The organism is Cupriavidus sp. GA3-3 (assembly GCF_000389805.1).
Taxonomy (GTDB): domain Bacteria; phylum Pseudomonadota; class Gammaproteobacteria; order Burkholderiales; family Burkholderiaceae; genus Cupriavidus; species Cupriavidus necator_D.
Map to the genome: position 1 here is coordinate 288,857 of NZ_KB944503.1, position 56,061 is coordinate 344,917.

Annotated in this window: 54 protein-coding genes; 25 read left to right on the plus strand and 29 right to left on the minus strand. The window is 66.7% G+C overall.

The window, feature by feature from the left end; all coding sequences use genetic code 11:
• The 3 genes from C265_RS32710 to C265_RS28010 all read right to left on the minus strand — a co-directional run.
• On the minus strand, nucleotides 1–623 hold a 623-nt coding region (locus C265_RS32710; RefSeq protein WP_010812505.1), incomplete at its 3' end, for a hypothetical protein.
• Between the two features lie 413 nt (nucleotides 624–1,036).
• Entirely contained in the window at nucleotides 1,037–1,603 is a 567-nt protein-coding gene (locus tag C265_RS28005; RefSeq protein ID WP_010812504.1) for a TetR/AcrR family transcriptional regulator, read from the minus strand.
• A gap of 271 nt (nucleotides 1,604–1,874) precedes the next feature.
• Nucleotides 1,875–2,270, minus strand: coding sequence for a hypothetical protein (locus C265_RS28010; RefSeq protein ID WP_010812502.1), 396 nt, complete (start codon nucleotides 2,268–2,270; stop codon nucleotides 1,875–1,877).
• 378 nt (nucleotides 2,271–2,648) lie between these two features.
• On the opposite strand from C265_RS28010, the gene C265_RS28015 reads away from it, so the two are divergent.
• The 5 genes from C265_RS28015 to C265_RS28035 all read left to right on the plus strand — a co-directional run bounded on the left by C265_RS28015 (nucleotide 2,649) and on the right by C265_RS28035 (nucleotide 5,664).
• The gene (locus C265_RS28015; RefSeq protein WP_010812501.1) at nucleotides 2,649–3,605 is read left to right on the plus strand and encodes an alpha/beta hydrolase; all 957 of its coding nucleotides are present in this window, start codon (nucleotides 2,649–2,651) and stop codon (nucleotides 3,603–3,605) included.
• Between the two features lie 232 nt (nucleotides 3,606–3,837).
• Nucleotides 3,838–4,122, plus strand: a complete 285-nt coding sequence (locus tag C265_RS28020) for a hypothetical protein (protein WP_010812500.1) — start codon at nucleotides 3,838–3,840, stop codon at nucleotides 4,120–4,122.
• 89 nt (nucleotides 4,123–4,211) lie between these two features.
• Entirely contained in the window at nucleotides 4,212–4,904 is a 693-nt protein-coding gene (locus C265_RS28025) for an alpha/beta hydrolase (RefSeq protein WP_010812499.1), read from the plus strand.
• A gap of 60 nt (nucleotides 4,905–4,964) precedes the next feature.
• Complete coding sequence (locus tag C265_RS28030; protein WP_010812498.1) at nucleotides 4,965–5,333, plus strand: hypothetical protein; 369 nt, start codon at nucleotides 4,965–4,967, stop codon at nucleotides 5,331–5,333.
• A gap of 97 nt (nucleotides 5,334–5,430) precedes the next feature.
• Complete coding sequence (locus C265_RS28035) at nucleotides 5,431–5,664, plus strand: hypothetical protein (RefSeq protein ID WP_010812497.1); 234 nt, start codon at nucleotides 5,431–5,433, stop codon at nucleotides 5,662–5,664.
• 232 nt (nucleotides 5,665–5,896) lie between these two features.
• Here the strand turns inward: C265_RS28035 and C265_RS28040 are convergent, their stop codons facing one another.
• Entirely contained in the window at nucleotides 5,897–7,027 is a 1,131-nt protein-coding gene (locus C265_RS28040) for an AGE family epimerase/isomerase (RefSeq protein WP_010812496.1), read from the minus strand.
• Between the two features lie 136 nt (nucleotides 7,028–7,163).
• Between C265_RS28040 and C265_RS28045 the strand changes: the two genes are divergently transcribed.
• The 3 genes from C265_RS28045 (at nucleotide 7,164) to C265_RS28055 (ending at nucleotide 8,227) form a co-directional block, all read left to right on the plus strand.
• Nucleotides 7,164–7,412, plus strand: a complete 249-nt coding sequence (locus C265_RS28045) for a hypothetical protein (protein ID WP_010812495.1) — start codon at nucleotides 7,164–7,166, stop codon at nucleotides 7,410–7,412.
• A 239-nt stretch (nucleotides 7,413–7,651) separates the two neighbouring features.
• On the plus strand, nucleotides 7,652–7,930 hold the full coding sequence (locus C265_RS28050) for a hypothetical protein (protein WP_010812494.1): 279 nt from the start codon (nucleotides 7,652–7,654) through the stop codon (nucleotides 7,928–7,930).
• Nucleotides 7,931–7,981: 51 nt separating this feature from the next.
• Complete coding sequence (locus tag C265_RS28055) at nucleotides 7,982–8,227, plus strand: hypothetical protein (RefSeq protein ID WP_231881500.1); 246 nt, start codon at nucleotides 7,982–7,984, stop codon at nucleotides 8,225–8,227.
• A gap of 29 nt (nucleotides 8,228–8,256) precedes the next feature.
• Here C265_RS28055 and C265_RS28060 read toward each other — a convergent pair whose 3' ends face one another.
• A complete protein-coding gene (locus tag C265_RS28060; RefSeq protein ID WP_010812492.1) occupies nucleotides 8,257–9,891 on the minus strand; it encodes an acyl-CoA synthetase in 1,635 nt (544 codons plus the stop codon).
• Nucleotides 9,892–10,159: 268 nt separating this feature from the next.
• Between C265_RS28060 and C265_RS28065 the strand changes: the two genes are divergently transcribed.
• From C265_RS28065 to C265_RS28075, 3 genes are all read left to right on the plus strand, one after another.
• Nucleotides 10,160–10,864 (plus strand): Crp/Fnr family transcriptional regulator, encoded by a 705-nt coding sequence (locus tag C265_RS28065; RefSeq protein WP_010812491.1) that lies wholly within the window; start codon nucleotides 10,160–10,162, stop codon nucleotides 10,862–10,864.
• Nucleotides 10,865–10,985: 121 nt separating this feature from the next.
• Complete coding sequence (locus tag C265_RS28070; protein WP_010812490.1) at nucleotides 10,986–11,627, plus strand: hypothetical protein; 642 nt, start codon at nucleotides 10,986–10,988, stop codon at nucleotides 11,625–11,627.
• A 500-nt stretch (nucleotides 11,628–12,127) separates the two neighbouring features.
• Nucleotides 12,128–13,762: a hypothetical protein gene (locus C265_RS28075; RefSeq protein WP_037025481.1), complete on the plus strand. Its 1,635-nt coding sequence runs from the start codon at nucleotides 12,128–12,130 to the stop codon at nucleotides 13,760–13,762.
• A 234-nt stretch (nucleotides 13,763–13,996) separates the two neighbouring features.
• Here C265_RS28075 and C265_RS32620 read toward each other — a convergent pair whose 3' ends face one another.
• From C265_RS32620 to C265_RS28095, 5 genes are all read right to left on the minus strand, one after another.
• Nucleotides 13,997–14,164: a hypothetical protein gene (locus C265_RS32620; RefSeq protein ID WP_010812488.1), complete on the minus strand. Its 168-nt coding sequence runs from the start codon at nucleotides 14,162–14,164 to the stop codon at nucleotides 13,997–13,999.
• 264 nt (nucleotides 14,165–14,428) lie between these two features.
• The gene (locus C265_RS28080; protein WP_010812487.1) at nucleotides 14,429–14,851 is read right to left on the minus strand and encodes a VOC family protein; all 423 of its coding nucleotides are present in this window, start codon (nucleotides 14,849–14,851) and stop codon (nucleotides 14,429–14,431) included.
• Between the two features lie 29 nt (nucleotides 14,852–14,880).
• The gene (locus C265_RS28085; protein WP_010812486.1) at nucleotides 14,881–15,996 is read right to left on the minus strand and encodes an NADH:flavin oxidoreductase/NADH oxidase; all 1,116 of its coding nucleotides are present in this window, start codon (nucleotides 15,994–15,996) and stop codon (nucleotides 14,881–14,883) included.
• Nucleotides 15,997–16,077: 81 nt separating this feature from the next.
• Nucleotides 16,078–17,424, minus strand: a complete 1,347-nt coding sequence (locus tag C265_RS28090) for an MFS transporter (protein ID WP_010812485.1) — start codon at nucleotides 17,422–17,424, stop codon at nucleotides 16,078–16,080.
• A 234-nt stretch (nucleotides 17,425–17,658) separates the two neighbouring features.
• On the minus strand, nucleotides 17,659–18,426 hold the full coding sequence (locus C265_RS28095) for an SDR family NAD(P)-dependent oxidoreductase (protein WP_010812484.1): 768 nt from the start codon (nucleotides 18,424–18,426) through the stop codon (nucleotides 17,659–17,661).
• A gap of 162 nt (nucleotides 18,427–18,588) precedes the next feature.
• Between C265_RS28095 and C265_RS28100 the strand changes: the two genes are divergently transcribed.
• Entirely contained in the window at nucleotides 18,589–19,182 is a 594-nt protein-coding gene (locus C265_RS28100; RefSeq protein WP_010812483.1) for a TetR/AcrR family transcriptional regulator, read from the plus strand.
• Nucleotides 19,183–19,289: 107 nt separating this feature from the next.
• Nucleotides 19,290–20,594, plus strand: a complete 1,305-nt coding sequence (locus tag C265_RS28105; protein WP_010812482.1) for an MFS transporter — start codon at nucleotides 19,290–19,292, stop codon at nucleotides 20,592–20,594.
• Between the two features lie 161 nt (nucleotides 20,595–20,755).
• On the opposite strand, the gene tssL is transcribed toward C265_RS28105, so the two are convergent.
• The 7 genes from tssL to C265_RS28135 all read right to left on the minus strand — a co-directional run bounded on the left by tssL (nucleotide 20,756) and on the right by C265_RS28135 (nucleotide 29,211).
• Entirely contained in the window at nucleotides 20,756–22,063 is a 1,308-nt protein-coding gene (gene tssL, locus C265_RS28110) for a type VI secretion system protein TssL, long form (protein ID WP_010812481.1), read from the minus strand.
• 63 nt (nucleotides 22,064–22,126) lie between these two features.
• Nucleotides 22,127–22,804, minus strand: coding sequence for a hypothetical protein (locus tag C265_RS31110; RefSeq protein WP_144062273.1), 678 nt, complete (start codon nucleotides 22,802–22,804; stop codon nucleotides 22,127–22,129).
• Complete coding sequence (locus C265_RS28115; RefSeq protein WP_052181693.1) at nucleotides 22,762–24,516, minus strand: DUF2235 domain-containing protein; 1,755 nt, start codon at nucleotides 24,514–24,516, stop codon at nucleotides 22,762–22,764. Before C265_RS28115 ends, C265_RS31110 begins: the two co-directional genes overlap by 43 nt.
• Nucleotides 24,513–25,169 carry a DUF3304 domain-containing protein gene (locus C265_RS31115; protein ID WP_010812480.1) on the minus strand — a complete coding sequence of 219 codons (657 nt, stop codon included), beginning with the start codon at nucleotides 25,167–25,169 and terminating at the stop codon, nucleotides 24,513–24,515. Before C265_RS31115 ends, C265_RS28115 begins: the two co-directional genes overlap by 4 nt.
• A gap of 92 nt (nucleotides 25,170–25,261) precedes the next feature.
• Complete coding sequence (locus tag C265_RS31900; protein ID WP_081225781.1) at nucleotides 25,262–25,879, minus strand: DUF3304 domain-containing protein; 618 nt, start codon at nucleotides 25,877–25,879, stop codon at nucleotides 25,262–25,264.
• Nucleotides 25,866–26,741 (minus strand): DUF4123 domain-containing protein, encoded by an 876-nt coding sequence (locus C265_RS28130; RefSeq protein ID WP_010812478.1) that lies wholly within the window; start codon nucleotides 26,739–26,741, stop codon nucleotides 25,866–25,868. Before C265_RS28130 ends, C265_RS31900 begins: the two co-directional genes overlap by 14 nt.
• A 13-nt stretch (nucleotides 26,742–26,754) precedes the next feature.
• Nucleotides 26,755–29,211: a type VI secretion system Vgr family protein gene (locus tag C265_RS28135; protein ID WP_037025483.1), complete on the minus strand. Its 2,457-nt coding sequence runs from the start codon at nucleotides 29,209–29,211 to the stop codon at nucleotides 26,755–26,757.
• Between the two features lie 46 nt (nucleotides 29,212–29,257).
• Between C265_RS28135 and C265_RS32625 the strand changes: the two genes are divergently transcribed.
• The gene (locus tag C265_RS32625) at nucleotides 29,258–29,479 is read left to right on the plus strand and encodes a hypothetical protein (protein ID WP_168163330.1); all 222 of its coding nucleotides are present in this window, start codon (nucleotides 29,258–29,260) and stop codon (nucleotides 29,477–29,479) included.
• 133 nt (nucleotides 29,480–29,612) lie between these two features.
• Here C265_RS32625 and C265_RS28140 read toward each other — a convergent pair whose 3' ends face one another.
• Nucleotides 29,613–30,350: a helix-turn-helix domain-containing protein gene (locus C265_RS28140; protein WP_010812475.1), complete on the minus strand. Its 738-nt coding sequence runs from the start codon at nucleotides 30,348–30,350 to the stop codon at nucleotides 29,613–29,615.
• A 187-nt stretch (nucleotides 30,351–30,537) separates the two neighbouring features.
• Here C265_RS28140 and C265_RS28145 point away from each other — a divergent pair, with 187 nt between their 5' ends.
• Genes C265_RS28145 through C265_RS28180 form a run of 8 tightly spaced genes read left to right on the plus strand, consistent with a single transcriptional unit; the run spans nucleotide 30,538 to nucleotide 40,328 of the window.
• Nucleotides 30,538–31,704, plus strand: a complete 1,167-nt coding sequence (locus C265_RS28145; protein WP_010812474.1) for an FAD-binding oxidoreductase — start codon at nucleotides 30,538–30,540, stop codon at nucleotides 31,702–31,704.
• A 51-nt stretch (nucleotides 31,705–31,755) separates the two neighbouring features.
• Nucleotides 31,756–33,210, plus strand: a complete 1,455-nt coding sequence (locus tag C265_RS28150; protein WP_010812473.1) for a M81 family metallopeptidase — start codon at nucleotides 31,756–31,758, stop codon at nucleotides 33,208–33,210.
• 60 nt (nucleotides 33,211–33,270) lie between these two features.
• Nucleotides 33,271–34,854, plus strand: coding sequence for an ABC transporter substrate-binding protein (locus tag C265_RS28155; RefSeq protein WP_010812472.1), 1,584 nt, complete (start codon nucleotides 33,271–33,273; stop codon nucleotides 34,852–34,854).
• Nucleotides 34,855–34,888: 34 nt separating this feature from the next.
• Nucleotides 34,889–35,824 (plus strand): ABC transporter permease, encoded by a 936-nt coding sequence (locus tag C265_RS28160; protein ID WP_010812471.1) that lies wholly within the window; start codon nucleotides 34,889–34,891, stop codon nucleotides 35,822–35,824.
• 27 nt (nucleotides 35,825–35,851) lie between these two features.
• Nucleotides 35,852–36,745 (plus strand): ABC transporter permease, encoded by an 894-nt coding sequence (locus C265_RS28165; RefSeq protein ID WP_010812470.1) that lies wholly within the window; start codon nucleotides 35,852–35,854, stop codon nucleotides 36,743–36,745.
• A 16-nt stretch (nucleotides 36,746–36,761) separates the two neighbouring features.
• A complete protein-coding gene (locus C265_RS28170; RefSeq protein WP_010812469.1) occupies nucleotides 36,762–37,814 on the plus strand; it encodes an ABC transporter ATP-binding protein in 1,053 nt (350 codons plus the stop codon).
• Nucleotides 37,811–38,803: an ABC transporter ATP-binding protein gene (locus C265_RS28175; RefSeq protein WP_010812468.1), complete on the plus strand. Its 993-nt coding sequence runs from the start codon at nucleotides 37,811–37,813 to the stop codon at nucleotides 38,801–38,803. Before C265_RS28170 ends, C265_RS28175 begins: the two co-directional genes overlap by 4 nt.
• 31 nt (nucleotides 38,804–38,834) lie before the next feature.
• The gene (locus tag C265_RS28180) at nucleotides 38,835–40,328 is read left to right on the plus strand and encodes an amidohydrolase family protein (RefSeq protein ID WP_010812467.1); all 1,494 of its coding nucleotides are present in this window, start codon (nucleotides 38,835–38,837) and stop codon (nucleotides 40,326–40,328) included.
• A gap of 42 nt (nucleotides 40,329–40,370) precedes the next feature.
• Here C265_RS28180 and C265_RS28185 read toward each other — a convergent pair whose 3' ends face one another.
• Entirely contained in the window at nucleotides 40,371–41,009 is a 639-nt protein-coding gene (locus tag C265_RS28185; RefSeq protein WP_010812466.1) for a phosphatidylcholine/phosphatidylserine synthase, read from the minus strand.
• A 9-nt stretch (nucleotides 41,010–41,018) separates the two neighbouring features.
• The gene (locus C265_RS28190) at nucleotides 41,019–41,309 is read right to left on the minus strand and encodes an antibiotic biosynthesis monooxygenase (protein WP_010812465.1); all 291 of its coding nucleotides are present in this window, start codon (nucleotides 41,307–41,309) and stop codon (nucleotides 41,019–41,021) included.
• Nucleotides 41,310–41,455: 146 nt separating this feature from the next.
• On the opposite strand from C265_RS28190, the gene C265_RS28195 reads away from it, so the two are divergent.
• Nucleotides 41,456–43,264, plus strand: coding sequence for an ExeM/NucH family extracellular endonuclease (locus tag C265_RS28195; RefSeq protein ID WP_052181694.1), 1,809 nt, complete (start codon nucleotides 41,456–41,458; stop codon nucleotides 43,262–43,264).
• Here C265_RS28195 and C265_RS28200 read toward each other — a convergent pair.
• The 8 genes from C265_RS28200 to C265_RS28235 form a co-directional block, all read right to left on the minus strand.
• Nucleotides 43,216–43,683 carry a DUF2127 domain-containing protein gene (locus C265_RS28200; RefSeq protein ID WP_037025485.1) on the minus strand — a complete coding sequence of 156 codons (468 nt, stop codon included), beginning with the start codon at nucleotides 43,681–43,683 and terminating at the stop codon, nucleotides 43,216–43,218. The genes C265_RS28195 and C265_RS28200 overlap by 49 nt on opposite strands.
• Before the next feature lie 91 nt (nucleotides 43,684–43,774).
• Nucleotides 43,775–44,206 (minus strand): hypothetical protein, encoded by a 432-nt coding sequence (locus C265_RS28205; RefSeq protein WP_011617020.1) that lies wholly within the window; start codon nucleotides 44,204–44,206, stop codon nucleotides 43,775–43,777.
• A gap of 25 nt (nucleotides 44,207–44,231) precedes the next feature.
• Nucleotides 44,232–44,711, minus strand: coding sequence for a YbhB/YbcL family Raf kinase inhibitor-like protein (locus C265_RS28210; RefSeq protein WP_010812461.1), 480 nt, complete (start codon nucleotides 44,709–44,711; stop codon nucleotides 44,232–44,234).
• A 77-nt stretch (nucleotides 44,712–44,788) separates the two neighbouring features.
• On the minus strand, nucleotides 44,789–45,352 hold the full coding sequence (locus C265_RS28215; RefSeq protein WP_010812460.1) for an SRPBCC family protein: 564 nt from the start codon (nucleotides 45,350–45,352) through the stop codon (nucleotides 44,789–44,791).
• A gap of 104 nt (nucleotides 45,353–45,456) precedes the next feature.
• Nucleotides 45,457–46,989, minus strand: a complete 1,533-nt coding sequence (locus C265_RS28220) for an efflux transporter outer membrane subunit (RefSeq protein ID WP_037025558.1) — start codon at nucleotides 46,987–46,989, stop codon at nucleotides 45,457–45,459.
• Nucleotides 46,990–47,000: 11 nt separating this feature from the next.
• A complete protein-coding gene (locus C265_RS28225; RefSeq protein WP_037025560.1) occupies nucleotides 47,001–50,186 on the minus strand; it encodes an efflux RND transporter permease subunit in 3,186 nt (1,061 codons plus the stop codon).
• Between the two features lie 194 nt (nucleotides 50,187–50,380).
• A complete protein-coding gene (locus tag C265_RS28230) occupies nucleotides 50,381–51,622 on the minus strand; it encodes an efflux RND transporter periplasmic adaptor subunit (protein WP_010812457.1) in 1,242 nt (413 codons plus the stop codon).
• Nucleotides 51,623–51,805: 183 nt separating this feature from the next.
• Complete coding sequence (locus C265_RS28235; RefSeq protein WP_037025487.1) at nucleotides 51,806–52,771, minus strand: alpha/beta hydrolase; 966 nt, start codon at nucleotides 52,769–52,771, stop codon at nucleotides 51,806–51,808.
• A gap of 388 nt (nucleotides 52,772–53,159) precedes the next feature.
• On the opposite strand from C265_RS28235, the gene C265_RS28240 reads away from it, so the two are divergent.
• Nucleotides 53,160–54,095, plus strand: coding sequence for a LysR family transcriptional regulator (locus C265_RS28240; protein ID WP_011617016.1), 936 nt, complete (start codon nucleotides 53,160–53,162; stop codon nucleotides 54,093–54,095).
• 152 nt (nucleotides 54,096–54,247) lie between these two features.
• Entirely contained in the window at nucleotides 54,248–54,820 is a 573-nt protein-coding gene (locus tag C265_RS28245; protein WP_010812454.1) for a superoxide dismutase family protein, read from the plus strand.
• A 103-nt stretch (nucleotides 54,821–54,923) separates the two neighbouring features.
• Here the strand turns inward: C265_RS28245 and C265_RS28250 are convergent, their stop codons facing one another.
• Entirely contained in the window at nucleotides 54,924–55,922 is a 999-nt protein-coding gene (locus tag C265_RS28250; protein WP_010812453.1) for an isopenicillin N synthase family oxygenase, read from the minus strand.
• Between the last annotated feature and the right edge of the window lie 139 nt (nucleotides 55,923–56,061).

Below are 56,061 nucleotides of genomic sequence, written 5' to 3' on the forward strand. Positions count from 1 at the left end.
GCTACCGTGCGGGCACCGTCGGTGTAGGGATCAGGCTTGCCAACGCGGGCACCATCGGTGTACGGGTCGAAGCTGCGCGACGGTTGGACCGAAACACCGCTGCGGTCCAGGCCGGCTACCGTGCGGGCACCGTCGGTGTAGGGATCGGGCTTGCCAACGCGGGCACCATCGGTGTACGGGTCGAAGCTGCGCGACGGTTGGACCGAAACACCGCTGCGGTCCAGGCCGGCTACCGTGCGGGCACCGTCGGTGTAGGGATCGGGCTTGCCAACGCGGGCACCATCGGTGTACGGGTCGAAGCTGCGCGACGGTTGGGCCGAGACACCGCTGCGATCCAGGCCCGCTACCGTGCGGGCACCGTCGGTGTAGGGATCAGCCTTGCCAACGCGGGCACCATCGGTGTAGGGATCGGCCTTGCCAACGCGCGCGCCTTCGGTGAACGGATCAAACTTGCCGGTGCGGGCGCCTTCCGTGAAGGTGTCGAACTTGCCGGTGCGGAAGGTGTAGCCGTACTTGTCGCCGGTGAAGGTGCTGTCCTGCACGCTGGCCGCTTGCGCAACACCGCCCGCGAGCGCGGCGGCAAGGGTGGCGGCGGTAATCAGGGTCTTGGTGATCTTGGTCATGATGGGCTCCAGGGTGCGAAGTTTCGGAATCGCGTCAATTCGGTATCAGTGGCTGTGGCAGATCGTTTTTTTCGATCCCGCATCTACTAGTAGATAGATACTCGGCCTCGAAAAAATGACCGCCTCCGGTCATGCAATGGGACCGCCACGTTTTCGCCTTGTCTTGCTTGTTGCCGGCGGTGCAGCGCTTCCATGAGTCAAATACTATCTACTACTAGGTAGAGAGTCAAGGAAAAACATTTCTATCGGCCCGATAGCCTGTGCCTTTTCTGGCTCTATCTCGTTGTTTTAAAAGCGATTATCACCGATTCCGAAGCGCCGGCGGCCGACCGGCTGTCTGCAAATAAAAAAGCCGCCATGCAGCTTGCGCCACATGACGGCTTCAGACGCGCCACTGATATTGCGCGAAAACCTTAGCCGGCGACGGCGGCCATCAGCGTATCCGCAGCGGCTTCCACCCGGTCGGAGGTCCCGAACAGGCGTGCCGCAATCAGCCCGCTCTGCAGCGAGCCAAACACCACCTGTGCCAGCCGCGCCGGCGGCACCGGGAACGGCGTGCTGCGCTGCGGCTGAGCCCGCTCCAGCAGGCCGGCCAGCCATTGTTCGTTCATCAGGAAGAAGCCCTGCAGCAGCTTGTGCACGGACTCCGGCAGGCACAGCGTCTCGGTCGACAACATGCCGCACAGGCAGATCTGGTCCGAGCCGCAGCTGGCGCGGAACGGCGCCAGGTAGATGGCCGCCTGCTCGGCGACCGGCAGACTGGTGTCGATGGAGCGGATGCGCTCGGCCAGGCGGGCGCTGTATTCCTTCACCGCCTCCAGTACCAGGTCCTCTTTGGACGGGAAGTAATAGTGGATGCTGGAGGTCTTGACCCCCACCAGTTCCGCCAGGTCGCGGTAGCTGAAGCCGTTGAAGCCGCGGCGGCGGATCAGAACGAGGGTGTGCTCGAGCAGTTGCTCGCGTACTGATTGCGTTTTCATGAAAACAGTTTATCTACGCGAAGATAGGCGCTCAAGCCGAAATGCCCCGGGGCTGGGGTAATTCCCTAGCCCCGGGGCATCTAAGGCATGTGCTTTAACCAGGCAGGACCTGCGCGGCGAAGGTGATCATCGAGCCACTCGTCACGCAAAGCACCAGCCATCCGCCAAGCAGCAGGATACTGTCACGCAAACTCATGATGGACTCCATCGGACGGCAGTCAGCGTGACCGCCGCCGTAAAGTTGTTGGCCGCCGGCCTCAGCCGGCAGCAATCAAGCCAGGGCGCCGTCGGTGTAGGGGTCAGCCTTGCCGACGCGCGCGCCGTCCGTGTACGGGTCGAAGCTGCGGGCCGGCCCGGCCGACACGCCACTACGGTCCAGGCCAGCTACGGTGCGGTACCCGTCCGTGTAGGGATCGGTCTTGCCGACGCGGGCGCCGTCGGTGTACGGATCAAACTTGCCGACGCGGGCGCCTTCCGTGAACGGGTCGAACTTGCCGGTGCGGGCACCTTCCGTGAAGGTGTCGAACTTGCCGGCGCGGTAGCTGTAGCCGTACTTGTCGCCAGCCGAGGTGTTGTCTTGCACGCTGGCGGCTTGCGCCACGCCACCTGCCAGTGCGGCGGCAAGGGTGGCGGCGGTGATCAGGGTCTTGGCGAACTTGGCATTCATGATGGGCTCCTGGGTGCGATGTTTCGGGATCGCGTCAATTCGGTATCAGTGGCTGTGGCAGGGTCACTCTTTCGAGCCGCATCTACTAGTAGATAGATGACAGGTGCTAAAAAAATGACCATGCCGGTCTTGCGATGGGATCGCCACTTTCCCGCCCGTTCTTGCTTGCTTCAGGCGGTGCAGCGGTGCCATGGACTCAATGCTATCTACTACTAGGTAGATAGTCAAGGCAAAAGTTTTCTATCGGGCCGATAGCCGCCTGCCGACGCTGCACGATATGGCTGCGAATCCACTTAAGGCATGCGTGCGAATGAACTTTTCTTCACCCGGACGCCGATGGCCTGCTAGCCTGAAGGGAACGCCATCCCGAAACTCGCCATGCCTGAAGGCCCCCGCCCCGCTCAGCCGGAATCCCGCCACCGCTGGCTCGCCACCGCCGCGGCACTCGCCGTGGCCGCCGGTGTTGCGCGGCATCTACTGTTTCGTGCGGTGGAACGCAAAGCCTTTGTCACGCCGACGGATGAAACAAAGGACGCGGCAGCACCCGACATTTCAGCCCTGACGGTGCGCCATGCCACGTTCGCCAGCGGCAATCGCATCCTGCACGCCGCCTTCATGCCGGCCGCGGACCCCGAAGCGCCAGCGCTGATGGTGTGCCACGGCGACAATGAGAGCCTGCCCGACTGGGCCCCGGTCCAGGCCATGCTGGCGGGCGCGGGCATCGCCTCCTACGTCTTCGACTACAGCGGCTACGGCCGCAGCAGCGGGCGGCCAAGCGTGCGCCGCCTGCGCGAGGATGCGCTGGCCGCCTACCGGCAATTCCTGGCAGCCACGCCGCAGGCAAAACGGCGCGTGGTGCTGGGGCATTCGCTGGGATCCGGCATCCTGCTGGAGGTGGCGCAGCGCTTCGATCCGCAGCCCGACGGCTATGTCATTGCGGCGGGCTTCAGTTCGGCGCGCCTGGCCGCAGTGCAGACCGGGCGCATACCCGCATGGGCCGCGTGGCTGCTGCCGGATCCGTGGAACAACGCTGCGCGTGCCAGCCGGCTGGAGCGGCCGCTGCTGGTGGTGCACAGCCGGGACGACGCGGTGATCGTCCCACCCCACGCGGAACGCGTGGCCCGTGCGGCCAGGCATCTGCATGCGCTGGTGATGCTGGACGCCATGCCGCATGACGCAGCCATCCTGCCAGAACATATCGAGGCATTCTGGCCGCCGATCCTGCGCTTTGTGCGCGCGCAGGACGGCGATGCCATGCAGGCACTGTTGGCAGGAAACGACGCGAGAGATATGAAGGCGACCCGCCGGGCAACACGGGTCAGGCAGGCACACTGAGGGATTGCACGGGCTCGTTGGCCACAGCAAGTGGCGAGCGCGGGCACCAGGGTCCCGGTACGGCCGACCCTGGGCGGCCAATCTACCGCAGACTTCCGCCACCAGCAATCATCCTTGTGGGCGAGGCGCCACGGCGAGATGCCCGAGAGACTTTTTGCCGGTTTCTTGTCTATATTGGACCCCATGGCACGAGCATCGCAATTTCGCCATTGACAGCACTGGAGGTACTGCCATGCGTTGGCTTGCAAACCTGTTCAGTCCGCCGACCCCGGAGAAAATCGCCGAGAGGGAACTGCAAGACATGAGGCTGACGCTGTTCCAGGCCGAAAGGCGCTTGCTCGAAGCGCAGATGCAGGTGGCCTACTACCGCGACATGGTGGCGTTCCTGGAAGACGTCGCGGCCAAGGGCGTGGAAGACGTGGTCGACAAGCGCCGCGCCACGCCGCCTGCGATGCCGGAGCTGCCGGCACGCACGCCTGGCCTCACCACGGTCCCTATCGTTCCGTCCGCGGCCTGACGCAGCCGGGACAGGCCCCGACCTGTGCGATACTCGCGCTGCCTGGCGCCCGTGCGGCGCGCAGGCGCATATCCACAGGAACCAGCCCCATGAGCGAACTGCTGCCCGCGATCGAATTCGAAACCGCGCCCAATCCCGCCTGCGCCGTCATCTGGATGCATGGGCTGGGCGCCGACGGCAGCGATTTCGCCCCGGTCGTGCCTGAGCTGCGGCTGCCCGCAGCGCCCGGCGTGCGCTTTATCTTCCCGCACGCGCCGGCTATCCCCGTGACCTGCAACGGCGGTTATGTCATGCCGGCCTGGTATGACATTTATTCCCTCGATGAATCCGGGCGACGCGCCGATGAAGCCGGCATCCGTGCCTCTTGCGAAGCCATTCGCGCACTGATTGCGCGCGAGAACGCCCGTGGCATCCCCACGCACCGCATCGTGCTGGCAGGCTTCTCGCAAGGCGGCGCGATTGCCTACACCGCCGGGCTGAGCCATGCCGAGACGCTGGCCGGCATCGTCGCGCTGTCCACCTACATCCCTGCGCCGAAAGCGCTGGCGGCCGAGGTCAGCGCCGCCAACGCCACCACGCCCGTGTTCGCCGCCCATGGCACGCAGGACGACGTGGTGCCGCTGCAGCTGGGCGTCGCCGCCCGCGATTTCGTGCAGGCGCGGCAGCACCCGGTGACCTGGAACACCTATCCGATGGGCCATTCGGTCTGCCTGGAAGAGATCGCCGCCATCGGCGCCTGGCTGGCAGCGCGCTTTGCGCAGGCAGCCACCGCGCAGTCCTGATCCGCTCCCCGACAAGATGATTGCCGGCCGCTGCGCCGCGCATCGCACCACGCCGCAAGCATGACCCTCGCCCCACTCCCCAGGATCGATTTCAATACCCGCAAGGCACTGCTGTTCGCACTCGCTGCCGAACGGCTGTCGGCCTACTATGAACACCGCCAGTGGATGACCGACGCCCAGGGTGCGACGCTGGCCGGCGAATGGCTGTCGCGCTCGAAGCTGCAGTTGCCGCTGTCCGAGCGGCGCCTGTTGTCGGAACTGAGCGACCAGTTTGCACGCCAGCTGGCTGAGACCCTGTCACGCGAGGCCGGCCTGTACGCCGCGCACGAAATGATGGAAGCCCTCGATCCCAACTACCAGTCTGCGTTTGCCTACGACATGCTGGAAGAATGCGAGCGGCTGCTGCATGAAAACGGCGTGACGGAATAGCGGGCCGGACGGCGGCCGGCGTTTGCAAAGATTGACAATTGCATTGCGCGCGGGCGCGTAAACTTCGCGCACTGATGACGCCCCCCTCCCGCCTACCATGGAACGCAAGCACTGCCTGGCCTGGATCGCGCTGAGCATGATCGCAGCAGCCTTGCTGACACTGCTGTGCCTGATCCTGAATGACCACGCCGAGACCCAGGCCGCCAAAAGGGTCGAGCAAATGGCCGTCCGGGTGAAGCCCGCCGGCGCAGGCCTGATCCAGACCCACGCTGCGTCCCCGGCCGCTCAACAGCCGGAGCGGCTGTCGCAGGCCCTGGGCGCGCGGCGCTGAGCCGCATCGGGTGCGCCCCGGCCCGTAACTTCAGAACGACGACCAGTGGTTAAGAAGAACAACAGCACGTGCCGGAGCGCGGGCTTGAGTGTAGGCGCGGTGTCCACCGACGACTGCAAAGAATTGATAAGAGCGCGGTAGCCGCCTACGCGGCTGCCTCTGCAGGGCCTGTGCCGCCACAAACGCCCCGCAGCAGCGCATCGTGCTGCCGCACCGCCTGGCGCAGGGTGGCCTAAGCCCCTGGCAATGCCGGCCACGCCACGCCGGCCAGCGCGGCGAGCGCCGAGTAGGACGTCGCCAGGTGGTACGGCGAGGTCGAAGGCATCTCGGCGCGTACCACGCTGCCCGAGCGCGCCAGGCATTCATGCCAGCCGTGATCGTGCAGGAAGCGGCTGCGGAACTGCTGCGTCCAGGCTTCCAGCGCCGCCAGCGACTCCGGCGCGCCATGCACGGCGAGCGCGCGCGCATATTCGGTCTGCGCCCAGATGCGCTGGGTATCGTCCAGCATGGAGCCATCGGCGTTCAGTGCCGCGCTGACGCCCTGCGTCGACGGCACCACGCCGTGCCGCTGCGCAAAGGCAAAGGCCTGGCGCAGCGTATCGGCCAGCGGCAGGTCGCCGAGCAGCGCCGGCCTGCCTGCCACCAGCGAGAACCACTCGAACTGGTGGCCCGGCTCGATGCGGTTGCCGGGGCTGCCTTGGGGCAGCTCGGCAATGCAGCCGCTGGCCGGATCGACAAAGCGCTCATGCACCGCCATCGCGATCTCGCGCAGGCGTTCGGCATACCATTCGTCCCCGGTCGCATCCAGCGCGGCCAGGTAGGCCTCGGTCAGGTGCATGATGGGGTTCTGCAGCACGCCGGCGCCCTTGGGCCGGAAATGCTCGGTAAGCGCGGCGTGGTACAGGCCCTGTTCGTCGCCGAAGAGGTCCTCGACGACATCGACGGTTTCATCGAGCACGTCGAGCGCATCGGGATTGCCGCGCCGCGCATGATAGTTGGCGCAGGCGAAGATCACGAAGGCATGCGTATAGAGGTCGCGCGTGGCATCGAGCGGCGTGCCGGCCGGGTCGACGCTGTAGAGCCACGCGCCCTCGCCATTGCCGAAGTAGGCCTGCAGCGAGCCGAACAGCGTATCGGCATGCGCATGGTTGCCGGCCAGCGAGAACACATAGAGCTGGCGGGCGCATGCCATGGCGCGATAGCGGGCCGGCGCCAACGGCGCGGCACTGGCGCCGTCGAGTGCCTCGTAGGGCAGCAGCAGGTCGCCGTTCCAGCCGCTGGCGGTCCACAGCGGCAGCACGGTGGCATCGTAATGTGCCGTCAGGGCGGCGACCCCTTGGTTGAGCTCAGGCGAGATGGGCATGGTCTGGCGGAAAGTACAGGCGCGGCGAAGGCCGCAAAGGCCGTATCTTGCCATGCCGCGGCCGCAAGACAGTCATGGCATTTGCGGCAACCTCTTGCTAGCATCAATGGCGCCCACCCGCGAACGGGAGACAGCCATGTCGACTTTGCCCCTCACGCTGACTGACGATCACCGCACATTGGTGCTTCACGTCCTTGAAGATGCACCCGGCCAGTTCACCTGGCGCATCGTCATGGAAGAACGCTGTGGCGCCGCCGACGAGGATTGCACCGTCGCAGCGCCATCCACCTACGGTTCCCGCGCAGAGGCCGAGGCCGCCTGCTGGGCCGCCGGCAACGGCATACTGAACGGTCCGCGCGCCGCAGGCGAGCTGCACGCCACCTGAAGCCCCCACGGCATCGCGCAACACTTGCACTACGTGCCGCGTGTCCTAGTCTGGAAGCGTGGCAGTGGCAACGCGGGGTATGCATTTACCTGCGGTTTTCCGTTCCGGCCACGCCCGGGCAACGTATGCTGCCCGGGGCGCTTCCTGCCACCTGCCTGTCATATTCCTGGCCTTAACTGACCTGGTCGCCATGCCGCCCCTAGAAACGGGCACGGTGGGCAAGGCCGCAGGAGCATGCAATGGATAAGCCGGTCGTCACTCCCCAGCGCTTCGTTGAACTGATGAACGAGCGCCTCACCAAGCATCCCCTCTTCCGCGAGGGCATGCGCGTCTATGCCATCCCGCAACACACCGACCATCCGCGCAGCCTGGTCTGCGTGGGGCCGCGCGGCACCGAATGCGTATGCGCCACCATTGAAAACATCGTGCGGGGTGAATGTGAGGTGTTCCCGGACATCGACCAGGACTGGCACCGCCCGCCCAAACCCGGCAACCCCGCCGAGATGCGGGCGCGTTGAGTTGCCCCGGCGCGCCTCACGTCTATGCCCAGTGGATGGCATGACCAGAACGTGACATACCGCGGCCACCGCATCCATGTCGCGGCGCTGCGCTATGGCGGCCAGCATGACGGGTGGTGGACGCTGCGCGCGGAGATCTGGCATCACGGCAGCAAGCTGGCGCTGCCCTGCCCGGCCGCGCAGACGCGCTTTGGCTGCGCCACCGACGCCACGCGCGCGGGCATTGCCTGGGGGCGCGAGGCCATCGACACGCACATCGCCGGCCTGCACGATGCCGAGGACGCGGCGCTGCAATAGCGGCGCTGCACCAGCGCCGCTTCAGCCCATCAAACGTCGATCGCCGAATCCGACTTCACCTTGCGGCGCAGCTCGAACTTCTGGATCTTGCCGGTCGAGGTCTTGGGCAGCGGCCCGAAGTAGACCGCCTTGGGCACCTTGAAGCCCGCCAGCAGCGTGCGGCAATGCGCGATCAGTTCTTCCGCGCTGACGCTGGCGCCGTCCTTCAGTTCGACAAACGCGCATGGGGTCTCGCCCCACCTGGCATCGGGCTGCGCCACCACCGCGGCAGCCAGCACCGCGGGATGCCGGTAGAGCGCGTCCTCCACCTCAACGCTGGAGATGTTCTCGCCGCCGGAAATAATGATGTCCTTGCTGCGGTCCTTGATCTTGATATAGCCATCGGGCATGCACACACCCAGGTCGCCGGTATGGAACCAGCCGCCGGCAAAGGCCTCGCGCGTGGCCTTCTCGTTCTTGAGGTAGCCCTTCATGCAGATATTGCCGCGGAACATGATCTCGCCGATGGTCTCGCCATCGGCCGGCACCGGCTGCATGGAATCGGGATCGAGCACCGCCACCTGCGACTGCAGGTGATAGCGCACGCCCTGACGCGCCTTCCTGACCGCGCGGTCTTGCTCGGACAGCGCGCTCCAGTCATCCTGCTCCGCGCAGACCGCGGCCGGGCCGTAGACCTCGGTCAGGCCATAGACATGGGTCAGCTCGAACCCCATCGCCTCCATCTGCGCCAGCACCGCGGCCGGCGGCGGTGCGCCGGCCACCATGCCGCGCACCGGGCCGCGCACGCCCTCGCGCCACGCGGCGGGCGCATTGACCAGCGCGGTATGCACGATCGGCGCGGCGCAGTAGTGGGTCACGCCCTCTTCGCGCATCAGGTCGAACACCAGCCTGGGCTCGAACTTGCGCAGGCACACGTTGACGCCCGCGCGCGCGGCAACGGTCCACGGGAAGCACCAGCCATTGCAGTGGAACATCGGCAGCGTCCACAGGTAGACCGGGTGCTTGGGCAAATCCCACTCGAGGATGTTGGACACGGCATTGATGGCCGCGCCGCGGTGGTGGTAGACCACGCCCTTGGGGTCGCCGGTGGTGCCCGAGGTGTAGTTCAGCGCGATGGCTTCCCACTCGTCGGCCGGCATGTGCCACGCGTAGTCCGGGTCGCCCGAGGCGAGGAAGGCTTCGTAATCGGTGTCGCCGAACGGCGCCTCCTGCGGGCCCAGCACGTCATGCACGGCGATGACCTTCAGGCCGGGGATCTCCAGCGCCATCTGGCGCGCCAGGTCGGCAAACTCGGTATCGGCCAGCAGCACGCGCGCCTCGCCATGGCGCAGCATGAAGACCAGGTTGGCGGCGTCGAGGCGGATATTGAGCGCATTGAGCACGGCGCCCGCCATCGGCACGCCGAAATGCGCCTCCACCATGGCCGGCGTATTGGGCAGCAGCGCGGCCACGGTATCGCCCTTGCCGATGCCGGCACGCGCCAGCGCGCTGGCCAGGCGCCGTGCGCGCGCATAGGTGTCGCGCCAGTTCTGGCGCAGCGGGCCGTGCACGATGGCCAGGCGCTGGCCGTACACCTCGGCGGCGCGGACCAGGAAGTCGATGGGCGTAAGCGGCACGAAGTTGGCCGCGTTGCGGGCCAGGCCGCTGTCGAAATCGGTGGGCATTGCTTGTGTCTCCGCGTATCTGGCGGCGTTGGCGGCAGGGCCGCGCAACAGGCCGCGTGATGCTGTCAATGCGCTGCATGGGTGCAGCGATGTCCGGGGCGAGGTGACCATTGTCCGCGCCATCCGGCGCTGTCACTTTTTCTGGCACAAGGCTATCATCGCACACGCCGGCGCACTGTCGCCGAGACGACAAACCTGCCGCAAACCCGCGCCAGGCAAGGCTTACACGATTCTTACAGGGACCCGGCCCGAGCCGCGCGTCCATGCCATGAGCGAACCTGCAGACCCGATTTCCGCCCCTGCCGCAGTCCTTGCCGGCCATGCCTGGTTCGGTGCCCTGGCGCCGGAACACCAGGCGCTGGCCGCGCGCGAAACGCTGCTCCAGTCCTTTGCCGCGGGCGCCTTCATCGCCCGGCGCGGCGAGCCGTCGCGCTACTGGATCGGGGTGGACAGCGGCCTGATCAAGCTGGCGGTGTACACCCCCGACGGGCGCGGCTGCACCTTCTCCGGCGTGCCCGCCGGCGGCTGGTGCGGCGAAGGCAGCGTGATCAAGCGCGAAGACCGCCGCTATGACGTGATCGCGATCCGTGACTCGCAGGTGCTGCTGGTGCCAGAGCCGGTGTTCAATACGCTGCTGGCGCAGAGCCTGCCGTTCGCCAGCTTTGTCGTGCGCCAGCTCAACGAGCGCATGGGCCAGTTCATCGCCACCGTGCAGAACGACCGCCTGCTGGGCGCCGATGCGCGCGTGGCGCAGGCCATCGCGCAGCTGTTCCACCCGGACCTGTATCCGCGCACCAGCCCCGTGCTGGAGCTGTCGCAGGAAGAGATCGGCCTGCTGACCGGGCTGTCGCGCCAGCGGGTCAACCAGGCGCTGCGCCGGCTGGCCGATGCCGGCATGGTCCACCTGTCCTACCAGAGCATCCGCGTGACCGACCTGCCCCGGCTGCGCCACTTCGGGCTGTCCGAGCTGTAACGCCGCCGTCACCGGGCGCCGTGAACGATCAAACGGACGACGTCCGCGGCCTTGCGCCGCCCGTTGAATCCTGCGACAGTTACCGGCCGCACCCCCGCTCAGCTTCCGGGTTGTCTTCCGCATGCCGCTTGTCAGCCGTCACCACGTCCGCTTTGCCCGCCTGCGCTTCCCCTTTGCCGTGCAGGTACAAGCCCTGCACGGCACGGCCAGCCTGCGCGACGCCAATGCGCGGCGCGAGGTGCGGCCCGGCGACCCGTTCGTGGTCCACGCCTTTGCCCACTTCGACTGCGACCTGCCCGGCACGTGGCAGCACCCTTGCGCCATCGTCCTGACTGCCGTCCCAGACAGTGAATGCCCGCGCCTGGCCGGCAAGCCCGGCGACAGGCCCTGGTCGCGCCGCTTTGCCGGCCTGGTCTTTTCCCGCCCCGATACCGACTGGAATGTCGAGCGCCTGGCCGCGCAATGGCAGGTGCCGGCCCGCCAGGTGCGCGCCCGGCTCTTCGCCGAAGGCGAGGCGCTGCACCCGCTGCTGCGCGAGCAACGCGCCGCCCATGCCCTGCACGCGCTGGCCGCCGCCGGCCCGGTGTCTTCGCTGGACGTGCTGGCGGCGCACGCCGGCCTGCGTTCCGGCAGCGCGCTGGCGCGCAGCTGGCAGAACTGGTTCGGCATCGATGCGGCGCGCCTGGTGGAAGATTGCCGGGCAGGCAGCCGCACCACAGCGCCCACTGCCACCTGGCCCGGCCTTGTGCCGACGGCTGCCTGACACAGCGGCCTGGGCGTCACATGGCGCGGAGTTTGTCAACTACCGCGCGCAGCAACCAGCAATGCATCGGCAATGATTGCGCTGATCCCGGGCAATACCGCCCTGACCCTCGGCATCGGCGTGAACGGATTGTTCTACGATATTTCGGTCGGCCGCCCGTAACCTCGCCCCCAACCGTGAATCCGGGCACCCCGCGCCCGGACACGAACCAAGCCGGTGCCGCCCTGCGGCACCGGCTTTTCTTTTTTTCCGCCAGACCAATGAATGCAACCACGGCAGCCAGGCACGTGACAGCCATCCTGCAGCGTTGCCGCAGCAGCCTCTGCCCACACACTCCCGACAGTTTGTCAATCGCCTGAACTCGGGTTGGCCCCATCCCCCCTATCACGCAGACTCGCCTCGCGGGGCGGGTCAGCCACCCTGCGGGCGGGGCCTGCATGAGCCGGATATCGACCACCGCAGGACTCCGCCAGAACAAAAACCATACAGGGCGAAACGGGATGAAAACAAAACAACTGTTCTTGACGGGTCTGGCGACGGCGGTCCTGTCTGCATGCGGAGGCGGCGATGGCGGTTCGACCGCGCCGACCACCACCACGGCGGCACCTGCCGCCACCAGGATCAGTGGCACCGCCGCAGTTGGCGCCGCACTGGGCAATGCCGCCGTGCAGGCCAAGTGCGCATCGGGCAGCGGCACCGCCACCACCGCGGCGGACGGCAGCTTCACCATCAGCATCGAAGGCGCGACGCGTCCCTGCGTGCTCAGCGTCACGGCGCCTGACGGCACCACGCTGCATTCCGTGGTCGAAGCCGGCACCGGCACCACCGCGACGGCCAACATCACGCCGCTGACCGAGCTGGTCACCGCTTCACTGGCACAGGGCAACACCGATGCCTTCTTCGAGCAGTTCGATGCGAACGCGCAAGCCAGGCTCACCTCCGACAACGTAACCAGTGCCATCGGCGCCGTGCGCCTGGTGCTGACGGGCGTGGTCGACCTTTCCAGCATCGACCCGGTCAAGGATCCGCTGGTGGCCGCCAACGGCGCCAACGCGGGCAATGCGCAGGACCAGCTGCTGGACCAGTTGGGCGATCGCCTGGAGGCATCCAAGACCACGCTGGCTGAGCTTTCTTCAGCAGTCGCTGCCAATGCCGGCGCAGCGGCAGTCCAGACCGCACTGCAACCGGCAGCGGCCACCTGCGCCGGGTTGAAGACCGGCAAGTACCACGTCGTGGAACTGGGCACGCCGATTGGAGAAGCCGGCGAAATGGACGCCGCCACGTTGCAGTTCAAGCTGGGCACCGACGTGACCACCTTCACCGCCGACGCATCGGAAGCCTGCCGCTTCACCGCAGGCACCGACACCGTGCTGGTCTCCAAGTCGGGCCTGAGCGTGGTGCTGCCTCCGGCTGGCACGGTCAACCGCCTGCCCGCCCTGCTGATTCCTGCCCAGGCACTGGCCCTGGCCGACCTGGCTGGCGACTGGAATGGTCTTGGCTATGAGCGCGATGGCCCGTCGCCGTACGCGGCGTCGCGCGTGAACTTCAGCCTGGATGCCGCGGGCAAGGTGACCGCCGGCGCAGATTGCTCGGGCCTGGATTCGTGCTCGGCATGGCTGCCGGATGAATTTCCCACCATCACGCTCAACCCCGATGGCGGGTTGAACCTCACCGAACAGGACGGTGGTGTTGAGCGGGCCTACGCGTTCAAGGGCACCGACGGGCAACTGGTCATCGTCTTCACCCACGGTGACGGATTCACGATGGCCACCAGGCGGATCGCCCGTGCGCTGCCTGCCGTGGGCGCGACCAGTTCGTTCTGGGACACGAGCATTCTTCCGGTGGACAGCAACTCCGCCACGGCCGATGGCATCAGCACGACGACGGCCTCCACGGTCAAGGTCACCGCGGTGGATGCCCAGGCAAACACGTACACGCGCGAGCGCGACGACGGACGGGTGGACACCTGGAAGGTGAACACCCCGCTCGACGGGCTGCGCTACCGTGCCCCGACGCCCAACAACAGCGGCGGTAGTGAGGCCATCAGCATGTCGATTGGCAACACGGGCCTGAATGTGGCGATCGGCGTGAATACGGCTCGCCGGTTCTTCAGCATCTCGGTCAACCGTCTGTAACTCCGCTGCAAGTCGCCGGACTGCTGCGTCCGGACAGCGATTCAAGCCGGTGTCGCCTTGCGGCGCCGGCATTTTTTTCGTTGGGCTGCACAACCGGTGCTACCGCAGGACTTGCCGGCAGCGATCGATACGCTGCCGCGCGACTCGATCACGCAGGGCGAAGGCAACCCCGACCATCAGGCGGCGGCCGCGGTAGAATCAGCAGAACCCCCGCTCAGCCGGGGGCCGGCGGCATCAGCCGCCCGAGTGCAGCGGGGACAGCGAATAGGCGAGCACCAGCCCCGCAACGATCGCCGGGGAACCCAGCCGGATCGCCGTGCTGCGGGACAGCACGCCCAGATACACATACAAACACACCAGCACCATCGCAGTCACATACAGCAGGCTGTCATAGACTTGCATGGATGTCTCCCTTGCCATTGTTCTTATTGCTTTACTTCGGTGGGCTGCCGACGGGGCGTGATGCGGGGGTCTTGCGGGAATGCGTGGGGGCGCTCCGTCGCCAGCATGCTATGGCTGTCTGTTGAAATGATAGTCACCACTTCGACGGAGCGTGGCAATCATGGAAATCCCTTTGCGGCACTGCACCAGTCATGATGCAGCGCCGCAAGGCAAGGCCTTGATAGAAGGAACGGGGCGTGCGCAAGGCGCGCATCGCGCCGGTCCTCAATCCGCGGGCAACATCTCAGGATTCCAGGCGATTTCCCACAGATGCCCGTCGGGATCCTGGAAATAGCCGGCGTACCCGCCCCAGAACGTATCCTGCGCCGGCTTGACCACGCTGGCGCCCGCGGCCAGCGCCTGGGCCATCACCGCATCCACTTCCGCCTTGTCGCCGACGTTATGCGCCAGCGAGAAATCCGTCTGCGCGCGCGGTGTCACCTGCAGTCCGGTGTCATGCGCAAGACTGGTGCGCGGCCAGACCGCGAGCTTCAATCCGGCCTGCAGGTCGAAGAAGGCCACGGCGCCGTGCTCGAACTGCTCGCCGACAATGCCTGCGGTGGGCAGTCCCAGGCCGTCGCGATAGAAGCGCACCGCACGCTGCAGGTCATCGACACCCAGCGTGATCAGCGTAATCCGGGGTCTCATGGCGGGTTCCTCCTGTATCGACCGGCAGCCTAGCGCTGCCCGAAAGCCGCATCGGCAAACAGGTCTTTCAGTTCGCGCGGCTGCGACCGCCAGTATTGCTTCGGCGCCTGCACGCTTGCGCCCAGCCGCGCGGCCGCATGCCAGGGCCAGCGCGGGTCATACAGCATGGCACGGGCCAGCGACACCGCGTCGGCTTCGTGGTTGGCGATGATGGCTTCGGCCTGCTCCGGCTCAGTGATCAGGCCCACCGCAATCGTCGGCAGGCCAACCTCGGCCTTTACGCGCTGCGCGTACGGCACCTGGTAGCCGGGCCCGAGCTTGATCGCCTGCTGCGGCGACACGCCGCCGGTGGTCACATGGATCGCCGCACAGCCGCGCGCCTTGAGAGCCTTCGACAACGCCACCGTGCCTTCGATATCCCATCCGCCCGGCACCCAGTCGGTTGCGGAAATACGCATCCACACCGGACGCTCAGCCGGGAACACCTCACGCACCGCGTCGAACACCTCGATCGGGAACCGCATGCGGTTCTCCAGGCTGCCGCCGTATTCGTCGTCACGATGGTTGGCCAGCGGCGACAGGAACTGGTGCAGCAGGTAGCCGTGCGCGGCATGGATCTCGATCCCGTTCAACCCAAGCCGCGCCGCACGCCTTGCCGCCGCGACAAAGTCGTCGCGCACCTTGTCCATGCCGGCACGGTCCAGCGCGGCAGGCGCGACTTCTTCCGCGCCATGCGGTACCGCGGAAGGCGCCACCGCATGCCAGCCACCAGGCGCATCCGGCGCGATCTGCTGCCCGCCATCCCATGGCGCCTGGCTCGACGCCTTGCGGCCGGCATGCCCCAGCTGGATCGCAATGGCGATCGGCGAATGCGCGCGCATCGCCTTGACCACGCGGCCAAGCGCCGCCTCGTTTTCGTCCGAATACAGGCCCAGGTCCTGCGGCGTGATGCGCCCTTCGGGCGAGACTGCCGTGGCTTCCACGATCAGCATGCCGGCGCCGGACAGCGCCAGCGAACCGAGGTGGATCATGTGCCAGTCGCCGGCGTTGCCGTCCCGCGCGGAGTACTGGCACATCGGGGCGATGATGATGCGGTTGGCGAGGGTGAGATCGCCGATGGCGAGCGGTTCGAACAGAAAGCTCATGCGTGCTGCTCCATGCAGGGATCGGACAGGAAATATCGATTCTAGGCCGGCGCCGGAATTGCTGCCGGCCCGGCCGCGCCGCTACGACGCCGCCAACGGATCGCGCGCTGCCAGGCGCAGCCAGCTCGCGATCGCGGCCAGCCCGGCGAAGCCCGCGCCCAGCGCCAGGGCCAACCCCGGCCCGTGGTCCCCGGCAATGCCAAAACACAGCGCCACCAGTGCTGCACCCGTGGCCTGCCCCAGCAACCGCGCCGTGGCCACCACGCCGCTGGCGCCACCGCTGCGCTCGCGCGGGGCGCTCGTCATCAACGCCTTGAGGTTGGGCGACTGGAAGAAGCCGAAACCCGCACCGCAGATGCACATGCGGATGCCGATATCAAGCGCGCTGGGGTCGGCCGGCAGCATGGCCAGCGACAGCATGCCAACGCTAAGCACCGCCAGCCCCACGCCGCCGAGCACGGCCGGCGGGTAGCGGTCAGACAGGCGCCCGGCAAGCGGCCCGATCAGCGCCACCACGACGGACCACGGGGTCAGCAGGAAACCGGTCTCGACCTGCCCGCGCCCGAGCACGTGCTGGAAGTAGAACGGCAGCGAGACGAAGGCCAGGCCTTGCGCGGCGAAGGAGCACACCGCGGTCAGCGTCGACAGCGCGAACATGGGCCGCCGGAACAGGTCCACCGGCAGCATCGGCGCCGGATGGCCGCGCTCGCGCCACAGCAGCAGGCCGAACGTCACCATGAAGATGCCCGCCGCGGCCAGCGACAGATGCAGCGGCGCGCGCTGCGCACCTTCGCCCAGCGCAAGGACCAGCGCGGCAAAGGCAACCACGCTGAGCCCCGCCGCGACGCGGTCGAACCCATGCGCACTGCGCGGCGTCTGCGGCAAGGAGCCGCGCCCGATCGCCAGCGCGAGCAGGCCGATCGGCAGGTTGACGGCGAACAGCCACGGCCACGTGCCGAATGACAGGATCACCGAGGCCACGGTGGGGCCCACCGCGAACGACACGCCCACCACCAGTGCATTGAGCCCCAGCCCGCGCCCGAGCCGGTGCGTGGGGAAGATCGCGCTGATCAACGCCGTGTTGACGCTCATGATTGCCGCCGCGCCGATGCCTTGCAGCACACGCGCCGCCGCCAGCGTCGGCAGCGACCACGCCAGCGCGCACACCACGGAGGCGGCGGTGAACAGCACCACGCCGCCAAGGTAGATGCGCCGGTGGCCCACCACGCCGCCCAGCGCCGCGAACGGCAGCAGCGTCGACACCATGGCCAGCTGGTAGGCATTGATCACCCACACCGACGCGGCCGGCGTGGCGCGCAGGTCCGCCGCGATCGACGGCAGCGCCGTGTTGGCGATCGCGGTATCCAGGGTGGCAAGGGCGACGGCGATGAGGATGGCGGCCATGCCGCGGCGCTCGCGCGAAGTCATCGCGGCGTCCGCGGTGGAAGCGGATTGGAGGGGTGCTGTGCTGGACACTGTCTTTACCGGTTGCCGCCATGCCGGGACTAGTGGTGCGAGGGCTGCACGCAAGGCATGGTGAACGTCAGGTCAAGACGATACGGGAAAACCCTTCAACGTGCTGAAGGCGCGTTCCTATGTATGCACATTTCGCCTCCGCCCGGCCAATGACACTGAGCATCGGCCGCCCGCCACGGCACGGGGTTACTGCGCCGACAGCCCGCCATCCACGCCGATGCTCTGCCCGTGGATAAAGCGCCCGGCCGGTGCCGCCAGCAGGACGGCAAGACCCGCGACATCGCTGGCCTCGCCGATGCGCCGCATCGGCACGCCCGCAGCCAGCCGCGCCTCGCGCTCCGGATCGCCCCACAGCGCGTCGCGCGAGAACTCGGTGCGCACCGGGCCGGGATTGATTGCGTTGACGTTGATGCCGGACGGCCCCAGCTCCAGCGCCAGGCTGCGTACCGCCTGGTCGATGGCGGCCTTGGTCACGCTGTACATCCCCAGGAAGGCAGAGCCACGCTTGGCGGCAATGCTCGACATGAAGATGATGGATCCGTCATGGCGACCGATCATCTGCGGCGCCAGGGCGTTCACCAGCACCAGGTTGCCGCGCACATTGCCCGCCATGGCCGCATCGAACACCTCGGGTCCCTGGCTCAGCATCGATCCGGGCTGGCCGCTCGCGGCGGCATTGAGCACCAGTGCATCGACGCGCCCATACGCGGCCAGCGCCTGCTCCGCGAAGGCGCGCACGCTGTCGACATCGGCGATATCGCAGGCGATGCCGGTGGCGCGGATGCCCTCGGCCTCCAGCTGACTGGCGGCGTCGCGCGCCGCGCCTGCATCGCGCCCGGACACCACCACGGCGGCGCCGGCCGCGCCAAGCGCGCGCGCCATTTCCAGGCCCATGCCACGGGTGGAGCCGGTGATGACGGCAACGCGGCCGCCAAGGTCGAAGAGGTTCTGCATGACTGATCACTCCTGTGAAGATTGGGAGCCGGCACCTGGACACACATCGGCACAAATGCGGCGAAAGGGAGACTGCACATAGATGATGACCATCATCTATTGAATAAAGTATGGGCATCATCTAAACTCCGGTCAAGGCATAAATCCCGAAGAGGTCTTCAGATGGCACGCGCATCACGCGAACAAACCGACAAGAACCGCGAGGCGATCGAACAGGCGTCGTCGCGCCTGTTCCGCGAACGCGGCCTGAATGGCGTCAGCGTGGCCGAGTTGATGGCCGACGCGGGCCTGACCCATGGCGGCTTCTATGGCCACTTCGCCTCCAAGGACGCGCTGGCCGCGCAGGCCTGCAAGCGCGCGTTTGAAGAATCGACCGCCCGCTGGGAACGCCGCCTGGCCCGCGCCGATGGCGACCGCAAGGCCATGCTGGCCAACCTGGTTGAGCCCTACCTGACCGCCGCGCATTGCGCCAACCCGGGCGTGGGTTGTGCCGCCGCGGCGCTGGCCGTGGACGTGGCCCGCGAGCCGGCCGGCAAGCCCGTGCGCCAGGCCTACGTGGAAGGATTGCGCGTGTTGGTGGACGACATGGCGCAGACAGTTGAATCCGATGACCCCCAGCTGCGCCACGATGAAGCGCTGGTGCGCATGGCCCTGCTGGTCGGCGCCCTTACGCTGGCGCGTGCCGCCGACGGCGATCCGCTCTCCGACGAGATGCTGAATGCGGTGCGGAGCCGCCTGCTGGGCAGCACCGCCTAAACCCCGTTTTCCCCAAGGCTGAGACACCCCGCCGCCGTCAGACACGGCGGGGATGGCTTCGCTTTGCCCTTTGCCAACGCCTCCCGGACCCTGACAACGAGACCCCCATGTTCGCGCAAGCCCTTTCCAGCCGGCTCGACCGGCGCGGCATCCACTACGCGTGGCTGGTCGCCGCCCTGACCTTCCTGGTGATGCTCACCACTTCGGCCGCGCTTGGCCTGCCTGGCGCCTTCCTTAAGCCGCTGACCAAGGAGATGGGTTGGAACACCGACCAGATCTCATCGATCCTGGCCTTTCGCTTTGCGCTGTTCGGGCTGATGGCACCGTTCTCGGCGCTGCTGATGGATCGCTTCGGGGTGCGCAACGTGGTCTGCGCCGCGCTGGCGCTGATTGCCGGTGGCATGGCGCTGGCCACCGTGACGACCGAGTTGTGGCAGCTCTTTGTCGCCTGGGGCCTGATGCTGGGCGTTGGCTCCGGGCTGACCGCGCTGGTGCTGGCGGCCCTGGTTGCCAACCGCTGGTTCAGCGCGCGGCGCGGGCTGGTGATCGGCATCCTGACGGCCAGCGCGGCGACGGGGCAACTGGCCTTCCTGCCGGTGGCCGCCTGGCTGATCGAGCATATGGGCTGGCGCGTGGCCGTGCTGCCGGTGCTGGCTGCCTGCGCGGCGCTGGCGCTGCTGGTATTCGCACTGATGCGCAACCGACCCGCCGATGTCGGCCTGGCGGCGTTTGGCGATATCCCGGCCCATCCAGCCACGCCGCCCGCCGCACAAACCGTCACGCCGTTCACGCTGCGCGGGCCTTTCCTGGTGCTGCGCGATGCCGCCCGTACCCAGACCTTCTGGGTACTGGCCGGCACCTTCTTCATCTGCGGCCTGAGCACTAACGGGCTGATCCAGACCCACTTCATCGCGCTGTGCGGCGACTTCGGCATGGGCCCGGTGCCGGCCGCCTCGGCGCTGGCGATGATGGGTGCGTTCGATTTCATCGGCACCATCCTGTCGGGCTGGCTGTCGGACCGCTACGACAGCCGCAAGCTGCTGTTCTGGTACTACGCGCTGCGCGGCCTGTCGCTGTTCTGGCTGCCGCATTCGACCTTCACGCTGTACGGCCTGTCGATCTTTGCGATGTTCTACGGCCTGGACTGGATCGCCACCGTGCCGCCCACTATCAAGCTGGCGGCCACCGCCTTCGGGCGCGAACGCGCGCCGATGGTGTTCGGCTGGATCTTCGCGGCCCACCAGATCGGCGCGGCCGTGGCAGCGTTCGGTGCGGGGTTGAGCCGTACGCTGCTGCTGACCTATACGCCGGCGCTGTACGCGGCCGGTGCGGCCTGCATGGTGGCGGCGTTGCTGGCACTGATGGTCAGCCGGACACGCGCTGCGCCGGCAACCGAGGCGGCGCGGGCATAACCTGCGCTGCCTCGGTGCCAGCCTCAGCCTGGATGAAGCGCGGGCGCCGCTGATCCAGACGGCGCAGGCCCTGTCGGTGAACCAGGTAGCGGGAGAGAAGGCGTGAAGGGAAAGCCGCCGGTTCAACCGCCCTTTATAGCCCGCCTTGGCGTCCGAGCTTCCTACTGTGTGATGACCACTTCCACCCGCCGGTTCGCCGCGCGGGCGGCGGGGGTCTTGTTGTCCGTCAACGGCTCGGTGTCGCCTTTGCCGATGGCTTCGAGGCGTCTCTTGGCGACGCCCTGGCTGGCGAGGTATTCGCTGACCATGGCGGCACGCTCCTCGGACAGGACCTGGTTGGACGGGTAGCGGGCGCTCTTGATGGGCTGGTTGTCGCTGTGGCCGATCACCTGCACCTTGCCCTGCAACTTATTGATTTCGCCCGCCACTTTGTTCAGCGTCGGCGTCAGCTTCGCATTGACCTCGGCCCGGCCCGCGCCGAACATGTCGTCGCCGCGAAACACTACGGTGCTGCGGTGGTTGTCGTCCCTGACAGCTACCACGCCGCGCGCGATCTCGTCCTTGAGCAGCTCGGCCAGGCGCAACGCCTTCGGTGCGGGGGGTGGAGTCAGGTTGCCAATGGCCCCGATCTGTTGCACTACGTCACGCTCCTGGAGCATCAGCTGGTACTTGTAGTATCCGGCCAGGCCAGCGACGGCCAGAAGGCCCGCTGCGCAGGTCATCCAGACCGGGATGCCGCTCAGGTGATGGAAGCGGCCAGGCGGGGCGGGCTGCGAGTGGGAAGACAGTTCCTTGGGCACTGGTCCGTTGTGCTTGCTGATCGCATCGAGCAGGCGTCCCCGGATCGCGTGCCGTTGCTGGTCACCGTCCGCCATGCCGCGATACCGCCCCTGAAACCCCAGCGAGAGGATGTGGTAGTAGACCTCGATGGTGCCGATGTTCTCGGCCACCGATTCCACCAACCGGCCCAGGATGAGGAACACCTTGGTGCCGCCCTCGCGGTCCTGGTGGAAGGTCGAGGCCAGGGCGCTGCCAGGCCATGCGCCCAGCGAAGCCGCACTGCCGCCGCCCCACTCGGTATGGCTCACGGCCTCATCCAGCGCGGTGCAGAGTGCGTAGTGCGCGGCGGTGGTGTGTTTGCGGTCGATGTTCAGTCGGTCGCACACCGCCTGGAAGGTGCGCAATTCCTGCTCCAGCAGGGTGCGCAGACGTTCCACCTCACCGCGCTTATCCAGCTTGGGCGGGATGTCTGCCAGTGCGCGCAGCAGCGGCCTGGCGGCTTTCAGCAGGGGATTGCGCGCACCGTTGATCTCGGCAATGCGGACCTCGATGGTCTTGGCTGAAGGGAGAAGCTTCGTGGCGGGTTCCTGAGTCTCCTGACCGGTTACGGCCTGCCTGGCAGAGGAGCCTGGTTTCGGCGGCCGTGTCCGTTGCGGCGCGGGATCATCTTTATCTAGCCATGCTGTCATGTTGGCGTTCCTTCAAGGATTGACGGATGCGGCAAGAGCGGTGCATTTGCCATCACGCGTCCGTCACAGCCTTGGCATCGGGAATCCCGAGGGGATGACTTTTTCCATGGCCTTCCTGCCTTGATCGATGACTGCATCCCGGGCGGCATCCGCTGCGCGCCCTGCTGCGTCGCCCAATGCCCGCATCGCCCTGTCCTTGGCGGCATCGATTTCGCGCTCGACGGCCAGAGCGGTATCTTGCACCTTGTCCAACACGCCCTTTGCGCTCATGCCGAGGTGCCGCACTGCCTTGCTGTCGCCGACAAAGAATGTCCTGGCCCACCCGTAGCCGCCTGGTGCGTATTCGTGGAAATTCGGCACACGGAACCAGGCACGGCTGTCGTGGATGTAGTTATCGAACAACTCAATGGCTGCCTTCTCACGCAAGGCAAAGTCGTCCACGGCCTTGGCAGCGGTCGTGGCCCTCAGGTAGAGGATCATCTCCGGCGCAGGTTCCACCAATACGTCATCGATGGGCCAATAACCGCGAACGGCAGCGCTTTTGGTCAAGATATCGTCGTCGACCATAACGAGCAGCTTCGAATCCGTGCGTGGACGCTCTGCGCGGGGCATCGCCAGGTACTTGAAACCATTGGCGACCCGTTCCGCTGCCCCGATGGGTGAAAAAGCCGGCCGGGCCATCATTTCCTTCCGCACATTCAAGCCGGGCTGAAGTTCAGGGTGCAGGTATCCCAATAGCAACTGGAATTCCTCAGCCGCCTCCAGCAAGTCGGTGCGGTCATTGGTGACAAAGTCATCGGCACCTCCCCAGGGCGGCAGTCGGCCGGGTTCTTGCCAACCGCCTCCGCCATCAGCTCATTCTCCCGCGCGGCGATGGCGGCATCGTTCGCGGCAATCTTGGCCTCCAGGGCTCGGCGCTTGGTCAAACCCGCCATGTCCTGCGAAGTCGTCTGGGGAAACATTGCGCGGTCTCTGAGCTGCTGGACCTGAAGCTTCAACTGGATGCTGTCCTGTTCCAGCTTCTGGATTACGGGATCGGCCTTCCTTGCCTTATCCACGTCAGTGCGCAGTTGCTGGGGAGTCTTGCTGTCCTCGCGCTTGTTCGCCGGCTCCGCGCAATAGTGGTAGAACCCTTGGTTGGTAATGTAGGTGCCGGTGTGCCAGCGTGCGCGCAAGGCGCGCCATTGCAGGCTTTGCCGCAGGCCAAATTCGAGGGCCTTCTCCACGCCGTCAATGGCGGGCAGGGTTGCCCGCCAATCGTTGAAGGCCTTGGCGACGGCAGGGTCGATGGCGAAATCCTGCATGTTGTTCGCATCCATCCGGTCTTCGTCGTTCTTGGCATCCACCAGCCGCAGCGGCACACCGACCTTCAGTGCCTCGATGTACATGTCGTGCAGCGGAATCTTGCCCAACCGGTGGCCCTCGCCCTTGACCGACTTGCCCTGATCGCCCGGCGCGTAGCTGCCACCCACGTCCGAGTGGACGCCCGGGTAGGGCACTTCCAGCAGCTTGCTGTCGCCTGCCGGGTAGCTCTTCCCCTTCCGGATGGAATCCAGCGGGAAGCTCATGCGTTGTTCATGCATGGAGAAGAAATGCACGCACCGCCGCACCTGGGCGGGAATGTTCAGGGCGCCGCCCCCTGCCGCCCAGAAATGCCCGTCGAAGTATTCCAGATCCACGGCGGATTGAAACGACTCGGGCGGGCCCACCGACGCGACCGTATCGAACAGCCCCAGGAAGTTGACTTCGTAGTCGATCTTGCCCGCCAGCTTCCCGGCCTTGGCCCAGTAGTTGATCAGCTTGCTGACGAACACTCGGGCGCCCGCCGCGCCGCGCGAAAAGCCAAAAACGTTGACGTATGCCTTCCTGACGAGACGATTGCGTTTGCACTGGCGAACCAGCGAGTCGTATAGGCTGCCGAGGTGCTTCTCCTTGGCAGTGAGTAGGGAGGAACCCAGGTTCCAGTCGAGCTTCGCACAAATCTTGGCAGCTTCGTCATCTTTGATGAGACCATTTTCGTCTCCCGGAACCATAGCTTGGTACACGGCGTTCAGCACGCGCGTGTAACCCCAAGCACAGCGTTTGGCAAAGCCGCTCGCAAAAGCCTTGCCACTACTGCTATAGGTGTGTTCGCCAAATTCGGGAAAGAGCGTACCGACTCCCGCAATGTAAGAACTGAAGATCCCCTGCTGCGGGCGGGTAGGGCAGGCCCGGAACAACCGCGCAACATTGGTATGCGTCTTGTAGGTAGAATCCCGCCAGCGGGCAGGAGTTCTGACATCATCATTGTTGTTGGTGCCATCGAAGAACAGGTTGATGTGAATTGTCTGTTCACAGTCGCCATGGGGATCGTCCACGGTGGTCTTGCCATTCTGGTAGGCGCGCTTTCCCTCGGGAAGGCGACCCTTATCCGTTTCCGGCATGGCAATAGGCAGGCGGAAAGCGGTCATCATTGGAACCTCTTCAGTGCTTGCTGGGTCAGGGCCTCGTCACGTACACCTTGAACGACGAAAGGGTCGTCTTCTGTGGGCTTCGTTCTGACGGAATTGTGACCATTCGCATTGCCGTCCATGACCATCACCTTGACACGATCCCCCGGTAGGAATATCGCCCAGAATCCGTAGGTATCCGGACCGTATTCCGGCACGGTGACCGTTGCGGTCAGCACTGCCAGCCCGCTTCTGTCCTTGTAGTCGAAGGGCTTGCGGTCACGCTCCCATTTGATCTTCAGTTGCGTATTTGGCTTCCAGAATTTCGGAATCCCGATACAGCATTTCTCGCCCGCTTCGCCAGGGCCTTCTTTGTATGCAGGCCCCATGTTTGCGCCGCCGCCGTTCATGCCCCGCGGCCCGGTGACGCTGAAGCTATAGATGGCATCTGACGAGTAGTTCAGCCCGCGCACCCCACCCCCATAGATTTCTTCCTTGGCGGCTCCGCCGGCGGTATCGGCCGATAGGTGCTCCTTCTCAACTCCAGCGGTGGTTTTTTCCGCCAAGCCAGTCCGCGATTCCCCCGAGCATGCCGAAAGGGCTCCAAGCGCGCCCAGCAACACCAGCGCGGCGAACCATGAAGGAAGGCGCTTTCGCATCAAGCTACTTGTTCTCATCGTTCTTCTCCGTTTGTTGATCGGCCTGCGTGACGATCACACGGTTCCCCACGTAGTCCGCTATGCAGGCGTTGAAGGTGCGCCCTCGCTCATCATTGGAACCTCTTCAGTGCTTGCTGGGTCAGGGCCTCGTCACGTACACCTTGAACGACGAAAGGGTCGTCATCTGCGGGCTTCGTTCTGACGGAATTGTGACCATTCGCATTGCCGTCCATGACCATCACCTTGACACGATCCCCCGGTAGGAATATCGCCCAGAATCCGTAGGTATCCGGACCGTATTCCGGCACGGTGACTGTTGCGGTCAGCACCGCCAGCCCGCTTCTGTCCTTGTAGTCAAACGGCTTGCGGTCGCGCTCCCATTCGATGCGTAGTTGCGTGCCGGGCTTCCATGGCTGAGGGATGCCGACGCAACACATCTCGCCAGGTTCGGCAGGCCCTTCTTTGTATGCAGGCCCCATGTTTGCGCCGCCACCGTTCATTCCTCGTGGCCCCGTGACGTAATAGCTATAGATGGCATCGGACGAGTAGTTCAGACCGCGAGCGCTGCCGGGACTTACGTGCTCCTTCTCAGCTCCAACCGTGGTTTTTGCCGCCAAGTCAGTCCGCGATTCGCCTGAGCATGCGGAAAGGACACCGAGCGCGCCCAGCAACACCAGTGCGGCTTGCCATCGATGTGCGCGCTTCCGATTCAAGCTATTTCTTGTCATCGTTTCTCTCCGCTTGTTGATCGGCCTGCCTGGCAAGCACGCGCTTCCACACGTAGTCAGGAACATGGGCCATGCAGGCGTTGAAGCTGCAGCCCTCGTGCATCCGTTGTTCCAACGCGCGGTACACGTCTGGATCTTGATCAAAGTCGGCGCCATAGCGGTACGAGTATTGGCAGTACCCAAGGCGGTCGGCGGGCTCGATGAGCCGCCAGGCAGCCACGCGCTTGTAACGCGCAACGAAATCCAGGAAGCGCGGCAGGTAGGGACCATCGCCCGGTACGGTGCCGTCTTCAACGAGGCCCGCCAGCATCTGATCCGGCTCGCAGTGCGCCATGAAGTCATCAACCTGCTGCTCATCGAATGCAATGGCAACTGGTGTCGTCTCGAACTGATTGCCGTTCAGCGGCCCATCCAGTCGCTTCCACTCGGGATCATGGCCGCGGTACTTCCACTGGAGAATGGGTTCCATCAGCTTGTGCGTCGTCTCTTCGCCCCACAGCGTCATGACTGTGCGCAGGTTGCGCGGATCGAAATAACGCACCATGGCGTTCAGCCCGTCGCCGAGGTCGGCGATCAGGAACTGCCGCAGGTGCGTGGCGAGCGCGTCGATTCCGATGCGGCTCCAGATCAGGGTCATGCAGGGGGCGAGCAAGTCCAGTTCATCCAGCCTGGCAAGCCACGGTTCGCCTGCATCTGCAATGTGCGCCAGGAACAGCGAGGCGTCGCCCGCTTCTTCCTCGGGAAGGCCGGCATACACATTACGGTGCTCGGTGGCCTCGCGCATCAGGTCACCAATCAGCAGCGGGTGCTGGGCGCCGTCGGCGAGCGCGTAGATATAGACGGTGTTTGGTTCGGTTGTCATCGCCGGTCTCGGGTCAGCGCAGCAGCAGGCCCGTGTTGCGCCTGGCTGCCTTGAGCAGGCATTCCAGGCAGACCTGCTTTGTGCTCAGTTCCGTCGGGATGCTGTTAGGCCCGGTCAGCAGCTTGCTGGCGGCGTGGACGGTGAACCTGCCGTTGGTGCCATGCTCGATGTTGCCGTCCAGTCGCAGGTAGCTGCCGCCGCCTGCCAGCAACAGTTTCTGCCTGGCCTGAATGGTGATCTCGTCGGCGGTCAGGGTGATCTTGAGCTTCGCCAGCAGATTGATATTTTTCTTCAGGGCTTGCAGGTCGATATCGCCCATGTTTGCAACCAGCTTCATGCCAGCCTCATAGGCGAACATGCGCAGCGCCTTGCGCACGCTGGCAAAGAAGCCGCCACCGGCGGTGACGGACAGGTGTTCCCCCGTGGTCAGTGCGGTGTCGCCACCGCTGGCGATGTGGGTCGAACCCGCTGCCGTGGAGACGATGCCGGCGGGGCTGGCCGATACCAGATGGGGGGCGGTAAATTCCTTCAGTTCGCCTCCGCCCTGGATTTGCTCGAGCTGCTTCTCCAGCAGTTTTGCAATGTCGGTCTGTTCGCCGTCCTGGGCCTGGGCTTCAGTCGCCTTCTCTCCCATGGTGGCGGCAATGCCCTGTGCCTGTTCGAGCAACTGGACGACATCCCGCACATTCATCGCGTTGCCTTCAGCGTTCAGGCGCGAAAAGGTGGTGATAAGCAGGCCAAGTGCGGCGCGCAGCGCGCCATGCGCGTCGGTGCGCAGTTCGAACCCTTCTCCCCGCTTGTCCTTGCGTCCCTCCCAACCCCTCACCCGGACAATGTGGCCCAGGGCCAGCAGGCTGTTCTGGTAGTCCGACCCGACTTGCACCTGCTGCTGGCCCTGCGTGTCGTCGTAGAGGGTCTGGTTGCGGCCTTCGCCGAACAGTTCCTTGCTCTGGTAGCCGGACAATGCATGCTGGCTGGGCAACTGCCACGGCGGCAGGTTCAGCCGGTTATTGACAGGCCCGATGATGATTGGCCGATCCGGGTCTCCGCCCTCGTATATGACAATGACTTCCTGGCCGATGCGCGGCAGGTGCGTGTTGCCGAAACGACCGCCCGATGAAAAACCGGTTACGCGAATCCAGCAGGAGCTATTCTCGTCAAAACTACCGTAACGATCCCAGACAAACTGGCAGCGCACCCGTCCCAGATCATCGCTCCAGATTTCCTGATTGGCCGGGCCGACGACCCTGGCGATGTGATGCCCGCCGATGTAAGGCTTCTTGACCGACTCGGGCCGGAAGATTTCGCTGGTGGGCTGGGCTTCGAATTCCACCTCGCAGCGCCATTGCTGGTCGCTACCCGCGAACTCGCCCACGTCCTCGATTAGCAGGCGCGTAGCGAAAATCAGGTACTCGCGGTTGGCCTTAGCACGCAGGAAGCGCTTCAGCGTAAAGGTGTGGCCCGGCGCCATTGCGCGCACGTTGCCCTGGCCGCGCACCCGCACGCCGTGTTGCCGCAGGCGTTCCATATTGATGCGCGCCAGCATGTCGCCTTCCTTGCGGGCGTCATTGCCGGACTTGGGCTGAACGTAATCGCCTGGCCAGCTGTACAGTTCATAGGTGGCATGGCTGGTCTCGCGGGGGTCGTCAACGGAGACATTCAGGTCGGCGCGGGGCTGGTTGTAGTCGTAATCCCCGTGCGCCCACGAGCCTGTAATCAGGCAATCGCGTACCTCGAATTGGTGGAGGTGTTCTTCGTCCACCCGGTCCGAGGATGGATACCAGTTGATGGTGTGATACGCGGGGCTGGGGATGTTCTGGAAGGCGCCATTGCCATCCGTCAGCACCATGCGGTGATGGCCGTTCGTGTGCTCCCAATGGAAATTCAGGCCCCACTCTGCGAGCAGCCGGCGCACGAACTGGTAGTCGGTCTCGCCGGCCTGCAATTGATACTGGCGCTTGGGATACTCGATGAGTGAAAGCCGGCGCTCGACCGGAAATGTATATCTGCTCAGCACCACTTCCACGATTTCCAGGACATTCATGTTCTGGAACCGCTTGAAGGTGGAGGTGAGCGTGCCGAGCCAAAACCAGGGGCGCAAGGTCAGGCGATAGCGAATGCGCTCGTTTTCGTGGTAAGGGCCGCGCACATCGGTGACGATCCCTGTTATCTCGCGCTTGCCCCTGCCGAGGCCGCCGTCCAGGCCGCTGCCGGAGCCGTCCAGTTCGATACTGACTGTCAGCTCCTTGCCTTGCATGGCTTCCAGGTCGAAATCGCCCGCCGGACCGTACAGGACATTGCGGTCGTCCGGCGTCTTGAGTTCCAGCTCATACTCGAACAGCGAATTGATACCCTCGGTGCCGGACAGCCTGGAAAATACTAGCAGCGGCTGTCCCAATAGTTCCGGCAACCCATCACCGGATACGGTAACGGTAACGGTACGGGAGGAAAACGGTAATCGGCTACCCATGCGAAGCACTCCGTGGAGTTGAACGCTTTCGTGCCGAAAAAAACTAGTGACTGGATACGCTGCGTCTCGCGGCACGCTGTCGCTGCGGCGGTCATTGAATGACGGCGCGCTGCAACTCAAGATGGATAGTAAAAATGGTGCTGTCGAAAAAATAAATCAGGCGATTCTGATTTTGCTCTTCAAGAAAAATGAAGCCAGAATTCAAAAAAACAGAATTCACCAGGGACAGCCTGCTCGCAACGGCATGCAAGCCGCGCCGCCGCCGTAAAGAAATGCGACAGCTGCTGGTCGGCCACGAAGAACATGGCGAAGAACACCGACCCCATGCCGTATCCACGGCCACGCGGGGCTCCGCAAGCAATGTTTCACCTCGGAACCTGAAAGCGCGGGTTCCGCCCCCTTCAGCCTTTGCCCTTGCCCCTGGTCGCGGCGGCTTTCCCCTGCGTGCGCCCGACCGCCCGTTTTGGCACCGCCTCCGGCTTCGCCGCCTGGGCCGACTTCATCAAGTTGCTTTCGCTGGTGGTCACACCCACGATCCGGGCGAGTTGCCGGCTTACGCTGATGTAGGCGTGGCCCATGCGGGCATCGAAATACAACGCATCGCCCCGCGCCAGGTGCAGCTTCTCGCCGTTGTCGAAATGGATTTCGATCTCGCCGCTGAGCACATAGACAAACTCCTCGCCGGGATGGCGCGAGAAGTCACCGGGGCCCTCGATGCGGCGCGCATGCACGGTACCGACCACCGGGCTCATCTGCTTGCCGACGGCCTCTGTGCCAAGAAACTCATAGGTCAGCGACGATCCCCGGTAGGTCACGCCCGCGCCGGCCCGGGTCACGACCGGCCCCTGGAACGGTGACGTCTTCGTGCCGGCACCCGCGAACATCGAGCCCATGTCCATCTGCAGCGCCTGGCCCAGCGCGGCAAAATTCTCGTAGCCCAACGCCAGTTGCCCGCGCTCCGCGCGCGAGATGGTGGTGATCGAGACTCCCGACAGTTCGGCGAGGTGCGCCAGCGTCCAGCCAAAGGCCTTGCGCGCCGCGCGCAGGCGCTTGCCAAAGGTTTCACGGTCGAGCGTGCGCGACTCGCCGTCATCGGTCCCGATGCCGCTGCCGCGCCCGTGGGCGGTGTGTGGTTTCAAGCCTGCTTCCTTTTTTCCGTTGGACGGAATGCTAACAGAGCAGACCGCGCCAAGGCTTATCCCCTTGCCGCCCACCTTAGCGCAAGATTTGCGTATCCGCAATTTGCATATACGCAAATTCTTGCCTACACTCACTCCCATTCCGAATGCATGAGCGCCCCGCAGGCGCTCTCCTGCCACCTGATCCATGCACCCGACTCACGCTGCCTCACCGATTCCAGCCGACTATCTCATCATCGGAGGCGGCATTGCCGGTGCTTCCGTCGCGTACTGGCTCGCGCCCCATGGCCGCGTCATCCTGCTCGAACGCGAAGCCCAGCCTGGCTACCACTCGACCGGCCGCTCGGCGGCGTTGTTCATGGAAAGCTACGGCACCACGCAGGTCCGCGCGCTGACGATGGCAAGCCGCGCCTTCCTGCAGGATCCGCCGCCGGGTTTTGCCTCGCACCCGCTGCTCACGCCGCGCGGCGCGCTGATGGTCGCCGGCCCCGGGCAACAGCATTTGCTTGACGCGCACTGGGACGTGGTGCGCGCCGTCGATCCCGACGCCCGCCTGCTGAGTGCCGCGCAAGCGTGCGAGCGCGTACCAGCGCTGCGCGCGGAGCAAGTGATCGGCGGCGTTTATGAGCCCGGCGCCGCGGACATGGATGTGGACGCGATCCACCAGGGCTACCTGCGCGGCATGCGCCAGGCCAGCGGCAAGCTGGTGTGCGATGCCGAAGTCACGGCCATGGCACGCGTGCGGGACCACTGGCGCGTGGAGGCTGGCGGGTCGGTATATACGGCACCGGTGGTACTCAACGCCGCCGGCGCCTGGGCCGACGTCATCGCGCGGCTGGCCGGCGTGCAGCCGCTGGGGATTGAACCCCGCCGCCGCTCTGCCTTCGTCTTTGCTCCGCCCGCGGATATGGACACCAGCGGCTGGCCCATGGTCTTCGGCGCCGACGAGGACTGGTACATCAAGCCCGATGCCGGCATGTTGCTGGGCTCCCCGGCCAATGCCGACCCGGTCGAGCCACAGGACGTCCAGCCCGAGGAAATGGATATCGCGCTCGCCATCGACCGCATCGAGACCGCGACCTCGCTCAGGATCCGCCGCCCTGCGCGCACCTGGGCCGGGCTGCGCTCCTTCGTCGCCGACGGCGACCTGGTGGGCGGGTTCGACGACGCCGTGCCGGGCTTCTTCTGGGTGGCGGGCCAGGGCGGCTACGGCATCCAGACCTCGGCGGCCATGGGCGAGACCTGTGCCGCGCTGGCGCGCGGCTTGCCGGTGCCGGCGCATCCTGCTTCGTTCGGCCTGAGCGCCGGGATGCTTGGGCCGGGGCGCCTGCGCCGCCTGGCCGCCTCGGCCTGAATCGCGCTTTCCCCCAACCGCTAATCCCCGACTGACCAGGAGCCAACCATCGTGCGTGTCTTCAGTGCCTCCCTCGCTACCGAAACCAACACCTTTGCGCCGATGCCCACCGGCCTGGCGTCCTTCAGGGATCGCGGCTACTTCGCGGCCGGCCAGCATCCTGACCAGATGACGTTTTTCTCAGGGCCGCTGTGGGCAGCACGGATCCGCGGCAAGGAGCGCGGCTGGCAGCTGTGCGAAGGCATGGTCGCCGGCGCGCAGCCCAGCGGCACCACCACCCGCCATGCCTACGAAACCCTGCGCGAGGAACTATTGGCCGACCTGCGCGCGGCGCTGCCGGTGGACATGGTGCTGCTCGGCCTGCACGGCGCGATGGTGGCCGATGGCTATGACGACTGCGAGGGCGACCTGCTGCAGCGTGTGCGCGCCATCGTCGGCCCGGACGTGGTGATCGGCGCGGAGCTGGACCCGCACTGCCACCTGACGCCCGAGATGACGGCATACGCCGACGTGATGGTCGCCTTCAAGGAATACCCGCATACCGACGTGCTGGAACGCGCGCTGGAACTGGTCGACCTGTGCGCGGCCACGGTGGAAGGCAAGGTTCGCCCGGTGGCGGCGGTGGTCGATTGCAGCATGATCGTCACGGTCCACACCTCGCGCGAGCCGGCGCGCGGCTTCATCGACCGCATCCAGTCGCTGGAAGGGCGCGACGGCGTGCTGTCGATCTCGGTGGCGCATGGGTTTTCATGGGGCGATGTGCCGGCGATGGGCACCAAGGTCCTGGTCTACGTCGATGGCAACCAGGCCAGGGCCGATGCGCTGGCGCGGCAACTCGCCGACGAACTGATCGCCATGCGCGACGGGCTCACGGTGCGCTACCCGGACATCGACACCTCGCTTGACGAGGCGCTGGCCTGCGACGGCGGGCCGGTGGTGCTGGCCGACGGCGCCGACAATCCCGGCGGCGGCGCAGCCAGCGACTCCACCTTTGTCCTGCGCCGCCTGATCGAGCGCGGCATCGGCAATGCGGCGGTCGGCCCGATGTGGGACCCGATCGCGGTGCGCATCGCCTTCGATGCCGGCGTGGGCGCGCGCCTGCGGATGCGCATCGGTGGCAAGATCAGTCCGCTATCCGGCGACCCGCTGGACCTGGACTGCACGGTCAAGGCTCTGCTGCCCGACATGGTGATGACCGGGCTGTCCGACGCGCCGGTGCCGATGGGCGACTGCGCGCTGGTGGAAGCCAACGGCATCGACATCGTGCTGAACACGCTGCGCAACCAGGCCATGGGCACGGACATGTTCACCCAGCTGGGCTGTGACCTGGCGCGCAAGCAGATCATCGTGGTCAAGTCCTCGCAGCACTTCTACGCGTCCTTCTCGAAAGTGGCAAGGCACGTGATCTACGCAGGCGCCCCGGGGGCCGTCACGCTTGACCTCACGACCCTGCCCTATCGCAAGATCCAGCGGCCCAAGTGGCCCCTGGACAGCGCCGCGGCCTGAGCGCCGGCCGCCTGGCTGCGATCACGACAACAACGACAACGAAGAATGCGGAGACTGCACATGACACCAAACCGATCCCTGTCCGCCGCGCTCGCGGCGGGCGCCCTGGTCCTGGCAGGCGCCAGCCTTCCCGTGCTGGCACAGACCAAGACGCTCAAGGTCGTGGCGCATGCCGACCTGAAGATCCTCGATCCGACCTTCACCACGGCCTACATCACGCGCAACTTCGGCTACATGGTCTACGACACGCTGTTCGCGCAGGATGCCAAGGGCAAGCCGCAACCACAGATGGTCGAGAAGTACAGCAGCTCGAAGGATGGCCGGCAGTGGAGCTTCACGCTGCGTCCCGACCTGAAGTTCTCGGATGGCAGCGCGGTTACCTCGGCCGACGCGATCGCCTCGCTGCAGCGCTGGGGCGCGCGCGACAGCCTGGGCCGAGCCATGGGCGAAGCCGGCGCCGAGTGGAAAGCGGTCGACGCGCGCACGTTCACGCTGACGCTCAAGGAGCCCTTTGGCATGGTGCTCGATGCGCTGGCCAAGCCCTCGGGCTTTCCCCCGGTGATCCTGCCGGAGCGCCTGGCCAGGATGCCCGCCACCGCGCCGCTGCCCGAGGTGCTGGGCTCCGGCCCCTTCATCTTCAAGCGCGACGAATGGGTGCCGGGCAACAAGGCGGTGTTCGTGCGCAACCCGCACTACGTGGCACGCAGCGAGCCCGCGAGCGGTCTCGCCGGCAGCAAGCAGCCCCGCGTGGACCGCGTCGAATGGCTCTACCTGCCGGACGCCAACAGCGCCATCGCGGCGCTCAAGCGCGGCGAGGTCGACCTGATCGAACAGGTACCGCCGGACTACATCACCCCGCTGCGCGGCGACGCCAGCATCAAGATCGGCTCGGGCGGCGCCTACCAGGGCGTGCTGGTGATGAACCAGCTGCATCCGCCATTCAACAACCCGAAAGTGCGCCAGGCCTTCCTGCAGGCGGTCAGCCAGGAACGCTTCACCGCGGCCATGGGCTATCCGCTCGACATGCGCATCAACTACTGCGCCACCTTCTTCATCTGCGGCGGCCCCAATGATACCGCTGCCGGCGCCGAACCGTACCGTAAGGCCGATCCGGCGCGTGCCAGGCAGTTGCTGGGTGCGGCGGGCTACAAGGGCGAAAAGGTGGTGCTGCTGGTGCCGACCGACATTCCCCAGCTCAACGCTGAAGCCCTGATGGCGGCACAGACCATGCGCAGCATGGGCATGAACGTCGACATGCAGAACATGGACTGGGCCTCCATCGGCGCGCGCCGCGCCAAGCGGGATGCGCCCGAGGCCGGGGGCTGGAATATGTACGTGACCGTTGCGGGCGAGTTCGATGCCGATTCCCCGATCACCAATGCCTACCTCAGCGCCCCCTGCGGCACCAGCCTGCCCGGCTGGCCCTGCGACAAGCCGCTCGACGCACTGCGCACGGCCTGGGTCCGCGAGACCGTGCCCGCCAAGCGCAAGGAACTGCTCGATGCCTTCCAGAAGCGCGCCTATGAGGCGGTGCCCTATGTGAACGCCGGCCAGTACTCGTCGGCGTTCGCGGCGCGTGCCAGCCTCAAGGGCATCGACAAGATGTGGGCCGGCATGCCCACGGTCTGGATGCTCGACAAATAACCACGAAGCACGAACCACCGGGGGAAACACGACAATGGGCTACCTGCTCAGACGCCTGGCCGCGACGCTGCCCGTGATGGCAGTGGTGGCCGTGGTGGTCTTCCTGCTGATCCACTTGTCGCCGGGCGATCCGGCGGCGCTGATCGCAGGCGACCTCGCGACCGTTGACGACATCGCCAGGCTGCGCGGCGTGCTGGGGCTGGACCAGCCGCTGTGGCGGCAGTTCTTGCTGTGGCTCGGCCGGCTCGCCACCGGCGACCTCGGCACCTCCATCTTCACCCAGGTGCCGGTGGCGCAGTTGCTGGCACAGCGGCTGGAGCCGACCGTCTCTGTCGCCGCGCTGACCATGCTGCTGACCTTGCTGGTCGCGGTGCCACTGGGAACGCTGGCCGCGTACCGCGCCGGCAGCTGGGTCGACCGGCTGGTAATGCTGTTCGCGGTGCTGGCATTCTCGCTGCCGGTGTTCCTGGTGGGCTACCTGCTGGTCTACGCCTTTGCCATCCAGTTGCCGTGGTTCCCGGTGCAGGGCTATGCGCGCCTCGCCGACGGCGCCGGCGCATGGCTGCGCAGCCTGGTGCTGCCCTGCGTCAACCTGGCGCTGGTCTATATCGCGCTGGTGACGCGCATGACGCGCGCCACCGTGCTGGAAGTGCTGCATGAGGACTACATCCGCACTGCGCGCGCCAAGGGCCTGGGCGTGCTGCCGGTGCTGGGCCACGCGCTGCGCAACGCGGCGATCCCGATCGCCACCACCGTCGGCATGGGCATCGCGCTGCTGATCGGCGGCGTGGTCGTGACCGAGACCGTGTTTGCGATCCCGGGTGTCGGCCGCCTGGTGGTCGACTCGGTGCAGCGCCACGACTACCCGGTGATCCAGAGCGTGCTGCTGGTCTCCGCCGGGGTCTACGTGCTGATCAACCTGATGATCGACCTCAGCTACCGGCTGTTCGATCCGCGCATCAAGTACTGATGGCTTTCGCCGCGAGACACTGCTGACATGACCACTTCCCTGCCCGCGACCGAACCTGCCGTACCGGCACCCGACCATGCGCCTTTCGTGCTGCCGCGCTGGCACTGGGCGCGCAAGCACCCCACGCTGATCTTGGGCGCGCTGCTGCTGGCGGTGATCGCCGTGCTCTCCCTCGGCGCGCCCTGGATTGCCACCGTCGACCCGCAGGACATCGACCCGCTGGCGCGCATGCAGCCGCCATCGGCCGAGCACTGGTTCGGCACCGACGCGCTCGGCCGCGACGTATTCAGCCGCGCGGTCTGGGGCGGCCGCGTCTCCATGATCGTGGGCCTGTCGGTCGGGCTGCTGGCAACCGTGTCCGGCGTGCTGCTGGGCCTGGTCGCAGGCTTCGTGCGCCGGGCGGACTCCCTGGTGATGCGCGTGATGGACGGCCTGATGGCAATCCCGGGCATCCTGCTGGCGATCGCGCTGATGGCCGTTACGCAGGCCAGCCTGGGCGCGGTGATCATCGCCATCGCCATACCCGAGGTCCCCCGCGTGGTGCGGCTGGTGCGCTCGCTGGCGCTGACCCTGCGCGAGCAGCTCTACGTCGAGGCGGCGCATGCGGTCGGCACCCGCCTGCCGGTGATCCTGGTGCGCCACGTGGTGCCCAATATGGTGGCGCCGCTGATCGTGCAGGCCACTTTCGTGGCCGCCACCGCCGTGCTCACGGAAGCCGCGCTGTCGTTCCTCGGCGTCGGCGTGCCGGCCCAGATGCCGAGCTGGGGCAACATGATGGCCGAGGGGCGCAATTTCGTGGCCGTGGCCTTCCACATCATCCTGTACCCGGGCATCCTGCTGGCCGCGACGGTGCTGGCCATCAACCTGCTCGGCGACGGCCTGCGCGACGCGCTCGATCCGCGCCTGGCGCGGCAACTCTGAATCCGGGAGCGCAACCATGACCATCACGATGTCGCGCGCGATGTCCCATGTCAGGCCGGCCACGGGCGAGCCGCTGCTCGAAGTGGAGGACCTCCATACGCATTTCGACACGCTCACCGGGCCGGCCCGCTCGGTCAACGGCGTCTCGTACACCGTGCGTGCCGGCCAGACGCTGGGCGTGGTGGGCGAGTCAGGCTGCGGCAAGAGCGTGACGGCGCTGTCCATCATGCGGCTGCTGCCCACGCCGCCGGCACGCATCCGCGGCGCTGTGCGGCTGCGCGGCACGGACCTGTTGCAGCTCAGCGAACGCGAGATGCGCCGCATCCGCGGCAATCGCGTCTCGATGATCTTCCAGGAACCGATGACCTCGCTGAACCCGGTGCTGACGATTGGCCGCCAGATTGGCGAAACCGTGCAGCTGCACCAGGGCGCGAGCCGCTCCGAGGCGCTCAGGCGCGCGGTGGAAATGCTGCGGCTGGTGCAGATCCCAGAGCCCGAACGCCGCGTCAACGAGTATCCGCACCAGCTTTCGGGCGGCATGCGCCAGCGCGTGATGATCGCGCTGGCGCTGGCCTGCAATCCCGAGGTGCTGATCGCCGACGAACCCACCACGGCGCTCGACGTGACCATCCAGGCGCAGATCCTGGACCTGATCCGCCGCCTGCAGCAGGAACTGGGCATGGGCGTGGTGATGATCACGCACGACCTGGGCGTGGTGGCCGAATGCTGCGACCGCGTGATCGTGATGTATGCCGGGCTCAAGGTCGAGGAAGCCAGCGTCACTGAGTTGTTCGACCGCCCGCTGCACCCCTACTCCCGCGCGCTGATGGCATCGATGCCGTCGATGAACACCAGCCGCCGCCTGGCCGAAATCCCCGGCCTGGTGCCCTCGCCACAGGAAGCGCGGCGCGGTTGTGCCTTCGCGGCACGCTGCGCGCATGCCAACGCGCGCTGCGCGCGCGAGCTGCCGCAGCTCACACGCCACGGTGGCGACCATGCGGTGGCCTGCTTCGCCGTCGAGGAAGGCCGCATCGAATGCAACCCGCAAGCCCAGGAAGCCATCGCATGAGCACAATCTCCGCCACGCCAGCGCCCCTGCTCAAGGTCGACCGCCTGAAGAAACACTACCTCGCACCGCGGCGCTGGCTGGCACCGGGCAGCCCGCCGATCCAGGCTGTGGACGGCGTGTCCTTCACCGTGGAGCACGGCGAGACGCTATCGCTGGTCGGCGAATCCGGCTGCGGCAAGACCACCACTGCCAAGTCGGTGCTGCGCCTGATCGAGCCGACTTCAGGCTCGGTGCAGCTCGACGGCGAGGAACTGCTGGGCCTGCCGGCAAGCGCCATGCGGCAGCGCCGGCGCGACCTGCAGATCATCTTCCAGGACCCCTATGCCTCGCTCAGCCCGCGGCTGACGGCGGGCGAGATCGTGGGCGAGCCGCTGCGCAACTTCGGCCTGCAGTCGCGTGCCGAGCGCAACGAGCGCGTGCAATGGCTGTTCAGCAAGGTCGGCCTGCGGCCCGAAGCCGTGCGCAAGTTCCCGCACGAGTTCTCCGGCGGCCAGCGCCAGCGGCTGGGCATCGCGCGCGCGCTGGCACTCAACCCGAAGCTGATCGTCTGCGACGAGCCGGTATCGGCGCTCGATGTTTCCGTCCAGGCGCAGGTGGTCAACCTGCTGATGGACCTGCAGGCCGAGTTCGGCATCGCCTACCTGTTCGTCGCGCACGACCTGGCCGTGGTGCGCCATATCAGCCACCGGGTCGCCGTGATGTACCTCGGCCAGATCGTCGAACTGGCCGACCGCGACACCTTGTTCTCGGCGCCACGCCACCCCTATACCGAGATCCTGCTGTCCGCCGTGCCGGTGCCCGACCCGCGCAGGCCCGCGCGGCGCCTGCTGCTGCAGGGCGATCCGCCCAGCCCGGCCAATCCGCCGGCAGGCTGCCGCTTCCACACGCGCTGCCCGCATGCGCAAGCCCGCTGCAAGGAGCAGGCCCCCTTGCTGACCGAACGTCCCTCCGCCACCGGCATCCACCACGTGGCCTGCCATTTCCGCTGACCGCCACGCTCCAGTCCAGGAAAGGAATCCCATGTCCGACCCCACCTCTGCACACGCCCCGCACTATGACCTGCTGATCGCCGGCGGCACCGTGATCGATGGCAGCAAGGCACCCCGCTTCAGCGCCGATATCGGCGTGCGCGACGGCTGCATCGCTGCGATCGGCGACCTCGCCGGGCACACGGCCAACCGCGTGCTGGATGCAACGGACCTGATCGTCGCCCCAGGCTTCATCGACGCGCACACGCATGATGACCAGGCGGTGCTGTCGCAACCCACCATGCCGTTCAAAGTCTCGCAGGGCGTCACCACCGTGATCGCCGGCAACTGCGGCATCAGCGCCGCGCCGCTGCGCGCCGACATGGATCTGCCGATGCCGCTGAGCCTGATCGACACACCGGCGCAAGGCCGCTTCACCACCTTCGCCGCCTACCTCGACGCGCTGCGCACCATGCCGAGCTCGGTCAATGTAGCCGCCATGGTCGGGCATTCGACCTTGCGCGCGGTCACCATGGCGGCGCTGGACCGGCCAGCCGATGCCAAGGAGATCGCCGCCATGCAGGCGCTGGTCGAGGAGGCCATGCAGGCCGGCGCGATCGGCCTGTCGACCGGCACCTTCTACCCGCCCGCCGCCATGGCGACGACCGAGGAGATCATCGAAGTCTGCCGGCCGCTCAGTGTGCGCAAGGCGCTCTACGTCACCCATATGCGCGACGAGTCCGACCACGTCATGGCCTCGCTCGACGAGACCTTCCGCATCGGCCGCGAGCTCGACGTGCCGGTGGTGGTGTCGCACCACAAGGTGCAGAGGCAGGCCAATTTTGGCAAGAGCCAGGTAACCCTGCCCTTTATCCGCGAGGCCATGAAGCATCAGTGCGTGTCGCTCGACTGCTACCCGTACACGGCCGGCTCCACCATGATCCGCACTGACCGCGGCATGCTCGACGGCCGGGTGTTGATCGCCGCCAGCGAACCGCACCCCGAATGCGCGGGCCGCGATCTCGACGACATCGCCAGGGAATGGGGCGTGCCCAAGGACGAAGCCGCGCGCCGCCTGCAGCCGGGCACCGCGATCTACTTCCAGATGGACGAGGACGATGTCCAGCGCATCCTTGCCTTCGACGAAACCATGATCGGCTCCGACGGCATCCCCGTCGGCGCCAGCCCGCATCCGCGCCTGTGGGGCACCTTCCCGCGCGTACTGGGGCACTACTGCCGCGAGGTCGGCCTGTTCCCGCTGGAGACGGCGGTCTGGAAAATGACCGGACTGACGGCGCGCAACTTCGGCCTGCACCGGCGCGGCACGCTTACCGTGGGCAACCATGCCGACATCGTCGTTTTCGATGCGGCCAACGTGCGCGATGCCGCCAGTTACGAAACCCCCACCCGGCCAGCCGAAGGCATCGACACCGTGATCGTCAACGGCACCATTACCTGGCAGCACGGCGCGCACAGCGGGGCCCGCGACGGGCAGGTCATCACGCGGCCAGCAGGTCCCGAGGCGGGAAATGCGGCGCCTGCCTGAGGCCCGCAGCAAGGGGCCGCCAGAAGCGAAGCCGCCGGCGGCTCAGAACTTGGGAATGCGCAGCGTCTTGCTGACCATCAGCGTGCCCGACAGCGCGAACAGCAGCGCCAGCGGATGCAGCACCGCCGGGCCCAGCACCCACGCGCCGCCCGGCAGTTCGCCGCCAAGCTGGCCTTGCCAGGCGCACCATGCCAGCACCGCGGTCAGCAGCACGCTGGTCGGGATCGGCGTGCCTTCGAAGTAGGCAACCTTGCCGCTGTCGCTGCCCTCGGCCAGGGATTCGGCGGTGACGTTGAAGCGCGCCAGCCGGCTGACACCGCAGCAGACAAAGTAGATCAGCACGGCCAGGTCCCAGCCGCCGCGCATGCCGGCGGCAAAGGCCAGCGTGGCCGGCCCGACGCCGAACGAGATCACGTCGGCCAGCGAATCCAGTTCGCGCCCCAGCGCCGAATGCGCATGGCGCCAGCGCGCGATGCGGCCGTCAAGCACGTCGAAAATAAAGGCCAGCGGCGCCAATGCCGCCGCCGTGTAGAAATGCGACAACTGCTGGTCGGCCACGTAGAACATGGCGAAGAACACCGACCCCATGCCGCAGGCCGCATTGCCCAGCGTAAAGACATCGGCCAGCTGCAGCTCGCGCAGCATCGAGAAATGGCGGGGACGTTCCGGCCGGGTGCTCATGGCGTGCGCTTACAGGACCTTGGCCACGTGGTGCACGTCAGGCGGCGCGGCAAAGGTTTCACCGACCAGGGCGCGCCATTGCTGGAACTCGGGCGATTCGCGGAAATGGACCATATGGTCGTCCACCGTCTCCCATTCCACCACTAGCGTGTATTGTTCCGGCTGCTCGATCGAGCGGAACAGCTGCACGCCGTGGCAGCCGCGCGAGCGCAGGAACAGCGGCGTGGCCTGGCTCACGCCCTGCTCCAGTTGCTTGTCCATGCCGGGCTTGATGGTGAGTTGTGCGATTTCCTTGATCATGACGGTTTTACCAATGGAGTAGATGCCGGGGCACCGGCGGGTGTCTGCTACCTTAGCACGATCGCGGGGCCACATGCCTGCTGCAAGCATTCCGTTACACGCGGCGGTTAGCATCGTCCACCCTGCCACTACCTGCCGATAACACCATGCGAATGTCCCTGCGCAAGCGCCACCTCGCCCGGGCCGTCTTGCCCGCCCTCGCCTTGACCTGCCTGGCGGGCGCGCATGCTGCATCGCAACCATGCGGCACGCCGGCGACGTCGATCGCCGAGATCCAGGGTGCCGCGGCGGCGTCGCCGCTCGCGGGCAGCGTGGTGGAGGTAGAGGCAGTCGTCACCGCGGCCTTCAGCGGCGATGGCAGCCTGCGCGGCTTCTTCCTGCAGACCGCGGACGCGCAACGCCTGCACCGGCCCGGCGTGTCGGAAGGCCTGTTTGTTTATGCGCCACGCACCACGGCGCGCGCCGGCGACATGGTGCGCGTGTCCGGAAGGGTCGAAGAGAAATTCGGGCAGACGCAGCTGGTGCTGTCCGGTGCGCTGGCGGTGTGCGCACGCAGCATGGCGGTGACGCCGCAGACGCTGGCCTTGCCGGTCGCGGGCGAATCCGATCTTGCCGCGCGTGAAGGCATGCTGGTGCGCCTGCCCCAGACGCTGACGGTTGCCGATACCCATGAGCTTGGTCGCTATGGCACTCTGGCGCTGAGCGACGGCCGGCCCATCGCGCCGACGCAACAGGCACTGCCGGGAACGGCCGCGCGGCAAGCCGCCGCCGCCAACGCCCGCAACCGGCTGTTGCTTGACGATGGCTCGACGCGGCAGTATCCCGCCGTGGTGCCCTACCCGCCACCGCGCCTGGCCGCGGACCACCCGGTGCGGGCCGGAGACACGGTCAGCGGCGTGCAGGGCGTGCTGGAAAAACGCCACGGGCAGTGGCGCCTGCAGCCGGTGCCCGGAGCGAGCGCGCCGGTATTCCAGGCCACCAACCCGCGCCGCGGTGCCCCGCCGCGGCATCCGGCCACCACGCTGCGCGTGGCCGCCTTCAACCTGCAGAACTACTTCAATGGTGACGGCCAGGGCGGCGGTTTCGATGCCCCCGGCAACCGCGGCGCGCAGGACGCCGCGGCGCTGGCACGCCAGGAAGCCAGGCTGCTCGCCGCGCTGCGGGGACTGGATGCGGACGTGATCGGCGTGATGGAGGTAGAAAACGACGGCTACGGCCAGTACAGCGCGATCCGCCAGCTGGCCACGCGGCTGGGGCCGGACTGGCGCGTGCTCGATCCCGGCACGCCGGCGCTTGGCAGCGATGCCATCGCTGTCGGCCTGCTGTACAACGCCCGCACCGCCGTGCCCGCCGGGCGCGCGGCCACCACCTGGCTGGGCGAGCGCAGCCGCCAGCCGCTGGCCGGCACCTTCCGCGCGGCGGCTGGCGGCACGCCGGTCACGGTCGTGGTCAATCATTTCAAGTCCAAGACGTGCACCGAGGCCACCGGCGCGCAAGCCGACCAAGGTGATGGCCAGGGTTGCTGGAATCCCGCGCGCGTGCAGGCAGCCCAGGCGCTGGCCGAATGGCTGGGCACAACGCCGACGGGCGTGGCCGGCGCGGGCGTGCTGGTGATCGGCGACCTGAACAGCTATGCCATGGAAGACCCCGTGCGCGTGCTGGCGCACCGCGGCTATGCCGACATGGTCGCGGAATTCGCCGGGAAGCCGGCGTACAGCTACGTCTACAACGGCCAGGCGGGCTATCTCGATCATGTGCTTGCCGATGCCGCCGCGGCCCGCCATGTCATGGCCGTGCATGCCTGGCATATCAATGCCGACGAGCCTCCGGCCTTCTCCTATGCCCCGGCGCCGGGTGCGCCTGCGGTGCCGGGCCACTACGCGCCCGGCCCCTACCGTTCATCGGATCACGACCCCCTGGCGGTCGACTTCGCCAGCAGCCCCCGCGCCAGGTAAAGCACCACCAGCAGGTTGGCTGCCGCCAGCGTGCCATGCAGCCAGCTGGGGTGGACCAGGGCCTCGTACAGTTCCAGCGGAATGTAGATGCCGCCGGACCACACCCCGATCCAGTTGCCCCATGCAAGCCCGCGCCAGAGCCCGTACGCTTCGGCAAAGCGCATCAGCGTATAGACCGCGGCAGAGCCGCCGATGGCCCACAGGCGGGCGTTGTCGGGATGCGCAAGCAAGGACAGGAAGATGGTGGGATAGCGGCTGGCCGGATTGACATGCAGGCGCTGGATGATGGCTTCCGCGAGCGCCTGGGCGTCGCGGTGCAGCAGTGCGGCCAGGCCCAGGCCGGCCACGATCACCAGCAAGCCCTTGGCGGCCTCGAACAATGCGATACCTCTCAGCCCCATTGCGCCCTGCTTTGCCATGCGGTGTCCCCGGTCGATGCAAGAATTGCAAAGCCGGTATTGTGCAACACCGGCAGGCAATGCCGGCATTGCGTGGCGCCGGTGCGCGCTGTCAGCGCCCGTATTCGCGCTCGCGCATGGGCCCGTCGGCATCGATGCCGCCGCTGGCGGCAATGGGGCCGTCCACGGTCAGCGGGCCGGCCACGCTCAGGTCGCCCCTGACCACCATGTCGCCATGCACCGTCACCGGGCCGTTGAAGACCTTGAGATAGCCGCCGCCGTACGGCAGCCCCCGTGCGGTGGCTGGCCCGGTGAAATACGCGGCGGTGAGCGGGCCGCTGGCATAGACGTGGCCGGCGACAACCAGCTTGCCGTGCACCGTCAGCGGCCCCTGCACCTGCGCCGAACCGCCGATGGTGATCGGGCCGGATTCATGCGGCTGGGCACGCAGCGGGCCGGCCACGGCCAGCAGTGACAGCGCCCCGGCCGCCGCCAGCCGCCACCACGGCCAACGAACATCAAGGCGGAGCATTCGGTACGACATGACGTAGCCTCCGGCCGCACCGCGCCTAGCGCTGCAGCTTCTGGTAAGTGCCGATCAACTCTGCGGTGGCCAGGATATGGCCCCGCATCGCCCGCTCCAGCGCCTCCTTGTCAGGCATCCCCAGGTCCGGCAACGCCACGTCCAGCGCATACAGCTTGAAGAAGTAGCGGTGCCGGCCGATCGGCGGACACGGGCCGCCATAACCAGCGCGGTGCCAGTCGTTCAGCCCGTCGCGCGTGCCCGCGGGCAGCCCGGCCTTGCCGATATCCGCCGGCAGCGCCTCGGCATGGGACGGCAGGTTATAGAGCAGCCAGTGGACCCAGGTCATTTTCGGCGCGGCGGGGTCGGGTGCGTCGGGGTCGTCGACGATCAGCGCCAGGCTGGCCGTGCCGGGCGGCAGGCCGGTCCAGGCAAGCGGCGGGGAAATATCGGCGCCTTCGCAGGTGTGCTCTGCGGGAATCTCGCCACCCGGGGCGAATGCGGTCGATTGCAGCTGGAACGGCATACGGGCCTCGCTGGACGCACTGAGGGATGGCTCCAACTTAGGCCGGATCGGTGTCCCACGCAAGGCATCGCCGCGCGCTATGGCGGCTGCGTCTCCAGCAGCGCCTTGAGCCGGCGCACGGCTTCGGTGGACTCGGCCTGGACGCGCTCGCGCAGCGTCAGGCGGTTGATCAGGGCAAAGAGCAGCGTAGGCGACCGGTAGCGGAATTCCCGCTCAATGCGCGTGCGTTCGGCCGACGGGGTCAGCGACGGCGTCATGGCGGGCGTAAGCCGGTAGGTGATGGTGCCGACCCTGCGCCCTTCGGCCACGCCTTCGATCGACCATGTGCGCGGCCGCTGGCTTTCGATGACGGTCCAGACCACCGCGCCACCGCGCTGCGCCACCATGAAGGTCTCGGTCACGCGCTCGCCCTGCCCCAGCGGATGGTCGGTCGCTCCCGCCACGCCGAGCGAGGCCGGATGCCACTTGGGCCAGTGCAGCGGCGTGGACACGTAGTCGAACACCTGCGCTGGCGGGCGCGCAATCACCACCTCGTCATGGATGGCGGTGCGGTCGGACCATGGCAGCGGCGCCAGCAGCATGCCCACGGTGATCGCGGCGAAGATCAGTCCCCAGAACGGTTTCCTGTGTCGAACAAGCATGGCGGCGGGACAGGATGCATCCGGGGCGCCCCCGTGCATCCTGTACGCATGGCGCGATGCTTCCAGTGTAGTGACTGGGAAGCATCGCGCCAGTCCCGCGCTGCTTAGCGGGCCTGGGATGCCGGCGCGCCCTCGGCCGCCGGCGCCGGCACGGCCGCCACCGTCTCCGGCAGCGGGCCCCAGCCGCCGCCCAGCCGGCGGATCAGCGACACCGTTGCCGCAGCGCGCAGGCCGGCCACCTGGTTGGCCTCGCGCTGCGACTGCAGCACGGTACGGTCGGCATCGATCACCGTCAGGTAATCGACCGCGCCGGCATCGTAGCGGCTACGCGAGATCCGCGCCGCGCGCCGGGCGCCGCCAAGTGCGCCGTCCAGCGCGCCGGCCTGCTGGCTGAGCCAGCGCACGTCCGCCAGGCTGTCTTCCACCTCGCGGAACGCCACCAGCACGGTCTGCCGGTAGCCGGCCACGGATTCCTCGTGCGCGGCACGGGCACCGGCGAGGTTGGCGCTGTTGCGGCCGCCATCGAACACGGTCTGTGCGATGGTGGAGCCGATCAGCGGCCCCAGCGCCCAGGTGCGCGACGACCACTTGAACAGGTTCGACAGGTCCGCCGATTCAAAGCCGAACAGCCCCGTCAGCGTGATGCGCGGGAAGAACGCCGCCTTGGCCACGCCGATGCGCGCGTTGGCCGCGGCCATCTGGCGTTCCGCCGCGGCGATGTCGGGGCGGCGCTCCAGCAGCTCGGACGGCAACCCGGCGGGAATCGCGATCGGCGCCGCGTCGAACGGGCGCGCCGGCAGCGAGAATGCCGCCGGCGGCACGCCGGTCAGCACCGCCAGCGCATGCTCTTGGTTGGCGCGGCGGCGTTCGATGCCGGCCAGGTCCGCGCGCGCGGTGCCGAGTTCAGCTTCGGCACGGGCGGGATCCAGGTCGGTGGTCTCGCCGGCGTCATAGCGCTTCTTCAGCAATGACAGCGCATCCTCGCGCAGTTTGATGGTGGCATTGAGCAGGTCGCGCTCGCTGTCCAGCGTGCGCAGCGCGAAGTACGCCTGCGCCACGTCGGCCTGCAGCGCCAGCTGCACCGAGCGGTACAGGTCCTCCGCGGCCTCGCCTTCAGCCCGGGCGGCGTTGACGCTGGACGCGACGCGGCCGAACAGGTCGAGCTCATAGCTGGCGAACGCGCGCGCCTTCAGCACCGTCTGCGGCGGCACCCGCGTGCCGTCAGGCAAGCCTTGCGAGGCCGCCGACGGCTGCGCGCGTGTCGGGTCCAGCCCCACGCTCAGTTGCGGGTACAGATCCGCCTCAGTGGCACCCGTGAAGGCCCGCGCCTGCTTCAGGCGGGCAGCGGCAATCGCCAGATCCTGGTTGGAGCTGCCAGCCGCGTCGATCAGGCGGTCCAGTTCGGCATCGCCAAAGATCTTCCACCAGTCGCCGCGATGCTGGCCTTCGGCCGGCGTCGCGGTCTTCCATTGCGCGCCTTCGGCCTGGGCGGCCTCGGCCTCCTTGAAGGCCGGCACGGTGGCCGTTTCGGGCACCTTGTAGGTCGGGGCCAGCGAGCAGCCCGCAAGGATCAGCGCTGCCGCCAGGGTCGCCAGCTTAGGCAGCCAATTTGTTGTCGAAAATGCAGGGGCATTCATGTTGATCACCATTATTCAGCCGATGCCGTCAGTTGCGCGCCCTGCTCTTGCGTGGCCGCGCGGCGCTGGCCGCGCGTGGCCAGCAGGCGCAGCGCCACATAGAACACCGGCGTCAGGAACAGCCCGAAGAAGGTCACGCCGAGCATGCCCGCGAACACTGCCACGCCCATGGCATGGCGCATCTCGGAGCCGGCGCCGGTGGAGATCACCAGCGGCACCACGCCCATGATGAAAGCGAACGAGGTCATCAGGATCGGGCGCAGGCGCAGGCGGCTGGCTTCGATCGCGGCCTGCACCACGGTGCGGCCGTGATGCTCCAGTTCGCGCGCAAACTCCACGATCAGGATCGCGTTCTTCGCTGACAAGCCCACCAGCACGATGAAGCCGATCTGCGTGAAGATGTTGTTGTCGCCCTGCGTCAGCCACACCCCGGTCATCGCCGCCAGCAGGCTCATCGGCACGATCAGGATCACCGCCAGCGGCAGCGTCAGGCTTTCGTACTGGGCAGCCAGCACCAGGAACACCAGCAGCACGCACAGCGGGAAGATCCACACCCCCGCATTGCCGGCCAGGATGTCCTGGTAGGTCAGCTCGGTCCATTCGAACTTCATGCCCTTGGGCAGGGTCTCGGCGGCAATGCGCTCGGCCGCGGCCTGGGCCTGGCCCGACGAGAACCCGGGCGCGGGCCCGCCGTTCATGTCGGCGGCGGTAAAGCCGTTGTAGCGCACCACGCTGTCCGGACCAAAGCCCTGCCTGACCTGCACCAGCGACGACAGCGGCACCATGTCGCCGGCGGCGTTGCGCGTCTTCAGCTGCAGGATGTCCTCGGCATGGGCGCGGAACGGCGCGTCTGCCTGCACCTTGACCTGGTAGGTCCGGCCGAACTTGTTGAAGTCGTTGACATAGGCCGAGCCCAGGTAGGTCTGCAGCGTGTCGAACACCTCGGTCACCGGCACGCCCAGCTGCTTGGCCTTGACGCGGTCCAGCCTGACGTCGAGCTGCGGCACGTTGACCTGGTAGTTGCTGAAGATGCCGGTCAGCTCGGGCGTGGCGCGCGCCTTGTTGGCAAACGCGTTGGTGGCCTCGAACAGCGCGTCATAGCCCAGCGCCGCACGATCCTCGATCATCAGCTTGAAACCGCCGATGGTGCCCAGGCCCTGCACAGGCGGCGGCGGGAACACCGCGATAAAGGCATCCTGAACGGCCGCGTACTTCTGGTTCAGGTCGGCCGCGATCGCCGCGCCGGACAGCTCCTTGGTCTTGCGCTCCTCGAACGGCTTGAGCGTGGCGAAGACGATGCCGGCGCTGGGGCTGTTGGTGAAGCCGTTGATCGACAGGCCCGGGAAGGCCACCGCCGATTCCACGCCCGGATGCTTGAGCGCGATATCGCTCATCTTGCGGATCACGTCCTCGGTGCGGTCCAGCGTGGCGCCGTCCGGCAGCTTGGCAAAGCCCACCAGGTACTGCTTGTCCTGCGCCGGCACAAAGCCCTTGGGCACCAGCTGGAACACGCCCCAGGTCAGCGCCAGCATCACCGCGTAGACCCCGAATACCGAGCCCTTGCGGCGGATCACGCCCTTCACCCCACGGCCATAGCTTTCAGCGCTGCGGCCGAAGAAGCGGTTGAAGCGCTTGAAGAAACCGCCGAACACGCGGTCCATCCAGCGCGACAACCAGTCCTTGGGCGCGTCATGGCTCCTGAGCAGCAGTGCCGACAGCGCCGGCGACAGCGTCAGCGAGTTGAACGCCGAGATGATGGTCGAGATCGAGATGGTCAGCGCGAACTGCTTGTAGAACTGGCCGGTCAGGCCCGTCATGAAGGCCAGCGGCACGAACACGGCGATCAGCGTCAGCGCGATGGCGATGATGGGGCCGCTGACTTCGCGCATGGCCTTGTAGGTGGCCTCCTTCGGCGTCAGCCCCTCTTCGATATTGCGCTCGACGTTTTCCACCACCACGATCGCATCATCGACCACGATACCGATGGCCAGCACCAGCCCGAACAGCGACAGCGCGTTAATCGAGAAGCCGAACGCATGCATCAGCCCGAAGGTACCGACGATCGACACCGGCACCGCCAGCAGCGGGATGATCGACGCGCGCCAGGTCTGCAGGAACAGGATCACCACCAGCACCACCAGCGCGATGGCCTCGAACAGCGTATGCGTCACCGCCTCGATGGAGTGGCGCACGAACTGCGTGGGGTCATAGACGATGCTGTAGTCGATGCCGTCCGGGAAGTTCTGCTTGAGCTCTTCCATGGTCTTGCGCACGTCATCCGAGATCTGGATGGCGTTGGAGCCCGGCGCCTGGAAGATGGGAATGGCCACCGCCGGCTTGTTGTCCAGCAGCGAGCGCAGTGCGTACTCAGACGCGCCCAGCTCGATGCGGGCAACGTCCTTCAGGTACGTGACGGCACCGTCTGCGGAAGTGCGCACGACGATATCGCCGAACTCCTCCACCGTGCTCAGGCGGCCCTGCGCATTGACCGACAGCTGCAGGTCCGCGCCCGGCAGCGCCGGCGACTGGCCGATCACGCCGGCCGCCACCTGCACGTTCTGCTCGCGGATGGCCCTGACCACGTCGCTGGTGGCGAGCTGGCGCTCGGCCATCTTCTCCGGATTGAGCCAGACGCGCATGGCGTAGTCGCCCGAGCCGAACAGCTGCACCTGGCCCACGCCCTGCAGGCGCGCCAGCCGGTCCTTGACGTTGATCACCGCGTAGTTGCGCAGGTAGGTCATGTCATAGCGGTCGTTGGGCGAGACCAGGTGGACCACCATGGTCAGGTCCGGCGAGCTCTTGACCGTGGTGATGCCCAGCCGGCGCACGTCTTCCGGCAGGCGCGGCTCGGCCTGCGAGACGCGGTTCTGCACCAGCTGCTGGGCCTTGTCCGGGTCGGTGCCCAGCTTGAAGGTCACGGTCAGCGTGAGCAGGCCGTCGCTGTTGGACTGCGAAGACATGTACAGCATGTCTTCGACGCCGTTGATCTGCTCTTCCAGCGGCGAAGCCACGGTCTCGGCAATCACCTTGGGGTTGGCGCCCGGAAACTGCGCGCGCACGACCACCGACGGCGGCACCACTTCCGGGTACTCCGAGATCGGTAGCTTGAACATCGATATGGCGCCAATCAGGAAGATCAGCACCGACAGCACCCCCGCGAAGATGGGGCGGTCGATAAAAAATTTAGAGAGATTCATCTTGGTCTCTGCAAAAACGCTCCCCTGGCGGCCCGCCATGGCGGGCACCATCAACTGCTTTGGGAGCGAAAAAAACTAGGGGCGCTGGGTGTGCGGGTTCACGTGGTTACCATAAGCGACGGAATCAAACATCGCTCAGGCCGGCTCCCTCTCCCCTCAGCGGGAGAGGGGAGCAAACCATCGGCTCGCATGACTCAGCTCACCGGCTTCACGCCGGCTTCGCCCTTCTCGCTCGCAGCCTGCTTGCGGTCAGGCGTAGTGCCGCGTGGTTCCAGTTCGCTGCGGAAGGCCATCGCCACCGGCTTGGGCTGGACCGTGTCGCCCGGCCGCACGCGCTGCAGGCCATTGACGACGATGGTCTCGCCCGGCTTCAGGCCCTTGCGCACCACGCGCAGGCCGTCATGGTTAGGCCCCAGTTCCACTTCGCGGTAGACCAGCTTGTTGGTCTTGTCGACCACCAGCACGAACTTCTTGCCCTGGTCGGTGCCGATGGCGCGGTCATTGACCAGCACCGCCGCATGCGGCGCGCCGCCGCCCAGCTTGACCTTGGCGTACAGTCCCGGCAGCAGGCGCCCGTCTTCGTTCTGGAACACCGCGCGCACGCGGATGGTGCCGCTGCGCGGGTCCAGGCGGTTGTCGACCGACTGGATCTTGCCCTCATGCGGATTGCCGTCCTCGTTGGCCAGGCCCAGGTAGACCGGCAGGTTGGGCTGGCCACCGCCGGCACCCGGCGCGGTGTAGCGCAGGTAGCTCTGCTCGTCGATCTCGAAACTGGCATAGATCGGCGACACCGACACCACCGTGGTCAGGGCCGGCGAGCCCGTGCCCGCAGCCACCAGGTTGCCGACGGTGATCTCGGCGCGCGACACGCGCCCGGCGACCGGCGCGGTGATGCGGGTGTAGGCCAGGTTCAGGCGTGCGGTTTCCAGCTGCGCCTGGGCAGCCCGCACGTTGGCACTGGTTTCGCGGGCCGCGTTGATGCGCTCGTCGAACTCGCGCTTCGAGATCGCGTTGTCGTCCAGCAGCCGCTGGGCGCGCGTCTGTTCGCTCTGCGCATGGGCGGCGCGCACCTGCGCCGCGCCCAGCGCGGCGTCGGCACGGGCGACTTCCGCGGCATAAGGACGCGGGTCAATCGTGAAGAGCGGGTCGCCCTTCTTCACCAGCGCGCCCTCGCGGAAGTGCACGGCGTCAATGGTGCCGCCGACGCGCGGGCGGATCTCGACGCGCTCCACGGCCTCGACCCGTCCGGAGAACTCATCCCACTCGGTGATGGTCTGGCCGACCACGGCGGCCACTTCAATCGCCGGCGCGGGCGGCGGGGTGTTGGCATGGGCTTCGCCTCCATGCCACGGGCGCAAGATCGAGCCGGCCACGCCGGCGCCCAGCACCACGACGATGGCGAGGGCAATCAAAGTACGTCGTTTCTGCTGCTGCATTTCTCAAACTCCTGGATCGGGTTTTCTTCAACCGGAAAAGCAAATGGCCGAACGCCGCCTGCCGGTGCGCGTGGGCGGACCGGAACCATGGCCAAACTGATGGTCGGACTTAGGACCGCTTGCGTGTCGCGGCGGTCCTGGCTCTGGCCGAAACAGAGCCGGCTGGCGGTTGTCTAGAGCGGCTCAGCCGGCGGGCTTGGCTCCAGGCCGGCTGGCGTTGGCGTCAGCGCGGCGTTCAGTCAGGGATGAGGTATAGTCGGCCGCGGCCAGACATCGCCGCAGGAACCGCGCACCTTCGTCGACCCATGCCTGACAGCTGTCATGGGCCTCTTCCACGCCGTCGCCGCAGGCGCCGGGCATGATCATGGCCTGGGCGGGCACACCGGCCTTGGCCAGGCGCCCGGCGAAGGCTTCGCCTTCGGCACGCAGCGCGTCGTATTCAGCCACCTGGACCAGCGTGGGCGGCAGCCCGGCCAGGCGCGAGGCCAGCGCCGGGGCGGCATACGGATGCACCGTATCCGCCGGCGTCGGCAGGTAATCGCGATAGTTGTCGGCCAGGCGCCGCAGGGTGTCCATCGGCACCTGCCCGCCGTCGAACCCCGCGCAGGACGCATGCTGCAGGCACGGGTCCGTCACCGGGCGGATCAGCCATTGCCCGCGCGGTTGCGCGGTGCCGCGGTCGCGCAGCATCTGCGCCAGCGCGATCGCCAGGTTGCCCCCGGCCTCCTCGCCCACCAGCGCAAAGCGGATCTTGTCCAGCTTCAGCCGCCGGGCATTGCGCAGCACCCACTGCACCGTGCTGTGCGCGTCCTCCGGCGCCGCCGGGAACGGATGGTCCGGCGCCAGCGAATACGCCGGCGTTACCACCACCGCCGGCACCGTGGTGGCCAGGTCCTGCACCAGATGGCATGCATGTTCCAGGCCGCCTTCGACGAAGCCGCCGGCATGCAGGTACACCAGCCAGGGCAGCAGCGCGGCGCCCTCGGCGCCCGGCGCCGGATAGCCCGCCGGGTAGCACACCCGAACCAGGATCTCGCGCCCGTCACTGGTCACCGTATGCTCGGCCACGCGCACCTGCCCCTGCCCGGCTGCCGTGGGGGCAGAGGCGGCGCTGGCTGCATCAGGGCGTTGGCCTGGCTTCTCGGACATGGCGTTGGCGCACGGCGGAAACAATGCGCTTGAGTGTTGCGATGCAACGGATTATGGTGATTGACGAGGATGGGATAAAGCGAGAGATCGCCAATGCACTGTTCCGGGATTGGAATAATCGCAAACCGCCCCGTCATGCCACTGAAACCGCATATCCCCACGCATGACAAGGTCTTGGATTTTGTGATTCACTGCGGCTCTCGGCACGCGCGGCGGTCTGCCAGGCCGGTGCGCGCCCGATCAGAAATCCATGCCGGAACCCGCGCCCAGCCAGCGCGCAGTCCCTGTACCAGCCAGCCGGCAGACTCCCCACAACAACAACCAGCATGGCCACGTGCGTCACGAGCGCGCGCGGCACGCCGTTCGGATCTATCGTCGGAACCTCATCATGGACCGTCTCGTATCAATGCAGGCATTCACCCGGGTCGTGGACGTCGGCAGCTTTGCGCGCGCCGCGGAATCGATGGACTTGCCCAAGGCCACGCTGACCCGCCTGATCCAGAACCTGGAAACCCACCTGGGCGTCAAGCTGCTGCACCGGACCACGCGCCGCATCAGCGTGACCAACGACGGCGCGGCCTATTACGAACGGTGCGTGCGCATCCTGGCCGATGTCGAGGAAGCCGAGCAGTCGCTGACGCGGCAGAACAACTCGCCACGCGGCACGCTGTCGGTGGACACCACCGCGGGGCTGGCGCAGCTGGTGCTGGTGCCCCACCTGCACGAATTCTTCCAGGCCTACCCGGACCTGAAGCTGGACCTGACCATCAACGGCAAGCCGATCGACCTGCTGCAGGAAGGCGTGGACGTGGTGCTGCGCGTGGGCACGCCGGTCGAGGAATCCATGGTGGCCCGCCGCATCGGCCATGTACAACTGGCGTTCTACGCCTCGCCGATCTACCTGAACCGCTTCGGCACCCCGCACGACCTGGCCGAACTGGCCCAGCACAAGGCGGTCAATTTCCTGTCCAACCGCACCGGCCGTGAGATGCCGTGGCCCATGGCGCGCGGCATGGAGCGCAGCGAGGTGCTGCTGCCGTCGGCCATTTCCACCAACGATGCCGATGTCTACATGGGCTGCGCCCTGGAAGGCCACGGCGTGGCACGGGTCTCGCGCGCCATGGCCGAGCCCTATGTGGCCAGCGGCCGGCTGGTGGAGGTCATGACCGACTGGCAGACCGAAGAACTGCCGATCTCGGCGATGTATCCGCAGAACCGGCACCTGTCGGCCAAGGTGCGGGTGTTCGTCAACTGGGCAGCGGACCTGTTCTCGCGCCACCCGCACTTTGGTGCGGCACAGCAGCGGCTGGCAGCCGCAGCCTGATGGCGTGATTGGCTAGTGTCCTGTTCCGTATCTACGGAACAGGACACTAGTGCACTCAGTCTAGTGCGGCATGTAGGACAAAACCGGAAATCGGCCTGGCGCCGGCCAGCCTATACTGTTTCTTCCGAAATCATGACAAGAAGAGGAGTCCGATGAAACAAGTGCTTCCCCCCCTGGCGGCCTGCATCGCCGCGACCATTGCACTGGCCGGCTGCGCCGGCTCCGGCATGAGCTCCTCGTCTGCGGCCAGCGCGTCCGGCACCAGCGCCAGCAGCAGCGCCAGGGCGGCGGCCACGCTCCAGCCCAAGAGCGGCAGCAATACTGGCGGCACCGTGACCTTCCAGCAGCAGCCCGGCGGCGTGATGATGACTGCGGCGATCACCGGCCTGCCGCCCAACTCCGTGCACGGCTTCCACGTCCATGAGAAGGGCGACTGCTCCGCGCCTGACGCGATGAGCGCGGGCGGCCACTTCAACCCGACCGGCAAGCCCCACGGCCAGATGACCATGCCCGACCACCATGCCGGCGACATGAACAACGTCACCGCGGACGCCAGCGGCAACGTTCGCGTCAGCATGCTGCTGCCGGACCTGACCGTTGGCACGGGCGCCAACGGGGTGATCGGCCGCGCGGTGGTGGTACACAAGGATCCGGACGACTACAAGACGCAGCCGACCGGTAATGCGGGCGGGCGGATTGCTTGCGGGGTTGTCGCGGCTTCGTAAGTCGTAGGCTCACTACCGGCGCGTCCAGCGACTGCGGGTGGACTCCCTCTCCCGCAAGCGGGAGAGGGGGAGCAGACCGTCGGCATGGAAATTCTTCCGCGCCTCAATACCCCTTGAAATTCGCATTCACCCGCTGCCGCAGGTAGTCCCCCGCGCTGATCGGCGGATACTTGCCACCCGGCCCTTCGATCATCGCACCTCGGTTGGCCTGGCAGAAGAACGCCATGCTGTAGCGCGGGCCCATGTATTCATCCGGCGCGGGATTGCGCACGCGGTGGAAGTTCGACGGCAGCCGGTCGTCGCTCCAGCGCATCAGCATGTCGCCAATATTGCAGGTGATGACTTCCTCGTCCGGCTCGATCGGGGTCCATGCCTGCGCCTCCATCTCCTTGCCGGGGCAGACCTGCAGCCCGCCCTGGCCGGGGCGCTGAAACAGCAGCGTCAGGCAATCGAAATCCGTATGCGCGCCGGCGCGCCAGAGCTCCAGCTTGTCGCGCAGTTCGGGCGGGATCGCGTAGTAGTGCAGCAGCCGCAGCGTGCTCTGGTAGTCCGGCGCCCGCGGATCGTGCGCCTGCGTGAAGAAGTCGCTGGCAAAGCCGAGCTTGCCGGCGAAGCATGACAGCACCTTCATGCCCACCTCCCAGCATTGCGCCTCGAAGGCAAGCATGGTGGCGCGAAAGCCTTCCAGTTCGTCATCGCCGGGCCACAGCCCGGCCATGTGCGGGCGCGTGATCTGGTAGGACTCCTTCTGGTCCGGGGTGCCGGTCGAGGGGCGCACCTGCGCGCGGCTTTCCCAGCCGGCGTTGTTGGCCTTCTGCAGCGGGTATTGCGCCTTAACGGCGTCAGGCAGCGCGAAGAAGCGCTCGGTCATGGCAAAGGCTTCGCGCACGCTGGCCAGGTCGATGCCGTGGTTGGCGATCTGGAAGAAGCCGACGTCGACCGATGCCTGCCACAGTTCGTCGGCGATCTGCGCCTTGCGCCGCGCGTAGTCGGACAGGTCGATGCGGCGGATCTCGCGCTGGCGGGTTTCCGAACCGAACGCGCCCATGCGCGATTCGCGGTGGAGTTCGGCCAGGGCGTAGGCGGTGTCTGGTTGGCTCATGGTGTTCCTTGTGCAAAGCGGGTCAGGGATCGGCCCCTCGCCGGCACAGGCAGACCACCATGGCAACGCACGCCGGGACAACGCGCTCCTGAGGTCGCCTGTGCCAGCCTGCGCGATGGCGAGAGGCACGGACTTCAAG

What these genes read in the sequence shown, in the direction of transcription:
- C265_RS28065 (WP_010812491.1), top strand. Translation starts at nt 10,160, where the DNA reads ATGAGCGAACCTGCAGACCCGATTTCCGCCCCTGCCGCAGTCCTTGCC.
- C265_RS28105 (WP_010812482.1), top strand. Translation starts at nt 19,290, where the DNA reads ATGTTCGCGCAAGCCCTTTCCAGCCGGCTCGACCGGCGCGGCATCCAC.
- C265_RS28085 (WP_010812486.1), bottom strand. Translation starts at nt 15,996, where the DNA reads ATGAGCTTTCTGTTCGAACCGCTCGCCATCGGCGATCTCACCCTCGCC.
- C265_RS28075 (WP_037025481.1), top strand. Translation starts at nt 12,128, where the DNA reads ATGAAAACAAAACAACTGTTCTTGACGGGTCTGGCGACGGCGGTCCTG.
- C265_RS28225 (WP_037025560.1), bottom strand. Translation starts at nt 50,186, where the DNA reads ATGAATCTCTCTAAATTTTTTATCGACCGCCCCATCTTCGCGGGGGTG.
- C265_RS28205 (WP_011617020.1), bottom strand. Translation starts at nt 44,206, where the DNA reads ATGTCGTACCGAATGCTCCGCCTTGATGTTCGTTGGCCGTGGTGGCGG.
- C265_RS28070 (WP_010812490.1), top strand. Translation starts at nt 10,986, where the DNA reads ATGCCGCTTGTCAGCCGTCACCACGTCCGCTTTGCCCGCCTGCGCTTC.
- C265_RS28240 (WP_011617016.1), top strand. Translation starts at nt 53,160, where the DNA reads ATGGACCGTCTCGTATCAATGCAGGCATTCACCCGGGTCGTGGACGTC.
- C265_RS28145 (WP_010812474.1), top strand. Translation starts at nt 30,538, where the DNA reads ATGCACCCGACTCACGCTGCCTCACCGATTCCAGCCGACTATCTCATC.
- C265_RS28190 (WP_010812465.1), bottom strand. Translation starts at nt 41,309, where the DNA reads ATGATCAAGGAAATCGCACAACTCACCATCAAGCCCGGCATGGACAAG.
- C265_RS28060 (WP_010812492.1), bottom strand. Translation starts at nt 9,891, where the DNA reads ATGCCCACCGATTTCGACAGCGGCCTGGCCCGCAACGCGGCCAACTTC.
- C265_RS28030 (WP_010812498.1), top strand. Translation starts at nt 4,965, where the DNA reads ATGACCCTCGCCCCACTCCCCAGGATCGATTTCAATACCCGCAAGGCA.
- C265_RS31115 (WP_010812480.1), bottom strand. Translation starts at nt 25,169, where the DNA reads ATGAGAACAAGTAGCTTGATGCGAAAGCGCCTTCCTTCATGGTTCGCC.
- C265_RS28180 (WP_010812467.1), top strand. Translation starts at nt 38,835, where the DNA reads ATGTCCGACCCCACCTCTGCACACGCCCCGCACTATGACCTGCTGATC.
- C265_RS28170 (WP_010812469.1), top strand. Translation starts at nt 36,762, where the DNA reads ATGACCATCACGATGTCGCGCGCGATGTCCCATGTCAGGCCGGCCACG.
- C265_RS28100 (WP_010812483.1), top strand. Translation starts at nt 18,589, where the DNA reads ATGGCACGCGCATCACGCGAACAAACCGACAAGAACCGCGAGGCGATC.
- C265_RS28115 (WP_052181693.1), bottom strand. Translation starts at nt 24,516, where the DNA reads ATGATGACCGCTTTCCGCCTGCCTATTGCCATGCCGGAAACGGATAAG.
- C265_RS28090 (WP_010812485.1), bottom strand. Translation starts at nt 17,424, where the DNA reads ATGACTTCGCGCGAGCGCCGCGGCATGGCCGCCATCCTCATCGCCGTC.
- C265_RS28230 (WP_010812457.1), bottom strand. Translation starts at nt 51,622, where the DNA reads ATGCAGCAGCAGAAACGACGTACTTTGATTGCCCTCGCCATCGTCGTG.
- C265_RS28210 (WP_010812461.1), bottom strand. Translation starts at nt 44,711, where the DNA reads ATGCCGTTCCAGCTGCAATCGACCGCATTCGCCCCGGGTGGCGAGATT.
- C265_RS28235 (WP_037025487.1), bottom strand. Translation starts at nt 52,771, where the DNA reads ATGTCCGAGAAGCCAGGCCAACGCCCTGATGCAGCCAGCGCCGCCTCT.
- C265_RS28245 (WP_010812454.1), top strand. Translation starts at nt 54,248, where the DNA reads ATGAAACAAGTGCTTCCCCCCCTGGCGGCCTGCATCGCCGCGACCATT.
- C265_RS28010 (WP_010812502.1), bottom strand. Translation starts at nt 2,270, where the DNA reads ATGAATGCCAAGTTCGCCAAGACCCTGATCACCGCCGCCACCCTTGCC.
- C265_RS28040 (WP_010812496.1), bottom strand. Translation starts at nt 7,027, where the DNA reads ATGCCCATCTCGCCTGAGCTCAACCAAGGGGTCGCCGCCCTGACGGCA.
- C265_RS28130 (WP_010812478.1), bottom strand. Translation starts at nt 26,741, where the DNA reads ATGACAACCGAACCAAACACCGTCTATATCTACGCGCTCGCCGACGGC.
- C265_RS28005 (WP_010812504.1), bottom strand. Translation starts at nt 1,603, where the DNA reads ATGAAAACGCAATCAGTACGCGAGCAACTGCTCGAGCACACCCTCGTT.
- C265_RS28215 (WP_010812460.1), bottom strand. Translation starts at nt 45,352, where the DNA reads ATGCTTGTTCGACACAGGAAACCGTTCTGGGGACTGATCTTCGCCGCG.
- C265_RS28080 (WP_010812487.1), bottom strand. Translation starts at nt 14,851, where the DNA reads ATGAGACCCCGGATTACGCTGATCACGCTGGGTGTCGATGACCTGCAG.
- C265_RS28250 (WP_010812453.1), bottom strand. Translation starts at nt 55,922, where the DNA reads ATGAGCCAACCAGACACCGCCTACGCCCTGGCCGAACTCCACCGCGAA.
- tssL (WP_010812481.1), bottom strand. Translation starts at nt 22,063, where the DNA reads ATGACAGCATGGCTAGATAAAGATGATCCCGCGCCGCAACGGACACGG.
- C265_RS28160 (WP_010812471.1), top strand. Translation starts at nt 34,889, where the DNA reads ATGGGCTACCTGCTCAGACGCCTGGCCGCGACGCTGCCCGTGATGGCA.
- C265_RS28050 (WP_010812494.1), top strand. Translation starts at nt 7,652, where the DNA reads ATGGATAAGCCGGTCGTCACTCCCCAGCGCTTCGTTGAACTGATGAAC.
- C265_RS28220 (WP_037025558.1), bottom strand. Translation starts at nt 46,989, where the DNA reads ATGAATGCCCCTGCATTTTCGACAACAAATTGGCTGCCTAAGCTGGCG.
- C265_RS28200 (WP_037025485.1), bottom strand. Translation starts at nt 43,683, where the DNA reads ATGGCAAAGCAGGGCGCAATGGGGCTGAGAGGTATCGCATTGTTCGAG.
- C265_RS28135 (WP_037025483.1), bottom strand. Translation starts at nt 29,211, where the DNA reads ATGGGTAGCCGATTACCGTTTTCCTCCCGTACCGTTACCGTTACCGTA.
- C265_RS28095 (WP_010812484.1), bottom strand. Translation starts at nt 18,426, where the DNA reads ATGCAGAACCTCTTCGACCTTGGCGGCCGCGTTGCCGTCATCACCGGC.
- C265_RS32620 (WP_010812488.1), bottom strand. Translation starts at nt 14,164, where the DNA reads ATGCAAGTCTATGACAGCCTGCTGTATGTGACTGCGATGGTGCTGGTG.
- C265_RS28175 (WP_010812468.1), top strand. Translation starts at nt 37,811, where the DNA reads ATGAGCACAATCTCCGCCACGCCAGCGCCCCTGCTCAAGGTCGACCGC.
- C265_RS28155 (WP_010812472.1), top strand. Translation starts at nt 33,271, where the DNA reads ATGACACCAAACCGATCCCTGTCCGCCGCGCTCGCGGCGGGCGCCCTG.
- C265_RS28035 (WP_010812497.1), top strand. Translation starts at nt 5,431, where the DNA reads ATGGAACGCAAGCACTGCCTGGCCTGGATCGCGCTGAGCATGATCGCA.
- C265_RS28195 (WP_052181694.1), top strand. Translation starts at nt 41,456, where the DNA reads ATGCGAATGTCCCTGCGCAAGCGCCACCTCGCCCGGGCCGTCTTGCCC.
- C265_RS28045 (WP_010812495.1), top strand. Translation starts at nt 7,164, where the DNA reads ATGTCGACTTTGCCCCTCACGCTGACTGACGATCACCGCACATTGGTG.
- C265_RS28020 (WP_010812500.1), top strand. Translation starts at nt 3,838, where the DNA reads ATGCGTTGGCTTGCAAACCTGTTCAGTCCGCCGACCCCGGAGAAAATC.
- C265_RS28165 (WP_010812470.1), top strand. Translation starts at nt 35,852, where the DNA reads ATGACCACTTCCCTGCCCGCGACCGAACCTGCCGTACCGGCACCCGAC.
- C265_RS31900 (WP_081225781.1), bottom strand. Translation starts at nt 25,879, where the DNA reads ATGACAAGAAATAGCTTGAATCGGAAGCGCGCACATCGATGGCAAGCC.
- C265_RS28185 (WP_010812466.1), bottom strand. Translation starts at nt 41,009, where the DNA reads ATGAGCACCCGGCCGGAACGTCCCCGCCATTTCTCGATGCTGCGCGAG.
- C265_RS28025 (WP_010812499.1), top strand. Translation starts at nt 4,212, where the DNA reads ATGAGCGAACTGCTGCCCGCGATCGAATTCGAAACCGCGCCCAATCCC.
- C265_RS28015 (WP_010812501.1), top strand. Translation starts at nt 2,649, where the DNA reads ATGCCTGAAGGCCCCCGCCCCGCTCAGCCGGAATCCCGCCACCGCTGG.